Genomic DNA, 56,411 nt, shown 5'->3' with positions numbered 1-56,411 from the left:
CACCGGCAGGCACGCCTGCGCGGCGATGCCGACCGTCATCGCATCGGTCAGCTCGAGCTCGTGCGCGGTCGAGAACTCCTTCTGCGCGAGGAAGAGAGTCGTCATCTCGCGCAGCCGCGCGAGATCCGGCGCTTCCAGATGCGTGAGAAAGGGTAGGCCGGCGAGTATCGTCTGCCACAAGGAATCGTCGATCGCGTAGTCGCGCAGCGCGCGCTCGCGACGCCGTGCGCCCAGCCAGTTCGTGAGTTTCGACAGCATGCTTGGAGCCCACCTTCAGTCGATCTGTTTTTGCCACGCGGCGAACGGGCCGCCGCATATCGCGACGCCGATCAGAAAATAGAAACCGTCGAGCGACGCGAGCAAACTGGCCTGCTGCCCAATCGACCGGCTGATCGACGCGATCGCGAGCGCGTGCGCTTCGCTCGCCGCATGACCGGCGGCGGCGGAGCCGCGCGCCAGCGTCGCGAGCGTGTTCTGGTAGACCGGATTGTACGGATTCACGGACTCCGCGAGGCGACTTTGATGCAGCGCGAGCCGGTGCTGCTCGACGATGATCACCGAGGCGGTCGCGAAGGAGATGGTCAACTGCCGGACGATGTTTTTCAGCCGGTAGCCGTGCGTGAACTCCTCCTCGATCAAGATGCGGCACGTCAGATTCGCGACCGGCGGCACGATGAACAGCAACAGCAGGCCGCGCAGCAGCAGCGGCGGCAGGGCGAGCGCCGCCTCGCCGACGTCCGGTGACATGCGTGTGATCCACCCGGCCGCGAACGCGGCCACCCCGAAGCCCGGCACGATGATCCACTTCTTGCGCGGCAGCAGCTTCGCAAAACGCAGATAGACGAACAGCGCGCTCGCCGAAATCAGCGACGTGGCGCCGACGAGCCGCCCGGTGTTCTCGACGGGATAGCCGAGGCCCCTCCGAGAAACCGCGTGTACGTTCACGCTGATGTTGAGGCGGCGCATTGTCTCTGCGAACGATGGACGAAAAAAACCGCTCGCAGTTTGCGAGCGGTTTTTCATGCGTTGCAGTTGCCGACTAATACGGCCAGCACGAACGTCGCGCGTTAGCTGCCGCCGCCACGACGCATCATGTCGAAGAACTCGGAATTGCTCTTCGTCTGGCGGATCTTGTCGAGCAGGAATTCCATCGACTCGACTTCGTCCATGTCATGAATGAACTTGCGCAGTACCCAGATCTTCTGCAGCGCTTCGGGCTTGATCAGCAGCTCTTCGCGGCGCGTGCCCGACTTGTTCAGGTTGATTGACGGGTAGACGCGCTTCTCGGCGAGACGGCGCTCGAGGTGCACTTCCATGTTGCCGGTGCCCTTGAACTCTTCGTAGATCACATCATCCATGCGGCTGCCGGTTTCGATCAGCGCCGTGCCGATGATGGTCAGCGATCCGCCTTCCTCGATGTTGCGCGCCGCGCCGAAGAACCGCTTCGGGCGCTGCAGCGCGTTCGCGTCGACACCACCCGTCAGCACCTTGCCCGAGGCCGGTACCACCGTGTTGTAAGCGCGCGCGAGACGCGTGATCGAGTCGAGCAGAATCACGACGTCGTTCTTCATTTCGACGAGGCGCTTGGCCTTCTCGATCACCATTTCGGCGACCTGCACGTGACGCGCGGCGGGTTCGTCGAACGTTGAGGCGATCACTTCGCCGGCCACCGAACGCTGCATTTCCGTCACTTCCTCCGGACGCTCGTCGATCAGCAGCACGAACAGCACGACGTCGGGATGGTTCTGCTTGATCGCGTGCGCGATGTGCTGAAGCATCACGGTCTTGCCCGACTTCGGCGACGCGACGAGCAGGCCGCGCTGGCCCTTGCCGATGGGCGCGATCATGTCGATGATGCGGCCGGTCACATTCTCTTCGCCACGCATTTCACGTTCGAGCAGCAGCACCTTGTTCGGGTGCAGCGGCGTCAGGTTTTCGAACATGATCTTGTGCTTCGAGGCCTCCGGCGGCTGGCCGTTGACCTTGTCCACCTTCACCAGCGCGAAATAGCGTTCGCCGTCTTTCGGCGTGCGCACTTCGCCTTCGATCGTGTCGCCCGTATGCAGATTGAAGCGGCGGATTTGCGACGGGCTGATGTAGATGTCATCCGTGCTGGCGAGGTAGGAGGTTTCCGGCGAACGCAGGAAGCCGAAACCGTCCGGCAGCACTTCGAGGGTGCCGTCGCCGAAGATCGTGTCGCCCGCTTTGGCTCGTTTTTTTAGAATGGCGAACATCAATTCCTGCTTGCGCAGGCGGTTCGCGCTTTCGATCTCGAGGCCATTGGCCATCTCGATCAATTGGGACACGTGCAGAGTCTTAAGCTCGGATAAATGCATACGGAGAACCCGCAGGAGAAGGTGCGACGAAATGAAATCTGGGAGGAGGGTGAGCGGAACCGCTCAAAGACTTACACGTCTTTTCGACGTTTTGTGGATTCTAGCATAGCACACGCCAATTTAAGCCAGTGCGGCAGCGCGGCATCTTTGTTGCAAAGCGTGTTGCCAGCTGACAACACGCTTGACCGGCGGGCGCGGTGGTTTGCTCACCCGATGCGCCCGATTCTCCAGCTGCCTGCGGCGCGCGATGGACCCGCGAGCGCCGCGGCGTACTGCTTGCTTTACAGGTTGCCGTCGAGGAACGCGGTGAGTTGCGACTTCGACAGAGCTCCGACCTTCTGAGCGGCAACAGCGCCGTTCTTGAACAGGATCAATGTGGGGATGCCGCGCACGCCAAACTTGACCGGCGTGGACTGATGCTCGTCGACATTGATCTTCGCGACTTGCAGGCGATCGGCGTAGTCCTTCGCAACCTCGTCGAGGATCGGCGCGATCATCTTGCACGGACCGCACCATTCGGCCCAGAAATCGAGCAGCACGGGTTTATCGGATTTCACGACGTCCTGTTCGAACGATGCGTCGCTAATATGCTTGATTTGTTCGCTCATTTATGAATACCTCTGTCGGTTCGAGGCCCGCCTGAATTGCTCGCCACGATACGTCAAAAACTGGGAAAACTTCTGTTCGCTTGGCCGCATCCGGAGCCTCGCCGCGCATGCCTGTGAAAATCAGAAAAACCGTCTGAAAAAACGCCGGATTTTCACGCAATGCACGGAAAGAGTCGCGTATGCGGGTCTTTCAACTGGCAGTGTAGCTTAATTCGCTATGCGTTGCCGATGGCGATAGTACTCATCAAGGCAGTGGGGCTAATAGGCCGCCGCCGCAGCGTCGGCCGGTTTCTGCGGCTCACGGCGGCCGCGTTGCAATCTAAATGGAGTCGCGCGCGGCGAACTCAAGTGCCGCGCGTGGCGGGCGTCGCCGCGGTGGCCGGGAGGGTGTCTGGCGGCGTGCAGAAAGCGGCCGCAAACCGCGCGAAGCCGTTCGAAGCGGAGCGTCGTTCGCGCTTTGCCCGTGTCAACAGTCGCACAATGCGCGCGGCAATGATAGAATCCTTCGTGACGGGCCTCCTCGCATGGAGGGATGGTCAACCTGGTCAGGTCGGGAACGAAGCAGCCACAGCCGTTTTCCACCAGTGCCGAGGGTCGGGCTCGTCACCTTTCCTTGCTTTTTTCTCCGCGACCGTTTTCACGGCTTCTGCGCAGTCTGTCCTCAGTCATTCCCAGCTTTTGTATTGATCGTTCGCCGTCTTCGGATGGAGCGTCGTCGTGGCCGTTTCGCGCATTTCACGCGTCTTCCCGAATCGGTTTTGCGCGCCATTGTTACTGATACAATTTCCGGATGACCTATCAAGTTCTCGCACGCAAATGGCGGCCGAAGGATTTCGCTTCGCTCGTCGGACAGGAGCACGTGGTGCGCGCGCTCACCCATGCGCTCGACGGCGGCCGTCTGCACCATGCCTATTTGTTTACAGGTACGCGCGGCGTCGGCAAGACCACGCTGTCGCGCATCTTCGCGAAGGCGCTCAATTGCGAGACCGGCGTGACGTCGACGCCGTGCGGCGTATGCCGTGCGTGTCGCGAGATCGACGAAGGGCGCTTTGTCGATTACGTCGAAATGGACGCGGCGAGTAATCGTGGCGTCGATGAAATGGCCGCGCTGCTCGAGCGCGCGGTGTACGCGCCCGTCGATGCGCGCTTCAAGGTCTACATGATCGACGAAGTGCACATGCTGACGAACCACGCGTTCAACGCGATGCTGAAGACGCTCGAAGAGCCCCCACCGCACGTCAAGTTCATCCTCGCGACCACCGACCCGCAGAAGATTCCGGTCACCGTGCTGTCGCGCTGTCTGCAGTTCAATCTGAAGCAGATGCCGGCCGGCCATATCGTGTCGCATCTCGAACGCATTCTCGGCGAAGAGAGCGTGCCTCACGAGGCGCAGGCGTTGCGCCTGCTCGCGCGCGCGGCCGACGGTTCGATGCGCGACGCGCTATCGCTGACCGATCAGGCGATCGCCTATTCGGCGAACCAGGTCAGTGAAGACGCGGTGCGCGGCATGCTCGGCGCGCTCGACCAAAGCTATCTGATCCGCCTGCTCGACGCGCTCGGGCAGGGCGACGGCGCGGCGGTGCTGGCGGTCGCCGACGAGATGGCCTTGCGCAGCCTGTCGTTCTCGACGGCGCTGCAAGACCTGGCGAGCCTGCTGCATCGGATCGCGTGGGCGCAGTTCGCGCCTTCGTCGGTGCTCGACGAATGGCCGGAGGCGGCCGATTTGCGCCGTTTCGCCGACGCGTTGAGCGCCGAGCAGGTGCAACTGTTCTATCAGATCGCGACGATCGGCCGAAGCGAACTGGGCCTCGCGCCCGACGAATACGCGGGCTTCACGATGACGCTGCTGCGCATGCTCGCGTTCGAGCCGGCGCCGACAGGCGGCGGTGGCGGAGCGGCGGGAGCCGCTGGCACGCAGAGCGGTGCGGGCGGCGCCGGCGCCGGTGCGCAGCGCTCGGGTGCACCGACGGTTGCCGCGCTGCGCGCGCTGTCATCGTCGTCCGCGACGGCCATGGCAGCTGCTGCGCCCGTTCGCGGACCTCAGGTAGGCGTTGCCGGCGAGGAGCAGGGCGACGCGATGAAATCGACAGCGCCGACTGCAAAGCCGATCGCGAAGCCCGCAGCCGACTCCGCGCAATCTGAAGAAGCACCGCAATCGCCCAACGCCGAAGTCGCCCGCGTGACAGAAGCGCCTGCCATTACGGCACCCCCGCTGGCGCCGTGGGAAGACGCGCCCGCGAAGGCCGTCGCCACGATCGACAACTCGAGCGCGCCGGTCTCGAACGAAGTTTCCGACATCGCACCTTCGTCCGCACCGAGCGCGCTTGCAACTGCCGCGCCTGGTCGCGCGGAAGAGGCCACGTCACCGGAACCGGAAGCGCGGCCGGAATTGGCGGCGCCCGCTTCAACGGCGGCACCGGCGGCCGCAGCCGACTCCGCGCCGCGCCGCGCGGGCGGCGCCAGCGCCGCGCTCGACGTGCTGCGCAACGCCGGCATGAAAGTATCGTCCGACCGTGGCCGTGCTAACACGGACGTGTCCGCGAAGCCGGCCGCACCCGCCGCACCGAAGCCGGCCGCACCGAAACCCGCCGCGCCGCGTGTGGTCGTGCCGGTGCCGACGCCCGGTGCGTCACGCCGCGCGTCGCAGGACACCGCCGCGCAGGCTGCGCCCGCTCGCGACGCAAACAGCGGCGCGAGCAGCAATGCGCAGCAGAACAGCCCGTCGATCTCACCATGGGACGACATGCCGCCCGACGACTACCTGCCGTTGTCGGCCGCGGACGACGCGTACTTCATTCCGCCAGACGACGACTTCGTGCCGGTGTTCGACCGCGGCCCCGACGACGTCCGCATGGACGGCGCGGCCGCGCAGGCCGCCGCGCCGGCGCCGGTCGCCGATACGCGCCCGCTGCCGCCTGCCGTGCCGCTCGATCCGCTAGGTTTCACCGGCGACTGGCCGGCGCTCGCCGTCGATCTGCCGCTGAAGGGCATCTCGTATCAGCTTGCGTTCAACAGCGAACTGATGGCGCTCGACGGCAGCACGCTGAAGCTCAACGTGCCGGTGCCGCAATACGCAGAAGCGTCGCAGCTCGCTAAACTGAAGGCAGCGCTCGTCGAGCGGCTCGGCCAGAACGTCGACGTGCAGGTCGAAGTCGGCCCGGCGCGCCGTACCGCCGCCGCGCACGACGCGAAGCTGCGCGCGCAGCGCCAGCAGGAAGCCGAGCGCGAGATCAGCGCCGATCCGTTTGTGCAGTCGCTGATTCGCGAGTTCGGCGCGAGCATCGTGCCGGGCTCGATCCGCCCGATTACCCCGGACGCCGCCCCCAACGGCGCGTCGCCGGCCCACTGATCCATCGTTCGCGGCGTCGTCGCAGCGCGGCGCCGGAATGCCAGATTCCACGCTATCTAGAAGGAGCACGTCCATGATGAAAGGCCAACTCGCCGGGCTGATGAAGCAAGCCCAGCAGATGCAGGAAAACATGAAGAAGATGCAGGAGCAACTCGCGCAGATCGAAGTCGAGGGGCAGTCGGGTGCCGGTCTCGTCAAGGTGACGATGACCTGCAAGAACGACGTGCGCCGCGTGTCGATCGACCCGAGCCTGCTCGCCGACGACAAGGACATGCTGGAAGATCTCGTCGCCGCCGCGTTCAACGACGCCGTGCGCAAGGCCGAGGCGACCGCGCAGGAAAAGATGGGCGGCATGACCGCCGGCCTGCCGCTGCCGCCGGGTTTCAAGCTGCCGTTCTGAACCTGTTCTGATTGAGAACGGGCTGAAGCGGGTGAGCGACGCGGCGGTTCATTGCCGCGGTGCGAACGCAGACGCTCGCCGCCGCGCGCCGCGTGCAGGCTGGAAACATCGAACCTGCAGCCGCGCGTGAAAGCGTCGTCACGGCGTGAAAGCGCGGCCCGGTTCGAGCAACACCCCTGCATCCCAATTCGCCCACCCGAGCACCACCCACGTCGACGCCGATCCGCATGAAACAACCTTCCGCCCTGTCGGCGCTCGTCGAAGCGCTGCGCGCGCTGCCCGGTGTCGGGCCGAAGTCCGCGCAGCGCATGGCGTATCACCTGATGCAGCACGATCGCGAAGGCGCCGAAAAGCTCGGGCGCTCGCTGTTGTTCGCGACCGAGCATCTGCGTCACTGCGAAAAGTGCAACACATTTACCGAAGCGCAGATCTGCGAGGTGTGCCTCGACGAGGAGCGCGATCCGTCGCTGCTGTGCGTCGTCGAAACGCCGGCCGACCAGATCATGCTCGAACAGACGATGACCTATCGCGGCCTCTATTTCGTGCTGATGGGGCGGTTGAGTCCGCTCGACGGCATCGGCCCGAAGGAAATCCATTTCGACCGGCTCGTGAAGCGCGCGTCGGATGGCGTCGTCAAGGAAGTCGTGCTGGCCACCAATTTCACCAACGAGGGTGAGGCCACCGCGCATTACCTCGGACAGACGCTGAAGGCGCGCGGCCTTGCCGTGACGCGTCTCGCGCGCGGCGTGCCGGTGGGCGGCGAGCTCGAGTACGTCGACGCGGGCACGATCGCGCGCGCGATGCTCGACCGTCGTTCGATGTAGCCGCGCGGCTTTCGTTGGCTGCCGCCATATCCGTCCAGGCACGCATCGTCGCAAGTCGTTGCAAACCAGACAGACCGGGTACACAACGATGCAGAACCAAGGAGACTCATGAGCGCCACCCCCGAATCAGGCGCGAGCGCCGCACCGCATGACGCGTGCGGTCCGCTCGCCGGCGTCAAGGTGCTGGAACTCGGCACGCTGATCGCCGGGCCGTTCGCCGCGCGTTTTTTCGGCGAGTTCGGCGCCGACGTCGTCAAGATCGAAGACCCCAAAGGCGGCGACCCGCTGCGCAAATGGCGCAAGCTGTACCCGGAAGTCGGCGGTACGTCGCTGTGGTGGGCCGTGCAGGCGCGCAACAAGAAGTCCGTCACGATCAACCTGAAAGCCGAAGAGGGCAAGGAGATCGTGCGGCGCCTCGCGAAAGAGGCCGATATCGTCGTCGAGAATTTTCGGCCCGGTCTGCTCGAAAAGCTCGGGCTCGGCTACGACGTGCTGTCCGCCGAGAACCCCGGCCTCGTGATGGTGCGTCTGTCGGGCTACGGCCAGACGGGCCCGTATCGCGACCGGCCCGGCTTCGGCGCGATCGCCGAGTCGATGGGCGGTCTGCGCCATATCACCGGCTATCCGGATCTGCCGCCGCCGCGCATCGGCATTTCGATCGGCGATTCGATCGCCGCGCTGCACGGTGTGATCGGCGCGCTGATGGCGCTGCATCACAAGCAGATGAATGGCGGCAAGGGGCAGGTCGTCGACGTCGCGCTGTACGAGGCCGTCTTCAACATGATGGAAAGCGTGGTGCCCGAATACGGCGTCTACGGCATGGTGCGCGAGCGTACCGGCGCGTCTCTGCCGGGCATCGTGCCGTCGAACACGTATCCGTGCCGCGACGGCAGCATCGTGATCGGCGGCAATAGCGATCCGATCTTCAGGCGCCTGATGATCGCGATCGAACGCGACGATCTCGCCAACGATCCAGCGCTCGCGCATAACGATGGCCGCGTGCTGCGCACGCAGGAAATCGACGCCGCGATCGGCGCGTGGCTGTCCACGCGCACGATCGACGAAGCGCTCGCGGTGCTGAACGCGGCCGACGTGCCGGTGGGCCGCATCTACAGCGTCGCCGATATGTTCACCGATCCGCAGTTCATCGCGCGGCAGATGATCCAGCGGTTCAAATGGCAGGACGGCAAGGAAATCACGCTGCCCGCGGTTACGCCGAAGCTGTCGGCGACGCCCGGTGAGACGCGCTGGCTGGGGCCGGAACTGGGTGAACATACCGATGAAGTCCTGCAATCGCTAGGTTATGATGCTGACGGCATCGCGCGGTTGCGGGCGCAACAGATCGTCTGATGCGCACAGCGCAACGCATAGAGAAAGGCGCGTAAAGCGCGGCGCTGACGCACGATTCGCGCCTTGCGACCGGCAGCCCCACACCGTGGCCAAGCGCTTGCGCAACGCGCACACGGGCGGTCAAAAAGCCGGACGACAAAAAATCTGGAGACAACGGACCATGCAACGCAGAACCTTCCTCGCCGGCGGTGCGGCGCTCGCGGGCGCCTCGCTCGCTGCCACGCCGTTCGCTTTCGCGCAGGGCAAGCCCGAGACCACCAAGGTCGCCATCGCGGTCGGCGGCAAGAACCTGTTCTACTACCTGCCGCTGACGATCGCCGAGCGCCGCAACTACTTCAAGGACGAGGGGCTCGAAGTCGAGATTTCCGACTTCGCGGGCGGCTCGCAGGCGTTGAAGGCGGCAGTCGGCGGAAGCGCCGACGTGGTCTCCGGCGCGTTCGAACACACGCTGCTGTTGCAGGCGCAAAAGCAGATGTTCCGCGAATTCGTGCTGCAGGGCCGCGCGCCGCAGATCGTGCTGGCGGTGTCGAAGAAGACGATGCCGAACTACAAGTCGATCGCCGATCTGAAGGGCAAGAAGATCGGCGTGACCGCGCCGGGTTCGTCGACGTCGATCATGGCGAGCTTCGTCCTCGCGAAAGCAGGGCTCAGTCCGAAGGACGTCGCGTTCATCGGCGTGGGCGCCGGTGCCGGCGCGATCGCCGCGCTGCAGTCCGGGCAGATCGACGCGATCGCCAATCTCGATCCGGTCGTCACGCGCCTCGAGCGCGCCGGCGACGTGCGCGTCGTGTCGGATACCCGCACGCTCACCGATACGCGCATCGTGTTCGGCGGCGACATGCCGGCGGGCTGCCTGTACGCATCGCAGTCGTTCATCACGAAGAACCCGAACACCACGCAGGCGCTGACCAATGCGATGGTGCGCGCGCTCAAGTGGCTGCAGAACGCGAGCGGCAGCGAACTGATCAACACGGTGCCGGAGAGCTATCTGCTCGGCGACCGCGCGCTCTATCTCGACGCGTGGCAGCACGTGCGCGAAGCGATGTCGCCCGACGGCCTGATGCCCGCCGACGGTCCCGCGACGTCGCTGAAGACGCTGAAAGCGTTCGATCCGGTGATCCAGAACGCGCAGATCGATCTGTCGAAGACGTGGACCAACGACTTCGTGAAGAAGGCGCTCGCGACCGTCAAGGCATAAACGACGCGGCGCGCGCACAGGCGCATCGAATGGGACGTGGACAGGGCGATTCGCCGCGTCCACAGCCGTCGCCCCAGCGTCGCCGCGACAACTCCCCGCTAACCCGATTCCCGAAGCGAGCCGTACGATGACCGTTGCTGCCCTGGCGCTCGAAAACATCACCTGCACGTTCGCCGCGCGTGACAACCGCGCACAGCGCTACACAGCAGTTAAGGACACGACGCTGCGTATCGAGCCCGGCGAGTTCGTGTCGGTCGTCGGGCCGACTGGCTGCGGCAAGTCCACGCTGCTGAACATCGGCGCGGGGCTGCTCCAGCCGTCGGCGGGCGGCGTCAGCGTGTTCGGCGAACAGCTCAGTGGCCTGAATCGCCGAGCGGGCTATATGTTCCAGGCAGATGCGCTGATGCCGTGGCGCTCGGCGCTCGACAACGTGATGGCCGGCCTGTCGTTTCACCGCGTGCCGGCCTCGGAAGCGCGCGCGAAGGCCGAAGAGTGGTTGAAGCGTGTCGGCCTCGGCGGCTTCGGCGACCGCTATCCGCATCAGCTGTCGGGCGGCATGCGCAAGCGCGTCGCGATGGCGCAGACGCTGATCCTCGACCCCGACATCATCCTCATGGACGAGCCGTTTTCCGCGCTGGATATTCAAACGCGGCAGTTGATGGAAAACGAGCTGCTCGATCTCTGGGCCGCGAAGCGCAAGGCCGTGCTGTTCATTACGCACGATCTCGACGAAGCGATCGCGATGTCGGACCGCGTGGTGGTACTGTCGGCCGGGCCTGCGACGCATCCGATCGGCGAGTTCCGGATCGATCTGCCGCGGCCGCGCGATGTCGCCGAAATCCGTTCGCATCCGCGCTTCGTCGAGTTGCATGCGCAGCTCTGGGGTGTGCTGCGCGATGAGGTGCTCAAGGGTTATCAGCAGCAACTGACCGCTGTTTAAATGTGCCGCGCATCCCCGCCTGCGCATCGAAAAGAAGACGTGTTCAATAATCGTCCAAGGCAAACCAAGTCATGTGGAAGACGTTGCGCCCGAGCCGGGCGAATCTGGTGATCTGGCAGTGGCTGCTGCTCGTGCTGTGCTTCGTGCTGTGGTACGTGCTGACGAGCCCGACGCTGATACCGCCGTTCTATTTCGACGATCCGAACAAGGCGGCGTTTTTCTTTGGCGAGCCGCAGAAAGTACTGCAGCGGATCTGGGAATGGTTCACGGGCGGCGAGATCTATCTGCATCTGTGGATCACGCTCGTCGAGACCGTGCTCGCGTTCGTCTTTGGCACCACGATCGGGCTCGGCGTCGGCCTGTGGCTCGCGCTCGCGCCGACCGCGAGCGCGCTGTTCGATCCGTACGTGAAGGCCGCGAACTCGATGCCGCGCGTGATTCTCGCGCCGATCTTCGGCGTGTGGTTCGGCCTCGGCATCTGGTCGAAGGTCGCGCTCGGCGTCACGCTGGTGTTCTTCATCGTGTTTTTCAACGTCTACCAGGGCGTGAAGGAAGTGAGCCCGGTCGTGCTCGCGAACGCGCGCATGCTCGGCGCGAACCGCAAACAGCTGCTGCGTTTCGTCTATCTGCCGAGCGCGATGAGCTGGGTGTTTTCGAGCCTGCATACGTCGGTGGGGCTTGCGTTCGTCGGCTCGGTGGTGGGCGAGTATCTGGGCTCGGCGCGCGGCGTCGGCTATCTGATCCTGCAGGCCGAGGGCACCTTCGATATCAACACGGTGTTCGCGGGGATTCTGGTGTTGACCGCGTTCGCGCTGATTCTCGATGCGATCGTCGGGACCGCGGAGCGGCGTTTGATGAAGTGGCAGCCGCGCACCGGGGATACCGAGAAGTTGTGAAGGTGGATCGCAAGCGGCGCGGCGGCCGAAATCGCAGTCGGCCGCCGCGCCGTTTTTGATGCTGCTTTATGGGTTGTGCTACGGCGTGATGACCACCTTGCCGATCACGCGGCGCTCGGCCATGTCGCGCAACGCGCGGCCGGTGTCGTCGAGCGAGTAGCGGGCCGACACGTAGGGCTTGAGCTTGCCTTCACGAATCCAGCCGGTCATCTGCTCGAATGCCGCGCGATTGCGCTGCGGCTCACGCTTTGCGAAGTCGCCCCAGAACACGCCGACCACGCTTGCGCCCTTGAGCAACATCAGGTTCAGCGGCAGCCTTGGAATCTCGCCATTCGCAAAGCCGACCACCAGATAACGCCCCCTCCAGCCGATGCTGCGAAACGCCGGCTCCGCATACACGCCGCCGACCGGGTCGTAGATCACGTCTGGACCTTTGCCGTCGGTGAGCGCCTTGATGCGCTCGCGCAGATCCTCGGTGTTGTAGTTGATCGTCGCGTCCGCGCCGTGCTTCACGCAGGTCGCGAGCTTTTCGTCGCTCGATGCCGCCGCGATCACGCGCGCGCCGAGCGCCTTGCCGATTTCGACCGCCGCCAGCCCGACTCCGCCGGCCGCGCCGAGCACGAGCATCGTCTCGCCCGGCTGCAGCGCGCCGCGATCGACCACCGCGTGATGCGAGGTGCCATACGCGAGCGTGAACGCGGCCGCGAGTTCGAACGACACGTCATCGTCGAGCGGCACGCAGGCCGCGGCGGGCGCAAGCGCCTGCTCGGCAAAACCGCCGGAGCCGGTGAACGCGGCCACGCGCGAACCAGGCTTGAACTGCGTGACGCCTTCGCCCACCGCGCGCACGATGCCCGCGGCTTCCGAACCGGGCGTGAACGGCAGCGGCGGCTTGAACTGGTATTTGTTCTCGATGATCAGCACGTCGGGAAAATTGACGGCCGCGGCCTTCACGTCGATCACGACGTGGCCAGGCGGCGCTTCGAGATCCGCCAGGTTGTCGACGACCAGGCTCTCGGGCGGCCCGTACTGCTTGCAGCGAATCGCGCGCATCGTGTCTCCGTATCGTTCAGGGTTGGCACTGTTTTCGAGTGTAAAACAAAGCGCACGACCGTGCGATTTATTGCGCTGCGGGTTACAACTTGCAGCGCGCTTTCGATGCGTCGCGCGCGCTTCTCGCGCAAGCCGTATTGCATTGCACAGCGCGAAGCACGCACAGGATCCGATTTCATCGACGAGCGCGCACGGCCGCGCATTCAGTGCGAAGCAGCATCTTTGCGTTCGATACAAGCATTCGCGCACCTGGAAAATACTGGCTCGCACGACGCTTGTGCACGCCACGCAGACACGCCGTCCATGTCGTTCGCGTGCCATCTTTCCTCGGTTACAATCGGCGCATGCGAATCCTACTCAGCAACGACGACGGTTATCTGGCGCCGGGCCTCGCCGCGCTTTACGAAGCGCTGAAGCCGATCGCCAACGTCACCGTGATGGCTCCCGAACAGAACTGCAGCGCCGCGTCGAATTCCCTGACGCTGTGGCGGCCGCTGTCGGTCCTGCGTTCGGCGAACGGTTTCTACTACGTGAACGGCACGCCGACCGACTCGGTGCACATCGCACTGACCGGCATGCTCGACCATACACCGGACCTGGTCGTGTCGGGTATCAACAACGGCCAGAAACATGGGCGACGACACGCTGTATTCCGGCACCGTCGCAGCCGCCACCGAAGGCATCATGTTCGGGGTGCCGGCCATCGCGTTCTCGCTCGTCGACAAGGACTGGGCGCATCTCGAAGACGCGGCCCGCGTTGCCGCCGAAATCGTCGGGCATTATCTCGCGCGGCCGTTGCCGGGACATCCGCTGCTGAACGTCAATATCCCTAACCTGCCGTATGACGAACTGCGCGGCTGGCAGATCACGCGACTCGGCAAACGTCATCCGTCGCAGCCGGTGATCCGCCAGACCAATCCGCGCGGCGAACCGATCTATTGGATCGGCGCCTCGGGCCAGGCGCGCGACGCGAGCGAAGGCACGGACTTCCATGCGGTGGCCAACGGCGCCGTGTCGATCACGCCGCTGCAGCTCGATCTGACCTACACGCAAATGCTGCCCGCGGCGCGCGACTGGCTGCGCGCCGGGAGCGGCAGTTCATGACCGGCGAGCGCGCGAAGCGCTTTCCGTTAGGTCTCGAGGACCTGGTGCGCGAACCGCGCCGGCCCGAGGGACGTCCGGGTGAGATGCGCGCGGCGGCGCTCGCGGCGAGCGCGGCGTTGAACGCACGGCAGCAGTCGGCGAAACCGACGCAGGGCGGCGCGGCCGCACGGGCGCAAGCGAGGACCTCAGCTGCTGCGCAAGCTACGCCGGCGACGCGACCCCAGGTGATTCCCCAGGCGAAGACGCAAAGCGCTTCGTTCGGTACGTCAACGGCGGCGACCGGTGCAATGCCGCCAAAGCCGCAGGCCGCGCCAGTCGCAAAGACAACGGCGAACTCGTTGGCTGGTGCATTGGCGGGGCAGCCTGTCAAGCAAGCACCAAAGTCGTCGGTCAAGCCAGGCAAAAACTCGACGCATGCGCCTGGCCACAGCGCACGCGCGACGCCATCGCCACTCCAGTCGCAACTGCAGCAAAGCGCGAAACCCGCGCCGAACGCCGCGTTGGCCGGTGCAATGAGCGGCGCGATGAACAACGCCTTGGCGCTGACCTCGGAACGGGTTCGCGAACGCATGGTCGAACGCGTGCGAGCCAATGGCGTCAGCGATCAGCGTGTGCTGAACGCGATGGCGGCGGTGCCGCGCCACATGTTCGTCGATCCGGGTCTTGCGGCCCAGGCGTACGAAGATGCCGCGCTGCCGATCGGTCATCACCAGACTATCTCGAAGCCGTCGGTGGTTGCGCGAATGATCGAACTCGCGGCGGCCGGGCGCGCGCTGAACACGGTGCTCGAAATCGGCACCGGTTGCGGCTATCAGGCGGCGGTGCTGAGCCAGGTCGCGCGCGAGGTTTATTCGATCGAACGCATCAAGCCGCTGTCCGAGCGCGCGAAGACGAATCTGCGTCCGCTGCGCATTCCGAATATCCGGCTGCATTACGGCGACGGGCGGCTCGGTTTGCCGTCGGCGGCCCCGTTCGACGCGATCGTGATCGCGGCGGCCGGGCTCGACGTGCCGCAGGCGTTGCTCGAGCAGCTTGCGATCGGCGGACGTCTGGTTGCGCCGGTCGGCTCGCAGGAAGGACAGAGCCAGGTGCTGACGCTGATCGAGCGCCTCGGCCCCGCGCAATGGCGCGAGTCGCGGCTTGATCGCGTCTTCTTTGTACCCTTAAAATCCGGAGTGATTTGACACCGATGAGTATGTTGCGCGCGATGCAGAGAACCACCCCGAATACCCCCCTGACCGTAACCCAGCGCAGCGTGTGCGTGCTCGCCTTGTCCCTGTTGATGACGGCCTGTGCATCCCGGCTCGACCAGGCGCCCGTCGTCGACCGCTCCGGCGGCGGCACGCTCGCCACCGCGCAGGGCGCGGCGCAACCGGCGGTGCCGCTCGGCCCGCCGCCGCCCGGCTACTATCGCGTGAAGCCGGGCGATACGCTGTACCGCATTGCGCTCGAAAACGGCCAGAATTACCGCGACATCTCGACGTGGAACAACCTGACCAACCCGAATCAGATCGAAGTCGACCAGCTGCTGCGCGTCGTGCCGCCGGGCGCGAATACCGCGGCCATGACGCCGGGCGTGTCGACCGCGCCGATCGGCAGCACGGGCGCGGTGCAAAGCGCACCGCTGAACAACAACGCGCCGGCCGTGGTCGGCGCCGCGATGCCGCCGCTCTACGGCGGCGCGACGAACGGTACGCCCGCGAATGGTGCGGTAGCTGCGCCTCCGGCCAATCCCTCTGCGGCGAGCGCCGACATCGGCAGCGCCGCGGCAGGCAACGTAGCATTTGCATGGCCGGTGCGCGGTCCGCTGCTCAACACGTTCAACGACTCGACCAACAAGGGCGTCAATATCGGCGGCTCGGCGGGCGAGCCGGTTAAAGCGTCAGCCGATGGTCGCGTCGTCTATGCCGGAAATGGGCTGCGTGGTTACGGCAATCTCATTATCATCAAGCATGATGCAACTTATCTCACCGCGTATGCACACAACCGCGCTTTGATGGTAAAAGAGGGGGACGCGGTTACGAAGGGGCAGAAGATCGCAGAGATGGGCAATAGCGATTCCGACCGTGTGATGTTGCATTTCGAAGTTCGCCGACAGGGTAAACCAGTCGACCCACTGAAGTATTTGCCGCCGCAATAAGCGATACGACCATGCCGAAATCGAAGCGCCGCCCGCCGCAAGCCGAGTCTGAGACGATCAGCGAAGTCACGTCTGCCGCAGTGGACGAAAGCGGCGCTTCGGAAGTGGAAGAAGAGGTCGCGGAGGAGCGCGATCTCGACGAACGCCAGAGCGGCCTCGACGACAGCGAGAGCGCTGACGCGCGCGAAACCACCGGCGAGGCGCCGCCCGACGCCGACGATTTCCGCGCACTGCTGCAGGCCGAGCTCACGGCCGACACGATCCAGCATTATCTGAATCGCATCAGCGTGAAGCCGTTGCTCACCGTCGAGGAAGAGCAGAAATATTCGCGCCTTGCCAAGGCCGGCGAGTTCGAAGCGCGGCAGGTGATGATCGAGCGCAATCTGCGGCTGGTCGTCAGCATTGCCAAGGGTTATCTGAATCGCGGCGTGCCGCTGCTCGATCTGATCGAGGAGGGCAACCTCGGCCTCATGCACGCAATCGAAAAATTCGATCCGACGCGCGGCTTCCGTTTCTCGACCTACGCGACGTGGTGGATCCGCCAGAGCATCGAGCGCGCGATCATGAACCAGGCGCGTACGGTGCGATTGCCCGTGCATGTGATTCGTGAGCTCAACCAGGTGTTGCGCGCGAAGCGCCATCTGGAAAAGAACTCGATGAATTCGGGGGAGGCGGCCGAGCGCCGCGACGCGAGCATCGACGACATCGCTTATCTGACCGGCAAGACCACCGACGAAGTCACCGACATCCTCGCGCTGAACGAGCACACCGCCTCGCTCGATGCGCCGCTCGATCTCGATCCGGCGAGCAGCCTGCTCGATCTGCTGTCGGACGACCAGAGCCAGTCGCCAGACGCCGAAGTGCAGCATCGCGAACTCGAAACACTGACACGCGCATGGCTCGCGCGTTTGTCGGACAAGCACCGCCATGTGATCGAGCGGCGCTTCGGTCTGAATCACATCGAGCCCGCCACGCTCGAGGAGCTGGCCGACGAAATGGGCCTCACGCGCGAGCGTGTGCGCCAGATCCAACAGGAAGCGCTGGTGCGACTGAAGCGCTTCTTTGCCTCAAACGGTGTCCGCAAAGACGCCGTTCTCTGACCTGATGACACCGATTCTTGTTTTCGACATCGAGACGATTCCCGATGTCGCCGGCATCCGCCGGCTTGAAGATTTGCCCGCGTCGATGAGCGACGCCGACGTCGCCGAGCACGCGTTCGCCGCACGCCGCGAAAAAACTGGCAGCGATTTTCTGCCGCATCACCTCCAGCGGGTCGCGGCGATTTCCTGCGTGTTCCGTGACAACAACGGTTTTCGCGTGCGCTCGCTCGGTACGCCCGAGGACGGCGAGGCGACGCTCGTGCAGTCGTTCTATCGCGTGATCGAAAAGTACACGCCGCAACTCGTGTCGTGGAACGGCGGCGGTTTCGATCTGCCGGTGCTCAACTACCGCGCGCTCGTCAACGGCATCCCCGCCTACCGGTTCTGGGATCTCGGCGAGGACGACCGCGACTTCAAGTGGAACAACTACATCAGCCGCTACCACGCGCGACACACCGATCTGATGGACGTGCTCGCGATGTACCAGGCGCGCGCGAACGCGCCGCTCGACGCGCTCGCGAAGATGTGCGGCTTTCCGGGCAAGATGGGCATGGACGGCAGTCAGGTGTGGCAGGCGTTCCAGCAAGGGCGTATCGAGGAAATCCGCAATTACTGCGAGACCGACGTCGTCAATACGTACCTGCTGTATTGCCGCTTCCAACTGATGCGCGGTGGCTTTTCGCCGTCGGAGTATGCTGACGAGATCAACCTCGTGAAGAACGCGCTCGCGCTGGAAAGCGCGCCGCAATGGGCCGAGTATCTGGCGGCGTTCGTGCAGTAAGCGCGCGCGAGCAGAGCCTCTGCCGGGGAGCCGCAATCCGGGCCGCGATCCGCACTCGCTCCGCGTGTGGTCCGCACCGCATCGCAGGCAAGCCCGGCGCTTCGTCTACAATCCCGCCTTTCCCCATAGTTTGTCAGGAAGTCCGCAGGTGTCCCGAACTGCCCCCCAACGTCGCTCGCCGCGGCGCTCATCGAAGCATGCCAGGGCGCACGCCCCGGCGCCGGCGCCCGTCATTACCGGCAACGAACCGCTCATCGAAATCGTTTCGCTCGATATGGAAGCGCGCGGCGTGGGCCGCACCACGAGCGAAGACGGCACGCCAGGCAAGGTCGTGTTCGTCGAAGGCGCGCTGCCGGGTGAACTCGTCAGTTATTCGACGCATCGCAGCAAGCCGAAATTCGAGCAGGCCGAAGTCGTCCAGGTGTTCCGCGAAAGCGTGCTCCGCACGACGCCGAAATGCATGTACTTCAACATCTGCGGCGGCTGCTCGATGCAGCATCTCGACATGCGCGCGCAGGTGGCGGTCAAGCAGCGCGTGCTCGAGGACAGCCTGCAGCATCTGGCGAAGCTGCGCCCCGAAACGGTGTTCCGGCCGATTCACGGGCCGTCCTGGGGTTATCGCTATCGCGCGCGGCTCGCGGTGCGCTACCTGCCGGAGCGCGGCGGCATGCGCATCGGCTTTCACGAGAAAAAGAGCAGCTATATCGCCGACATGAAGACCTGCGAGGTGCTGCCGCCGCACGTGTCGGCGATGCTGATGCCGCTGCGTTTCATGGTCCGCAAGCTGTCTATCTACGACCGCGTGCCGCAGCTCGAGCTCGCGGTCGGCTCGTCGGTCACGGCGCTCGTCGTGCGCAACCTCGAACCGCTGACGGCCGGGGACGAGCAGGTGCTGCGCGAGTTCGCGGACGAGCACAAGGTGCAGTTCTGGATCCAGCCGGGCGGTCCCGACACGGTCACGCCGCTTTATCCTCTCGACGTGCAGCTCGACTACACGCTGCCCGAATACGGCATCCGTATGCCATTCAAGCCAACTGATTTCACCCAGGTCAATCACGCGATCAACCGCGTGCTGGTGAGCCGCGCGCTGCGCCTGCTGGCGCCGGCACGCACCGACCGCGTGCTCGACCTGTTCTGCGGGATCGGCAACTTCACGCTGCCGCTCGCGCGAATCTCGCGGGAAGTGGTCGGCATCGAGGGTAGCGAAGTGCTGACCCAGCGCGCGCTCGCGAATGCGGAGCTGAATGGCGTCGCCGGGCATACGTCGTTCGCGTGCCGCAACCTGTTCGAAGTCACCGCCGACGACTTGCGCGCCCTCGGCCAGTTCGACAAGTTCCTCGTCGATCCGCCGCGCGAAGGCGCGCTCGCGATCGCGAAGGCGCTCGCGGAGATCGCGCAGAGCGGCAACGGGCCGCTGCCGACGCGCATCGTCTATGTGTCGTGCGCGCCAGCCACGCTCGCGCGCGATGCCGGGCTGCTCGTGCATGAGGCCGGCTATCGGCTGGTGGGCGCGGGCGTCGTCAATATGTTCCCGCATACGTCGCACGTGGAATCGATTGCGCTGTTCGAGCGCGATTGAGTCTCGCGGCGCGCATAAACGAAAACGCCACGACCGAGGTCGTGGCGTTTTCGTTTTCAGACGAAGGTCAGTGTGCCGTCGGCGCGTGAGGGCTCAGAACTGCCACCACGACTTCGCCGTGCCGGGACGTGCGTGGCCGGTCACGTACGGGCTGTCGGGGAAGGTGCCGGCCAGCACGCGACGAGTGTCGTCGGCGAGTTGCTGGTTGTTCAGCTTCTCGTACGACAGGATCATGATGTGCAGCGCGTCTTCGATGGCCGGCGCGTTCTTGTACTCGCGCAATGCGAGCTGCGCACGGTTGATGGCGGCGACATAGGCGCCGCGGCGATAGTAGTAGTCCGCGGCGTGGACTTCGTGCGATGCGAGCGCATTCACGATGTAGCGCATGCGCTGCGCGGCGTCCGCCGCGTACTTGCTGTTCGGGAAGCGGTCCACCACGACCTTGAACGCGTCATACGACTCGCGCAGCGACTTCGGATCGCGCTCGCTCATATCCTGGCCCGAGAAGCGGCCGAACAGACCGAGGTCGTCGTTGAAGTGGATCATGCCCTTCAGGTAATACGCGTAGGCGATGTCCGGATGATCCGGGTGCAGCTGGATGAAGCGGTCGATGGCCTGGTCGGCGGCGGCGTTTTCGTTGTCTTTCCAGTTGCAGTACGCGACGTTGATCTGCGCCTGCTGGGCGAAGTGGCCGAACGGGTCGCGGCCCTCGAGCAGCTCGAAATACTTCGCGCACTTGCCCCAGTCACCACCGGTCAGTGCGTCGTTCGCCTCCGTATATAATTTGTTGTTGTTCCACGCTGCCGTTTCGTCGGTCTTCTCCGGCAGGCCGTGGCAAGCCGCAACAGCGACGACGGCCGCGGCGCACGCAATGTATCCGGCCACTTTCCGGGCCGCCTTCTTGATGGCCGCCAAATTGATCGCCGCTTCAGTGATGGTGTTCAAGGCTCGCATTTTCCAGTCTAGCTTTACGTCCAGGTGACCCAGATTCAATGACCCGCTCAAATACTCCAGGCGCCGCAGGCGCCGGGAATGGCAACGAAGATTATAGCGTAAGCGCCGACCCGGCCGACGCGTTGGGCGTCGATTCCCTCGACGACGATTTCTCCAGCGACGCGCTCGCCGCAAGCAGCCCGCAAGGCTCTGCGGCCGCGGCGGCACCCGTGCCCGTGCGCGCGGCCGACGAAGCGCCGCGCAGCGTCGTGGTACCCGACGAACTGGCCGGCGAGCGCCTCGACAAGGTGCTCGCCAAAGTATTCCCGGAGTTCTCGCGCAGCCGTCTGCAAAGCTGGATCGAGGCGCAGCGGGTGCGCGTCGACGGCAAGGCGGCGAAGATCCGCCAGCCGGTGCCGCTTGGCGCAACGATCGAGCTCGTGCCCGATCTGCTGCCCGAGCAGCTCGCCTTCACGCCCGAGCCGGTGCCGCTCGACATCGTCTACGAGGACGACACGCTCGTCGTGATCAACAAGCCGGCCGGCATGGTCGTGCATCCGGCGGCTGGCAACTGGAGCGGCACCGTGCTGAACGGGCTGCTCTACCGCTATGGCGAATCCGCGGCGGGTCTGCCGCGCGCGGGCATCGTGCATCGGCTCGACAAGGAGACCTCGGGGCTGATGGTGGTCGCGCGCACGCTCGAGGCGCAAACCGACCTCGTGCGCCAGTTGCAGGCGCGCACGGTCAAGCGCCGCTACCTCGCACTCGTGTGGGGCAACCTGCCCGACGAAGGCACGATCGACGCGCCGATCGGCCGCGATCCGCGCGAGCGCACGCGCATGGCCGTGGTGACGGGCGCGGCCGGCAAGCCGGCGCGCACGCATTTCCGGCGCGTGGCCTCGGCGATCTGGCAGCGTCAGCCGGTCACGGCGATTCACTGCGATCTGGAGACGGGGCGCACGCATCAGATTCGCGTGCATTGCGCGCACATCGGTCATCCGTTGCTCGGCGATCCCGTGTACGGACGCGCGCGCGGCAAGCGCTCGGTCGCGCCGCTGCCAGACGGCTTCGCGCGCCAGGCGCTGCACGCGTGGCGGCTCGGCCTGATTCATCCGAAGAGCGGCCGCTCGATGCAATGGCGCGCCGACGTGCCGGCCGACATCGAGGCGTTGTCAGCCGCGCTCGGTCTGGGTCGCGACGACGCGGGCGAGTTCGACGATGCGTATGGCGAGGATGAGGACTACGATGCATCGGTCGACGACGGCGCGTACGATGAAGACAGCGACCACGACGAGGACGATCACGCATGAGCACCAATCTGCCGGAGCTGGGTTTTGCCGATATCGTGCAACCCGCATGGAACGTGTCGCCGCGCGTGCGCGCGCTCGTGACCACCCGCGACGGCGGCGTCAGCGACGCGCCGTTCGGCCGCTGGCGCGACGGCGCCGACCAGCCCGGCGGGCTGAATCTGGGCATGAAGACCGGCGACGATCCCGCCGCGGTCGCGAGCAATCGCGCACGGCTCGTCGCGCTTGCCGGTGTTCGCGAGGCCGCGTGGCTCGAACAGATCCATGGCGCCGGCATCGTCCGCGCCGAGGTTGCGATCGCGCACGCGCGCGAGCATGGTGCGCCGGCGCGCGCCGACGCGAGCGTCACCGATGGCGCGGGCATCGCGTGCATCGTCATGGTCGCCGATTGCATGCCGGTGCTGTTGTGCGACGAAGCGGGGCGCGCGGTCGGCGCCGCGCATGCCGGGTGGCGCGGACTCGCGGCGGGCATCGTCGAGCAGACCGCCGCGCGGGTCGCGGCGCTGGCGGGTGTGCGGGCGAGCGAGCTGCATGCGTACCTCGGGCCGTCGATCGGGCCCACCGCATTCGAAGTCGGCGCAGACGTGCGTGACGCCTTCATGACCGGTGCCGACGATGCGCAGCGCGACGCGACCGCGCAGGCGTTCGTCGCGCATCCCGCGAATGCCGGCAAATATCTCGCCGATCTGCCGGCGCTGGCCCGCCTGCGCCTGCAGCGGCTCGGCCTTACGCGCATCAGCGGCGGCGATCTGTGCACGGTCACGTTGCGCGAGCGTTTTTATTCGTATCGCCGTGATCGCGAGACCGGTCGCATGGCCGCGTTGATCTGGATCGACGAACAGGCGCAATCAATTGCCGATTAATTCGGGATGGCGCGCGGGCGCATCTTGTCATACTTTTAAAATCGAGCCGAGGTTTTATTTCGCGTGAATGCGCACCGGGTCGTTATTCGCGAATCCCACTGCCGACCGTCGCTGACGGCCCGTTCCCCGGCCTTCACACGCATTTTTTGTTGCGCTGCCCGAAGGCCCGCCGATAGCGCGAATCGCCCGCCAGCTGTGTGGGCGACCGAACGAATAAATATGCTTAAGTGCCATGCGCCATAGGAGTTTTTCGGATTTACCCGCGGCAAGCATCATTTGATTCGTTAAAGCGCGATTTGCCATACAGGGAAAACGATAATTAAAAAACTATCGCACTGCGGCAAAATCGGGAGCAAGCATTGACATGCCTTGTGATGGGGAGCAAGAATGTTCCTTCTTAGCTCCTCGTCGTTCATGGGACAGGGCGTGACGAAGTCGCGAGCAATCGCCACGTGCGCACGGAACTGCCTCTCAACCCGTCCGCAAGGACTTACCGGTCAAAAGCAGGTATGGCAGCATCTCATTCCTCAGCTTCCCCCAGCACCGACTCCTCGAAGGAGCAGACGCAGCAGGCCGGTACGAGCGGTGCATCGTCAGCCGCAGGCATGCAGCAATTTCTCGACGCCTGGATGAACGCCTGGCGTTCGTTCGGCGCGCAGCCCAATGGCATGGCATTTCAGATGCCCTCAATGCCGCAGATGCCGGACCTCGCGCAGATAACGGCGGGCTTCCCGCAAATACCGGCGTTTCCCGGCATGCCCGACTTCAGCAAGCTGGCCGCCGGTGCGTTGCCGTCGTTGCCGGGGCTGAGCATTCCCACCGCCGCGATTCCGCCCGAGCGTTTGCAGAAGCTGCAGACCGACTATTCGCGCGAGGCGATGGAGCTGATCCAGCAGGCCACCACGTCGGCGATCAAGGCGCCCGAGCTCAAGGACCGGCGCTTTAGCGCGGACGCCTGGAGCGCGGCGCCCGCCTACGCGTTCACCGCCGCGTGGTATCTGCTGAACGCGCGCTATCTGCAGCAGATGGTCGACGCGCTCGACACCCAGCCGAAAACCCGCGAGCGCATTCGCTTCGCGGTCCAGCAGTGGACCGCGGCGGCCTCGCCGAGCAACTTCTTCGCGCTGAATCCCGAAGCGCAGAAAACGCTGCTCGACAGCAAAGGCGAGAGCTTGCGCCAGGGCGTGATGAACCTGCTCACCGACATGCAGCGCGGCAAGATTTCCCAAACCGACGAATCGCGTTTCGCGGTCGGCGAGAACCTCGCGAACACCGAAGGCTCGGTCGTGTTCGAGAACGATCTGCTGCAGCTGATCCAGTACAAGCCGCGCACGGCGACCGTGCGCGAGCGGCCGCTCCTGATCGTGCCGCCGTGCATCAACAAGTACTACATTCTCGACCTGCAGCCCGAAAACTCGCTCGTCGCGCACGGGCTTGATTCGGGCCATCAGGTGTTCCTGATTTCGTGGCGCAACGCGGATCAGTCCATCGCGCACAAGACGTGGGACGACTACATCGGCGAGGGTGTGCTCACCTCGATCGACACCGTGCGCAAGATCAGCGGCCGCGAGCAGATCAATACGCTCGGCTTTTGCGTCGGCGGCACGATGCTCGCCACCGCGCTCGCGGTGGCTGCGGCGCGCGGCGAACATCCGGCCGCGTCGATGACGCTGCTCACCGCGATGCTCGACTTCTCCGACACGGGCGTGCTCGACGTGTTCGTCGACGAGGCGCACGTGCAGATGCGCGAGCAGAGCATCGGCGGCAAGAACGGCGCGCCGCCGGGACTGATGCGCGGCGTCGAGTTCGCGAACACGTTCTCGTTCCTGCGCCCGAACGACCTCGTGTGGAACTACGTCGTCGACAGTTACCTGAAGGGCCGCACGCCGGTACCGTTCGACCTGCTGTACTGGAACAGCGACTCGACCAGTCTGCCTGGGCCGATGTACGTCTGGTATCTGCGCAACACGTATCTCGAGAACAAGCTGCGCGAGCCCGGTGCGCTGACCACCTGCGGCGAGCCGATCGATCTGTCGAAGATTGACGTGCCGACCTTCATCTACGGTTCGCGCGAAGACCATATCGTGCCGTGGCAAACCGCGTATGCGTCGGCGCCGCTGCTCACCGGGCCGCTAAAGTTCGTGCTCGGCGCGTCGGGCCATATCGCCGGCGTGATCAATCCGCCCGCGAAGAAAAAGCGCAGCTTCTGGAAGCTCGATACCGACGCGAACACGCTGCCCGAAAGCGCGGACGAATGGTTCGACGCGGCGACCGAAGTGCCCGGCAGCTGGTGGCCGGAATGGACCGACTGGCTCGATCAGTACGGCGGCAAGAAAGTGAAGCCGCGCGCCAATTTGGGCTCCGACGAATTCCCGGTCATCGAGCCGGCGCCGGGCCGCTACGTGCGGCAACGGGAGTAGGTTCACGCACAGGCTCGACGCGCGCGGACGGCATTGCTGTCGACGTCGGCATAGTGCGCAGTCGGCCGGTGCATAGGTGTTTGGCAGGTGAATGAGCGTCTGGTTGATGAAGGCGTGAGAGCAACGCAAGTTGCAACGCAATTTTTAACGTAACGGGCTGTGGCGCAGTTGGCCGGGATGCCCGGAGGATATGGAAATGACTGATGTTGTGATCGTATCGGCCGCTCGTACTGCAGTGGGCAAGTTTGGTGGGTCGCTGGCGAAGATTGCCGCACCTGAACTCGGCGCGCTCGCGGTGCGCGCCGTGCTCGAACGGGCCGGCGTGAAGCCGGAACAGGTGAGCGAAGTTATTCTGGGCCAGGTGCTGACGGCGGGCTCCGGTCAGAACCCCGCGCGTCAGGCGCTGATCAAGGCGGGTTTGCCGGCGGCCGTGCCGGGCATGACGATCAACAAGGTCTGCGGCTCGGGTCTGAAGGCCGTGATGCTCGCGGCCAACGCGATCATCGCCGGTGACGCGGACATCGTCGTGGCAGGCGGCCAGGAAAACATGAGCGCCGCGCCGCACGTGCTGCCGGGTTCGCGCGACGGTTTCCGCATGGGCGACGCGAAGCTGATCGACTCGATGATCGTCGACGGCCTGTGGGACGTCTACAACCAGTACCACATGGGCGTGACGGCCGAGAACGTCGCGAAGGAGCACGGCATCACGCGCGAACAGCAGGACGCGTTCGCGGCGCTGTCGCAGAACAAGGCGGAAGCCGCGCAGAAGGCGGGGCGCTTCAACGACGAAATCGTGCCGGTCGAGATTCCGCAACGCAAGGGCGAGCCGCTGCGCTTCACCACCGACGAATTCGTGCGTCATGGCGTGACGGCCGAATCACTCGCGAGCCTGAAGCCGGCGTTCTCGAAGGAAGGCACGGTCACGGCGGCCAACGCATCGGGTCTGAACGACGGCGCAGCCGCGGTGCTCGTGATGTCGCTGAAAAAAGCGGAAGCGCTCGGCCTCACGCCGCTCGCGCGCATCAAGGCATACGCGAACGCGGGTGTCGATCCGAAGGTGATGGGTATGGGCCCGGTACCGGCTTCGCGCCGTTGCCTCGAGCGCGCGGGCTGGACGCCGGCCGATCTCGACCTGATGGAAATCAACGAAGCGTTTGCCGCGCAGGCGCTCGCCGTGCACAAGCAGATGGGCTGGGACACGTCGAAGATCAACGTGAACGGCGGCGCGATCGCGATCGGCCACCCGATCGGCGCGTCCGGTTGCCGGATTCTCGTCACGCTGCTGCACGAAATGCAGAAGCGCGATGCGAAGAAGGGTCTGGCGTCGCTGTGTATCGGCGGCGGCATGGGTGTCGCGCTCGCGGTCGAGCGCGTTTAAAGTACGCTGGGTACGCCGCGCGCACTCGCGACCGGTCGCGCGCGGTCTTCGCCAGCACAGGCATCTGGCCGCGCGGCACGCCAACTGGCGGTGCGGCGCGCTGCAACAGGTGACTCGTGTGCAGTGCGCGTTGCCAGACGGTCGCCCGGCGGCAACGCGAACCAGCATCAGGTGAGGCACGAGGCCGCCGGCAGGCGCCTCGACAACGATAACGGAGTGTGGTTTATGACACAGCGAATTGCGTACGTAACGGGCGGCATGGGCGGCATCGGCACCAGCATCTGCCAGCGTCTGCACAAGGAAGGCTTCAGGGTGATCGCCGGCTGCGGCCCGAATTCGCCGCGCCGTGCGAAGTGGCTCGACGAACAGAAGGTACTCGGCTACGACTTCGTCGCCTCCGAGGGTAACGTCGGTGACTGGCAATCGACCAAGGACGCATTCGACAAGGTCAAGGCCGAAGTCGGCGAGATCGACGTGCTGGTCAACAATGCCGGCATCACGCGCGACGTCGTGTTCCGCAAGATGACGCACGAAGACTGGACGGCGGTGATCGACACCAATCTGACCAGCCTGTTCAACGTCACCAAGCAGGTAATCGACGGCATGGTCGAGCGGGGCTTTGGCCGGGTGATCAACATTTCGTCGGTGAACGGCCAGAAGGGCCAGTTCGGCCAGACCAATTATTCGACCGCGAAGGCCGGCATTCATGGCTTTACGATGTCGCTCGCGCAGGAAGTGGCGACCAAGGGCGTGACGGTCAACACCGTGTCGCCGGGCTACATCGGCACCGACATGGTCAAGGCGATCCGCCCCGACGTGCTGGAAAAAATCGTCGCGACGATTCCGGTGCGCCGCCTCGGTCAGCCGGGCGAAATCGGCTCGATCGTCGCGTGGCTTGCGTCGGAAGAATCGGGCTTCGCCACGGGCGCCGATTTTTCGCTGAACGGCGGCTTGCATATGGGCTGAGCCATCGGCGCGCCGGACCGGAAGGTGGCGCGCTTCGGCTCAGATGGTTTCGCCGGCGTCCCGGCTGCGCAATGGATCCCGTTGCACAGCCCGGACGCCGTTTCCGCGTTTGCTTAACTCGAGCTTAAAGGCGTTACATGACTACTACTACAAAGAAAACGGCCGAACGACTGATCAAGAAATATCCGAATCGTCGGCTCTACGACACCGAGACGAGTACCTACATCACGCTGACTGATGTGAAGCAACTCGTGCTCGATCAGGAAGATTTCAAGGTGATCGATGCCAAAAGCAACGAGGACCTGACGCGCTCGATCCTGCTGCAGATCATTCTCGAAGAAGAGAGCGGCGGCCTGCCGATGTTCTCGTCGTCGATGCTGTCGCAGATCATCCGGTTCTACGGTCATGCGATGCAAGGCATGATGGGCACGTATCTGGAAAAGAACATCCAGGCCTTCATCGACATTCAGGCGAAGCTTGCCGACCAGTCGAAGAATCTCTATGAAGGCAAGGCGATGAACCCCGAAGTCTGGTCGCAGTTCATGAACATGCAGGCGCCGATGATGCAGGGCATGATGACCAGCTACATCGAGCAATCGAAGAACATGTTCGTGCAGATGCAGGAGCAGATGCAGAATCAGGCGAAGACCATGTTCGCCACGTTCCCGTTTACGCCGGGCGGCGCGGTCACTGCGAGCAATGCGAGCAATGCGCCGGCCACACCGCAGGCCAATCCGGAGACGGAGAAGAAGTGAAGGAGTGAATGGCGGCGAGCTCGCGGGAGTGCAGCCGCCGACGCGCTACAATGGCGGCCCGCGCGTGGGGACGCTTTTTCGTCGGAACCGGATTCCGGCCGCGGCTCGATGTCCGTTGCGTCCACTGCCGGCACACCGCTGCTTGCGCCGTTACCGTTTCTTCCGCTGGACCCGTCCTATGTTTCAGACCGTCTCCCTGATCGCGTCAGCGTCTTCCGTTGCGAAGGCCGCGCGGATCATTCTGCTCTGACCCGCCGTTCACCCACACCGCTCATGAGCCGGCTGTTTCTCGCCCCAATGGAAGGGCTCGCTGACTATGTGCTGCGCGACGTGCTGACGAGCGCGGGCGCTTTCGACGGCTGCGTGTCCGAGTTCATCCGCATCACAGGCTCGCTGCTGCCAACCCGCGTCTACGAGCGCGAGGCGCCCGAAATCCTGCACGCGAGCGTGACCGCCAGCGGCACGCCGATGGTGATCCAGCTGCTCGGCAGCGATCCCGAGTGGATGGCACGCAATGCCGCGTACGCGGCCATGCTGTCGCCCTACGGTATCGACCTGAACTTCGGCTGTCCCGCCAAAGTCGTCAATCAGCACGGCGGGGGCGCGATGCTGCTCGCGAACCCGAAATTGCTGAACCAGATCGTCTCGGCCGTGCGCGCCGCGGTGCCTGCCGATATCGCGGTGACGGCAAAAATGCGCCTCGGCGTGTCCGACACGTCGCGGGCGATCGAATGCGCGCAGGCGCTCGCGGACGGCGGCGCGGCCTCGCTCGTCGTGCATGCGCGCACGCGCGACGACCGCTATCGGCCGCCTGCGCACTGGGAGTGGATCGCGCGCATCGACGACGCCGTCGACGTGCCCGTCATCGCGAACGGCGAAGTCTGGACGGTGGCGGACTGGCAGCGTTGCCGCTCGGTCAGCGGCTGCGCGGACGTGATGATCGGGCGCGGCGCCGTGTCGGATCCGTTCCTCGCGCAGCGAATCCGCGGGCTCCTCGACCCGTGTCCATCTGCCGACGAATGGCAGCAGGTGCTGGGTTCGATCGTCGGCTACATGAACAAGCTGCGGGCGCATGGCACGCTGACCCATGAGCACGGCCGCGTCAAGAAGTGGCTCAGCTACCTGCAGCGGACCTGGCCGCAAGCCGCCGAACTGCATGCGGCGATCCGGCGAGTGCAGGACTCTGACGAAATTCTTACGGTAATCGGTCAGGCGCTGGCGGCCGGAGACGCGTCGGCGCCGACGCGTCAGCACGTTTCCAGCGACGAAAATAGCGAGCTGAATCAACCCGATCCTGCCGAACCCATCCCCGTTTGAAGACTAGAATTCAAAGACTTACGAGCGGTGGCGGTGGCGAACCGCTACAATTCAGGGTTTAACGTCTTCAAGCGGTTCCCCATGTCTTCCACCCCCTCGAACGCTCCGGCCGTGCCGGGCGCCACGCCGAAAGTCGGTTTCGTCTCTCTCGGCTGCCCCAAGGCCCTCGTCGATTCCGAGCAGATCATCACCCAGTTGCGCGCCGAAGGCTACGAAATCTCCGGCACCTATGACGGCGCGGACCTCGTGGTCGTCAACACCTGCGGCTTCATCGACGAAGCCGTGCAGGAAAGCCTCGACGCAATCGGCGAAGCGCTCAACGAAAACGGCAAGGTGATCGTCACCGGTTGCCTCGGCGCGAAGAAGAGCGCGAGCGGCTCGGGGCTGATCGAGGAAGTGCATCCGAAGGTGCTCGCCGTGACCGGCCCGCACGCGCTCGGCGAGGTGATGCAGGCGGTGCACAGCCATCTGCCGAAGCCGCACGATCCGTTCGTCGATCTGGTGCCTGCCGCGGGCGTCAAGCTCACGCCGCGCCACTACGCGTACCTGAAGATTTCCGAAGGCTGCAATCACCGCTGCACGTTCTGCATCATCCCGTCGATGCGCGGCGATCTGGTATCGCGCCCGGTCGCGGAAGTGATGCTCGAAGCGGAGAACCTGTTCAAGTCCGGCGTGAAGGAACTGCTCGTGATCTCGCAGGACACGAGCGCATATGGCGTCGACGTCAAATACCGCACCGGTTTCTGGAACGGCAAGCCGATCAAGACGCGCATGACGGATCTGGTCGCTGCGCTCGGCGAACTCGCCGCGCAATATGGTGCGTGGGTGCGCCTGCATTACGTGTATCCGTATCCGAGCGTCGACGAAGTGATTCCGATGATGGCCGAGGGTCCGTACAAGGGCCACGTGCTGCCGTATCTCGACGTGCCGTTCCAGCACGCGCATCCGGAAGTGCTGAAGCGCATGAAGCGCCCGGCCAACGCCGGGAAGGTGATGGAGCGCGTCAAGGCCTGGCGCGAGATCTGCCCCGATCTGACGATCCGCAGCACGTTCATCGCCGGCTTTCCGGGCGAGACCGAAGAGCAGTTCGAGACGCTGCTCGATTTCATCCGCGAGGCGGAGCTCGATCGCGTCGGCTGTTTCGCGTATTCGCCGGTCGAAGGCGCGAGCGCGAATGAACTCGACGGCGCGCTGCCCGATGAAGTGCGTGAGGAACGTCGCGCGCGCTTCATGGAAGTGGCCGAGCAGGTGTCGGCCAAGCGCATCGCGAGGAAGGTCGGCAAGACGCTGAAGGTGCTCGTCGACGAAATCAACGCGGACGGCGGCATCGGCCGCACCGCGGCGGATGCGCCGGAGATCGACGGCGTCGTCTATATCGCGCCGTCCGCCAAGGCGTCGAAGCGCTACAAGGTCGGCGATTTCGTATCGGTGAAGATCACCGGCGCGGACGGCCACGATTTGTGGGGCGAGGTCTAAGCGATGACGCACAGCGCGGCCGCACAGCCTGAAGCTCACACACCGGACATCCTCGCGCTCGGCGAGGCGATGATCGAATTCAACCAGTCGGCGAAGGATCAACCGAACTACCTGCAAGGCTTCGGCGGCGATACGTCGAACTTCTGCATCGCGGCCGCGCGCCAGGGTGCGAGGACCGGTTTCGTGTCGGCGGTCGGCGCCGATCATTTCGGACGCCTGCTGGTCGATCTGTGGGAGCGCGAGCAGGTCGACACGTCGTTCGTGCGCATCGATGCGCAGGCGTCGACCGGCGTCTATTTCGTGTCTCACGGCCCCAACGGCCACGCGTTCGACTATCTGCGCGCGGGCTCGGCGGCGAGCCGCTATGCACCCGCCGATCTGCCGCGCGACGCGCTCGCGGCGGCGAAGGTCGTCCATCTGTCCGGCATCAGTCTCGCGATCAGCGTCAGCGCCTGCGACGCCGCGCTCGAAGCGATCGCGCATGCGCGCGCGAACGGCGCGCGCGTGAGCTTCGACACTAATCTGCGTCTTAAGCTGTGGCCGCTGGCGCGGGCGCGCGCGGTGATGCTCGAGGCGATCCGCCAGACTGACATCTGCCTGCCGAGCTGGGACGATGTGACCGAACTGACGGGGCTGACCGGCCGTGACGAGATCGTCGATTTTCTGCTGTCGCATGGGCCGGGCGTGGTCGCGCTGAAGCTCGGCAAGGACGGCTCGTATATCGCGACGCCGAACGAGCGGCGCGTCGTGCCGGGCCATGTCGTCGACGCGGTCGATGCGACCGGCGCCGGCGACTGCTTCGGCGGCGCCTTCATCGCGCGCATCGTCGCGGGCGACGATCCATTTGCCGCCGCGCGCTACGCGAACGTTGCCGCCGCGCTGTCCACGCAAGGTTATGGCGCGGTCGCGCCGATTCCGTCGCGCGAGACCGTCGAGCGGCGGCTGGCGAACTAGTGGTCTGCGTCAAACGGATTGCATCTTATTCAGCTTGGTGCGGGCACGCGTTACTTTCGCCAGAATGTCGGAAGCTTTAGCGGTCCAGATGAAGGGTTTTGGATCACCATTGTGCTTTTCAATGTACTGCTCGATCGTGCTGACCAACTCGGGTACCGAGCGAAAGGCTGACCGCCGTAGCTGGTTCTCGGACAGATCACGAAAGAAGCGTTCGACCATATTGAGCCAGGAAGCGCTGGTGGGCGTGAAATGCATGTGAAATCGTGGGTGCTTGGCCAGCCACGCCTTCACCTCGGGATGCTTATGAGTGGCGTAGTTGTCGGCAATCAAATGTAGTTCCCTACCCTTGGGGGTGCTGCGATCGATCTTGCGCAGGAAGCCCAGCCATTCTTGATGACGATGCTTCGTCTGGCACTGACCAATGATGCTGCCATCGAGCGTGTTCATCGCGGCGAACAACGTCGTCACACCATTGCGCTTGTAATCGTGCGTCATCGTCTGACCTCGACCTCGCTTCATCGGCAAGCCAGGCTGGGTCCGGTCCAGAGCCTGGATCTGGGACTTCTCGTCACAACTGAACACCAGTGCGTGCTCAGGTGGATCGAGATAAAGGCCGACGATGTCCTCCAGCTTCTCGGCAAAGTGCTTGTCGTTCGAGACTTTGAAGGTTTCTATCCGATGCGGCTTGAGTCCATGCGCCTGCCAGATGCGCCTCACGCTCGCCTCGCTGACGCCGGCCACTGCCGCCATGCTGCGCGTACTCCAATGCGTCGCGTTATCGGGACGCTGCTGCGTGGTCATCGCCACGATGGCCTTGACCTTGCGCGCAGAGATCTTCGGCTTGCGCCCGGGTCGCGTCTCGTCCCGCTCGATCCCCGCCACACCGTCCGCGATGAAGCGCGCTCGCCAGCGCGCCACCGTGCCTCGCCAGATACCCAACTGCACACCGATCTCTTTGTCTGTGTGGCCCAGTGCCGCGAGCAATATCATCTTGGCACGCTCGGCCAGTCGTACCGGAACCCTCCGCCCAGCCGCCCACGTTTCCAATTGTTTGCGCTGGCCTTCGCTCAGCTCAACTTTTGCCGCGATTCTCATGGGTTCTCCCTCATCACCTAGAAGGAGACTCGCAAATCGCGATTAAGTTGCATTATTTACGACGCACTACACTAGGTTTTACGTAAGCCGCGCGCGGCGCAGCATGGCCCGCGCTGGTGCAATCATCCAGGCAGACTGGAGAGACAACAGGAGGGACAGGCGATGCAACGGGACGTAGTGGTGGTAAGTGGTGTGCGCACGGCAATCGGCACGTTCGGCGGCGGCCTGAAGGATTTCGCGCCGACCGATCTCGGCGCGCGCGTGGTGCGCGAAGTGCTCGAGCGCGCGAGCGTGTCGGGCGACGAAGTCGGACACGTCGTGTTCGGCAACGTCGTGCACACCGAGCCGAAAGACATGTATCTCGCGCGCGTCGCCGCGATCAACGGCGGGGTCGCGCAGCATACGCCCGCGCTGACCGTGAACCGGCTGTGCGGCTCGGGCTTGCAGGCCATCGTTTCGGCCGCGCAGAGCGTGCTGCTAGGCGACGCCGACATTGCGATCGGCGGTGGCGCGGAAAACATGAGCCGCGCGCCGTACTCGATGCCGGCCGCGCGCTTCGGACAGCGCATGGGCGACGCGCGTCTCGTCGACATGATGGTCGGCGCGCTCAACGATCCTTTCCAGTCGATCCACATGGGCGTGACCGCCGAGAACGTCGCGCGCAAGTACGAGATCTCGCGCGACGCGCAGGACGCGCTCGCGCTCGAGTCGCATCGTCGCGCGGCCCACGCGATCACGAGCGGCTACTTCAAGGAACAGATTCTGCCGATCACGATTGCGTCGAAGAAGGGCGACGTCGTGTTCGACACCGACGAGCACGCGCGGCTGAACGCAACGGCGGACGACTTCGCGAAGCTGAAGCCGGTGTTCGCGAAGGAAAACGGCACGGTGACGGCGGGCAACGCCTCGGGCATCAACGACGCGGCCGCGGCCGTCGTGCTGATGGAGCGTGGCGTCGCCGAGCGGCGCGGCGTGAAGCCGTTGGCGCGACTCGTGTCGTACGCGCATGCGGGCGTCGATCCGGCGTATATGGGCATCGGCCCGGTGCCGGCGAGTCGCAAGGCGCTCGAGCGGGCGGGTCTCACGGTCGCCGATCTCGACGTGATCGAGGCCAACGAGGCATTCGCCGCGCAGGCCTGCGCGGTCAGCAAGGAGCTCGGCTTCGATCCGGCCAAGGTCAATCCGAACGGCTCGGGCATTTCGCTCGGCCATCCGATCGGCGCGACCGGCGCGCTGATCACCGTGAAGGCGCTGTACGAGCTGCAGCGCATCGGCGGGCGCTATGCGCTCGTCACGATGTGCATCGGCGGCGGGCAGGGGATCGCGGCGGTTTTCGAGCGTCTGTGAGCGCGCACGGCAGGCCGGCGCGACATAGGTAGCAAGCAGGAACCAGCAACAAGGATCGACGGGATGCAGGAAGCGAAAGTGACGAAGGGTTCGGCAACGCGCGCCTTGCGCCGGCGCGCCGGCGTGGTGGTGAGCGCCGCCGCGCTGTTGTGTGCGGGCACGGTGCTGTGGATGCCGTCGCAGGCGTGGGCGGAAAGCGATGCGGTCAAGGCACTGGCCGCGCCGCCGCCGATCCAGCTGCCGCTGAAACCGAGCCCCGAGTTCGCGAAGTTTCCGCGCTACGTGGGCACGCTCGGCGCGCGGCCGATCGTGCTGCGGCTCGGGCCCAAGACCGACGATCCATCTGGCGTGCACGGCGAGTATCAGTACACCGATAGCGGCGAGGTGATTCTGATCGCCGGCGATCGCGACGGCGATACGCTCGAAGTCGAGGAATCGAACGACGGCACGCATATCACCGGCAACTGGGTCGGCAAGTTCGCGGCGGACGGCTCGCTCGAAGGCGACCGCATGAACGTCGACGATTCGAACCCGCAGGAATTCAACCTGAAGCCGCTGGCGGCAGGGCAGGCGGTGCCGTTGGCCGGCTCGGCCGGCGGTGCGGCGATGAGGCCTGCCGCCCCCTCACCGCAACCGGCCGCGGCCAACGGCGCAGCGGCGGCTCCCGCGCCGGCATCCGCTGCCGGGGGGCACCCAGTGGGCGGCGTCAGCAACCTGCAAACGGGCTACTGATGCGCACGCGCGCCGGGCATCCGGAATCGCGCAGCGCGGCCGTTGCTTCAGGCTCGCTTCACTATGTTTTTCAACGAGCTTCACATGACTGAATCCAAATTCAAACACGGCCTGCAGACTCGCATCGTGCGTGCCGAGGACCAGATCACGCCGGGCTTCGAATCGTTCTCGACGCCCGTCACACGCGCGTCGACGGTGGTGTTTCCCGACCTCGCCGCGATGCGCGCGCTGGACTGGAAAAACGACGCGCAATGGCGCTACGGCCTGCATGCGACGCCGACGCAGATCGCGCTCGCTCAGCGCCTCGCCGCGATCGAGGGCGGCAATCATGCGCTGCTGCAGCCGTCGGGGCTGTCGTCGATCTCGAACGTCTACTTCGGGCTCGTGAAGGCCGGCGACGACGTGCTGATTCCCGATAACGTGTACTCGCCGAACCGCGACCACGGCGACTGGCTCGCGCGCGATTTCGGTATCACGGCGCGCTACTACGATCCGCTGATCGGCGCGGGCATCGCCAGTCTGATCCAGCCGAACACGCGCCTGATCTGGATCGAGGCGCCCGGCTCGGTGACGATGGAAGTGCCCGACGTACCGGCCATCACGGCGGCGGCGCGCGCGCGCAAGGTCGTCACCGCGATCGACAACACGTGGTCCGCGGGCCTCGCGTTCCGGCCGTTCGACCACGGCGTCGACATCTCGGTGCAGGCGCTGACCAAATACCAGTCGGGCGGCGGCGACGTGCTGATGGGCGCGACGATCACGGTCGAGCGCGACGTGCATGTGAAGCTGAAGGCGGCGCGCATGCGCATGGGCATCGGCGTGTCCTCGGACGACTGCTCGCTGATCCTGCGCAGCCTGCCGAGCATGCAGTTGCGTTTCGCGCAGCACGATCGCGTGGCGCTGTCGCTCGCGACGTGGTTGAAGAGCCGGCCGGAAATCGTCGCGGTGTTGCATCCGGCGCTCGCCGACTGTCCGGGGCACGAGGTGTACAAGCGCGATTTCAGCGGCGCGGGCGGACTGTTCTCGGTGGTGTTCGACGAACGGTACAGCGCGGCGCGGATCGACACGTTTTGCGAGTCGCTCGAACTGTTTTCGCTCGGCTGGAGCTGGGGCGGCGCGCATAGCCTCGCGATGCCGTACGACATCGCGTCGATGCGCACTGCGGCGCAGTGGCCGCATCGCGGCACGTTGGTGCGCTTCTATATCGGTCTGGAAGACGAGGCGGACCTGCGTGCGGATATCGAGCAGAGCCTGGCCAAGCTGGCTTAACGCGCGTTAGCCCTGTTCGACACGTTGTTCGAGAAGCCCGCCGGGATGTGTTCCCGGCGGGCTTTTTTGTTGCCCTGAGTATCAGGCAGACCCGACCGTTCGGCCGAATGTTCGATGTCGCGGCGCGACGCTACGATCGTGTGCTTGCCGGATAACGTTGCGGCGCTCGGGGGAGGGGCTTGGATGAATCTTTTCTTCTGGCTGTTGCTGAACCTTGCGGTGCCGATTGCCGCCGTTATCGATCACCGGCAGACCGAATCCGTGGTTGGCGCGCTATCACGTGGGGCGATAGGCACGTCAATTTTCATGACCTGCCTGGCGGCGCTTCTATCCGCGGCCCTGCACATTTACCTCAATTAGTTTTATTGGATAGTGCAGCTCTTATACTTGTTCTGTCTTGTGGAGGAGCTTATGAAACAATTTATCCTGTCATTGGAAATAGGCAAAAATCACGATCGCATCATGAAGGGCGTGTTGATCTTCAGCATCCTGATTTCCATCGGCATGTTCGCGCTGTTCCTGCCGGCCATTTTCAACAGATAACGCAACGGTTCGCGCGGCTCGCTAGCGCGTCGGTCGTTGTGCCAACGCGAGCGATAACGGATCCCTCGAGCGCCAGCCTCAAACCAACCGCAGCAAACCGTCCAGTCCAACGAAATTGAACGACACGCTGGCTGCTTCCCGCACCACCGGCTTCGCCCGGAATGCAACGGAGAGTCCCGCTTCGGCCATCATTTTCAGGTCGTTCGAGCCGTCGCCCATCGCAATTGCGCGCGACGGTTCGATGCCGAGCGTCGCGCAGGTTTCGCGCAGCGTGCGCGCTTTCACCTCGGCATTGACGATCTCGCCCATCACATTGCCGGTCAGCTTGCCGTCGATGATTTCAAGCATGTTCGCGCGCGTGAAATCGAGCCCAAGGCGCGTCTTCAGCTTCGCGGTGAAGAACGTGAAGCCGCCCGACACGAGCAGCGTTTTCAGGCCCGCCTGTTTCGCGCCGGCCAGCATGCGTTCGGCGCCCGGCGACAACCGCAGCCGCTCCTCGTACACGCGCTCGAGCGCGCTGGCGTCGAGCCCTTTCAGCAGCGCGACCCGACGAATCAGGCTCTCGTTGAAGTCCTTGATCTCACCGCGCATCGCAGCCTCGGTGATCGCCGCGACTTCGGCTTTGAGCCCGCAGAAATCGGCGATTTCGTCGATGCACTCGATCGTGATCAGCGTCGAATCCATGTCCATCGCGACGAGGCCGAAGTCGCTCAACTGGCGGCCGGTTTCGACAAACGCGTAGTCGAGTCGATGCGCATAGCAATACGCTTCGACGTCGGCGCGTTGCGCGAGGTTCGCGTCGGCGATGCGAATCGCGTGCTCGTCGATGACGGCGGCGTGCGAGCCGCGTGCGAGTGCGACGAGCGTTTTGTGGTGGTCGGCGGAAAGGGGGGCGACGCTTTGAATGACGAGGTTCATGGACGACCGGTGACGCGGGAAGAAAGAGGCGCGTGGCGCGCGGAAAATCCCGCTATTGTATCGGTTCTGTGCGTTGGCCCGTCGCAGGCGGCTAGTCGTCGCGTCGGCTGAAGCCGGCGATCGGCGCATCGCCGTAACGGAACGGGCCGAACGAATACGGTCACACGAACCCACCACCCCACACGGGCGCAACAAGACGCTCCACGGAGACAACGCATGACCCCGGCAACCGCCAGCGAGGCATCCTCCCTTGCCCGCGACTTCGATCTGCGTCATCTGAGCCCGGCGTTCTACGCCGATCCCTATCCGGTCTATCACGCACTGCGCAGCTATGAGCCAATCCGGCGCATGCCGGACGGCTCGTTGTTCCTGACGCGCTTTCGCGACGTGCAGGCGGTCTACCGCGACCCCAAGACCTTCAGCTCCGACAAGACCGTCGAGTTCCGCCCGAAATACGGCGACTCTCTCCTCTACGCGCATCACACCACGAGTCTCGTGTTCAACGATCCACCGCGCCATACGCGGGTGCGCAAGCTGATCGCCGGCGCGCTGACCGCACGCGCGATCGCGGCGATGGAGCCCGCGCTGATCCGGCTCGTCGACGGCTTGCTCGATGCGGCCGCGCAGCGCGGGCGTATCGATCTGATCGGCGAATTCGCGTCGACGATTCCGGTCGAGGTCATCGGCAATCTGCTCGACGTGCCGCACGATGAACGCGCGCCGCTGCGCGACTGGTCGCTCGCGATACTGGGCGCGCTCGAGCCGTCGCTGACCGACGCGCAGTTCGAGCGCGGCAATCGCGCGGTCAGCGAATTCGTCGACTATCTGCGCGGCCTCGTCGCACGGCGCCGCCGCGAGCCGGGCGATCCGCAGCACGACGTGCTGACGCGGCTGATCCAGGGGGAGGGGCCGCACGAGCAGCTATCTGAAGCCGAACTGCTGCAGAACTGCATTTTCATCCTGAACGCCGGGCACGAAACGACCACCAACCTGATCGGCAACGGGCTCGTCACGCTGAGCGAGTGGCCTGACGAGCGTGCCGCGCTGCTGCGCGAGCCGGAGTTGATCGGCACCGCGGCCGAGGAGTGCTTGCGCTTCGAGAGTTCGAACCAGCTCGGCAATCGCATGGCCACCGTCGATACCGAGATCGGCGGCGTCGCGCTCGCGCACGGCACGCCGGTCACGCTGTGCATCGGCGCGGCCAATCGCGATCCCGAGCAGTTTGCCGAGCCGGACCGCTTCGATATCCGCCGCGACCCGAACCGGCATCTCGCGTTCGGGTTCGGGATTCATCAGTGCGCGGGTCTGTCGCTGGCGCGGCTGGAGGCGCGGATTGCGATCGGGCGCTTCGTGCAGCGCTTCCCGGCGTATCGCGTCGATGGTGAGCCGACGCGGGGCGCTCGCGTGCGGTTTCGCGGGTTTGCGTCGGTACCGGTCCTGCTCGAGCCTTGATGCGGGCGCCGCGTAGACCGCGCGCACGAGGAAAACCGTAGGTTTTGCCGCCTCGTCGCAAGACTTACAACCCCATGACAGCACGCCGCCGAGCCGACCCGCTCCTGCTTTACGCGTGGCAGCAGTGTCGAGCGCGCCGAAACGCGGGCACGCTTGCTGCTTCGCCTGATATCTCAGGGCCATGGGACAGGGGGGCGCGCGATGGCACACATGATCTGGAAGGGCGCAATCAGTTTCGGGCTCGTCCACGTACCGGTGCAGCTTTATCCGGCGACGCAGTCGGAGAAGGTCGGCTTCAATCTGCTCGACAAGCGCACGATCGATCCGATCGGCTACAAGCAGTTCAACAAGCGGACCGGCAAGGACGTGACCCGCGACAACATCGTGCGCGGCTTCGAGTACGAGAAGGATCACTACGTCGTGCTGTCGGACGACGAAATCCGCTCGGCGAACCCCGAGTCGACGCAGACGGTCGACATCCTCGCGTTCGTCGACGCCCCCGACATCTCGTTTCTCTATCTCGATACGCCGTATTTCCTGACGCCCGACCGCAAGGGTGAAAAAGTCTATGCGCTGTTGCGCGAGGCGATGACGGCGTCGGGCAAGATCGGCGTCGCGAGTGTCGTGCTGCACAACAAGCAGCATCTGGCGGCGCTGATTCCGCTCGGTCCGATGCTCGCGCTGAATACACTGCGGTGGGCCGACGAGGTGCGCAATTTCGACGAATTCAACGTGCCGCCCGAAGGCATGAAGGCGGCCGGCGTGTCGGCGAAAGAACTCGACATGGCGAAAAAGCTGATCGACGACATGAGCGAGACGTGGGACCCGATGCAGTATCACGATACGTTTCGCGACGACATCATGGCGCTCGTCGAGCGCAAGATCCAGGCGGGCAAGACCGAGGAGGTCGTCGAGGTCGAAACGCCGCACGAGTCGCGCAAGTCCGCCGACATTCTCGACCTGTCCGATCTGCTGCGCCGCAGTCTTGGCCGCGGCAAGGGCAAGCAGGCCACCACGGGCCGCAAGCGCGCGGCCGACGAGGACGAGGATCAGAGCGATAGCGAGGCCGAGTCCGATGAAGAGGCGGCCGCGCCCGCGCGCAAAAAGCCGCGCGCGGCAAGCACGGCGCGTAGTCGCAGCGGTAGCGGCGGCAGCGGGCGCGCGACGTCGAAGACCACCGCAACGTCCCGCAAACGGCGCGCGGCGGCCTGAGCGCGCGGCCGAGCCGTCTATGGCACCAAACGCACCGGAGTCATCGCCATGAACGACCGGCTTGAGCACTATCATCGCAAGCGCCGCTTCGAGGACACGCCGGAGCCGGCCGGCGCGACGACCCGCAAGCGCGCCGCGAGCAAGACCGGCAAGCGCGCAACGCGTGCTGCGCCCGATACGCTCTCCTACGTGATCCAGGAGCACGACGCGCGGCGTCTGCACTACGACTTCCGGCTCGAACTGAACGGCGCGCTGCTGTCGTGGGCGGTTCCGAAGGGGCCGAGCCTCGACCCGTCGGTCAAGCGGCTCGCGGTGCACGTCGAGGACCATCCGGTCGAATACGGTACCTTCGAGGGCGAGATTCCGCCCGGCAACTACGGCGCGGGAACCGTGATCGTGTGGGATCGCGGCACGTGGGAGCCGGCGGGCGGCGCGGCCGAAGCCGCGCGGTCGTACGCGGCCGGCAAGCTCAAGTTTCATTTGCACGGCGAGAAGCTGCATGGCGGCTGGACGCTGGTACGGAGCCACATGCGCGGCAGCGGCGACAAGGAGCAATGGCTGCTGATCAAGGAGCGCGACGAGGAAGCGCGCGACGAAAGCCACTACGACGTGCTGAAGAAGCTGCCGGGCAGCGTGCTGGCCGACGGGGCTTCGAAAGGCAGGAAAACGAAGCAATCGAAAGCGCAGACGAAAACCTCGCGCGACGGCAAGGCCACGAGCGCGGGCAAGCCGGCAAAATCCGCATCCTCGCGCCGCGCAGCCGATCCCAAACGCCCCGACATCGTCGCGACGCGCAGCGCGCAGTCGCTACGCGAACTCGCCGCATCGCCATCGATCGAAAGCGCGGTCAAAGCCGCCTTGCCCGCGAGCCTGAAGCCGGAGCTGGCGACGCTCGTCGACAGCGCGCCGCCAGGCGATGACTGGCTCTACGAAGTCAAGTTCGACGGCTACCGCGTGCTCGCGCGCATCGACCACGCGTCGAAAGCGAAGGGCGGTCCCGTCAGCGTTTTCACGCGCAACGGCAACGATTGGACCGCAAAGTTCAGCAAGCAGATCGAGGCTCTCGCGGCACTCGATGTGCAAAGCGCGTGGCTCGACGGCGAAGCGGTCGTGCTCGATGAACGCGACGTGCCGAACTTCCAGTTGCTGCAAAACGCGTTCGATGCGCATCGCCCGCAGGACATCGTGATCTATCTGTTCGATCTGCCGTTTCTGAACGGCTACGACCTGCGCGACGTGCCGCTCGAACAGCGCCGCGCGATTTTGCGGGCGCTGCTCGAAGGCGTCGACGATCGCGTGCTGCGCTTTTCGAACGACTTCGCGTTCAGCGCCGACGAGCTGCTCAAGAGCGCGTGCGATATGGCGCTCGAAGGCATCATCGGCAAGCGGCGTGACAGCAGCTATGTGTCGGGCCGCTCGCCGTCGTGGATCAAGCTGAAGTGCCGGCGCCGCCAGGAGTTCGTGATCGGCGGCTATTCGGAGCCGGGCGGCAGCCGCTCGGCGTTCGGCGCGCTGCTGCTCGGCGTCTACGACGCCGATGGCCGGCTGCAGTACGCAGGCCGCGTCGGCACCGGCTTCGACGCCGCGCTGCTGCGCTCGGTCAAACAGGCGCTCGACGCGCACGCGAGCAAGCGCATGCCGTTCGCGAGCACACCGCGCGAGCGCAGCCGCACGCCCGTGCATTGGGTCGAGCCGGTGCTCGTTGCCGAATGCAACTTCGCCGAATGGACGGGCGACGGCATCGTGCGCCAGGCGTCGTTCGTCAGCCTGCGCGACGACAAGCCGGCGCGCCAGATCGTCAGGGAAACCGCCCGACAAGGAGTCGACGTGCAACAGCAAACCGAAACCGCCACCGCCGATACGCCGCAAACAGGCGCGCCGAAAAAGCGCGCAACCAGCAAGACCGCCAGTGCCGCCAGGCCCGCCGCCAAGGAAAGCGCGCCCGCCCGAACCACGGCAACACGCTCGCGTGCACAGAGCGAAATCGCCGGCGTGCGCATCTCGCATCCCGATCGCGTGATCGACAAGAGCAGCGGCGCAAGCAAGCTCGAACTGGTGCAGTACTACGAATCAATCGCCGAATGGATGCTGCCGCATCTGCGCGAGCGGCCCGTCGCGCTGGTGCGCGCGCCCGAGGATATCGGCGGTGAGCTGTTCTTCCAGAAGCACAGCCAGAAGCTGTCGATTCCGCACGTCACGCAGCACGAGGGACTCGATCCGGGCCATCCTCCGCTGATCACGATCGACACGCTCGCCGCGCTGGTCGGCGCCGCGCAGATGGGCACCGTCGAGTTTCATACGTGGAATGCGGTCGCGTCGAATATCGAAAAGCCCGATCGCATGGTGTTCGATCTCGACCCGGACCCCTCGCTCGGCTGGGAGCGCATGGTCGAGGCCGCACAACTGACCCGCTCGCTGCTCGACGAACTGGGCCTGAAGTCGTTCTGCAAGACGAGCGGCGGCAAGGGCTTGCACGTGGTCGTGCCGCTCGCGAAGCAGGCCGGCTGGGACGAAGTGAAGGATTTCTCGCAGGCGGTCGCGCAGCACATGGCGACGACGCTGCCGCAGTTCTTCAGCGCGAAGATGGGCGCGCAGAATCGCAAGAAAAAGATTTTCATCGACTATCTGCGCAACAACCGTGGCTCGAGCACGGTGGCCGCATTCTCGGCGCGCGCGCGGCCGGGGCTCGGGGTGTCGGTGCCGCTCGCGTGGGACGAACTGGAGAGCACGACGAGCGGCGATCAATGGGGCATCCGCAACGTCCACGAGCGCGTGGACGGCCTCGGAAGCGACCCGTGGGCCGGCTACGCAAAGACGCGTCAGCGCATCACCGCGGCGATGAAAAAGCGTCTGGGCGTCGCGTGATGAGCGCTCGTCCGAGTGGCTGAATCCAACCCGCGAATGCGCCGTGCGTACTTGGCGCGCGAACGCGCTTCGCGAAGGAGCAATGCAATGAAGACCCTGCCGCAATCGACCGATGGCGACCCGCAAGCCGACCCGCGCGCGAACAAGGACCCGAAGTCGTTGCAGGAAGCCGCGGCGCCGCTGCCGCATGAAGCCGACCAGCATCCCGAGTCGCAGCACGAGGACGAGCCGCGCCATGTCGGCAAGCAGGCACATGACGACATCGCGCATGGGCAGCAGGATACCGACCGCCGCGGCGGCGGCGAGTATCAGCAACGCACGCAGAACGACGCGCATGCCGATGTGAACTCGGATCGCAAGCAGGGCGGCGCAAAGGTCGGCAAGCGCTGACGCGGCGTAGCGGGCATCGCGTCTACGCGCCCGCCAGGCCAACCGGCTCGCGATCCCAGTACGGCGGATCGCCGAAATGCGCGGCGACGAAGTCGATGAAGGCGAGCGTCTTCGGCGGCACGAACGCGCGGCTTGGGTACACGGCCCAGATCGCGACGTCGTCCGCGAGAGGATAGCTGTCGAGCACGCTGACGAGTTTGCCGCTGCGCAGATAGGGCGCCACGTCCCATGTCGATTTCAGCGCGATGCCGAAGCCCGCGAGCAGCGCGTCGCGAATCACCTCGCCGTTGTCGGTGACGAGGCGGCCGCTCACGCGCACGTCGAGCGGGCCGGCGGGCGTCACGAAGCGCCAGTCGCGCTGCGCCGACAGGATGATGCACTCGTGCCCCGCGAGATCCGACGGATGATGCGGCGTGCCGCGCGCGGCCAGATAGGCGGGGGCCGCGCACAGCACGCGGCGGTTGACCGCGAGCCGCCGCGCGACCAGCGACGAATCCTTCAGCACGCCGACGCGAATCGCGACATCGATTCCCGCGTCGACCAGATCGACCACCTGATCGGTCAGGCGCAGATCGACGCTGACCCCCGGATAGCGGCGCAGAAACTCGCTGATCACCGGCGACACATGCTGACGCCCGAACGACGACGGCATCGACACGCGCAGCCGTCCCTGCGGTGCGGCCTGCGCGTGGCCGACCGATGCGCGCGCTGCGGCGGCCGCGTCGAGCAACGCCTCGGCGCGCGTCATGAACACTTCACCGTCCTGGGTGAGGCTGATGCGGCGCGTGGTCCGATGCAACAAACGCGCGCCGAGGATCTTTTCGAGTTGTGCGATCCGCGCGCTCGCGACCGCCGCCGACAAACCGAACTCGCGCCCGGCCGCCGACACGTTGGCGAGCAGCGCGGCACGCGCGAACAACGCGACGTCGAGCAGATCGAGCCGTTCGCGTTCGCTGGGCACGGACCGGCCGGCCGGGCTTGAATCGTCCATTATTCTGAAAAACCAAAAAATGTTTCAGTGATTATGACTGTTTTATCAGAATAAGAACCATCCTACGATACGAGTCATGCGTGCACATCAACCGAACCCACAAGGAGCAGCCATGAAAGCCGTCGGACTCTACCTTTATCTGCCCATCGATCACGCCGAAGCGCTCGTCGACGTCGAGATCCCGAAACCCGAAGCGACCGGCCGCGATCTGCTGGTCAAGGTCGAAGCCATTTCCGTGAACCCGGTCGACACCAAGGTGCGCGCGCCGAAAGACACCGTCGAAAAGACGCCGCGCGTGCTCGGCTGGGATGCGGCCGGCACTGTCGTCGCAGCTGGCCCCGAGGTCACGCTGTTCAAGGTCGGCGATCCGGTGTTCTATGCGGGCAGCATTACCCGGCCCGGGGCCAATAGCGAGTTTCATCTGGTGGACGAACGGATCGTCGGACACAAGCCGGCGTCGCTCGATTTCACGCACGCGGCCGCGCTGCCACTGACCGCGATCACTGCGTGGGAAGCATTGTTCGATCGCCTCGGCGTATCCCCTCAGGGCGCCGACGCCGGCCGTACGGTGCTGATTTTCGGCGGCGCGGGCGGGGTCGGCTCGATCGGCATCCAGCTCGCGAAGCAGCTCGGCAAGCTGCAGGTGATCGCGACCGCGTCGCGGCCCGAATCGGCGAAATGGGCACGGGAGCTCGGCGCGGATCACATCGTCGATCACTTCGGCGATCTGCCCGCGCAGATGAAGGAGATCGGCATCGAGCAGGTCGACTACGTGCTGATCTTCAACGACACCGACCGTAATTTCCCGGCCGCCGCGCAACTGATCAAGCCGCAAGGCGGCATCTGCACGATCGTCGAGAACAGCGCCGCCGTGCCCGTCGAATTGCTGAAGGCGAAGAGCGCCGCGTTTCACTGGGAGTTCATGTTCACCCGCTCGATGTTCGGCACGACCGACATGATCGAGCAGCACAAGCTGCTGACCGAGGTCGCGCGGCTCGTCGATGCCGGCACGTTGCGCACGACGCTCGGCCAGGACCTCGGCCGCATCAGCGCGGAGAATCTGCGTCGCGCGCATGGGTTGCTCGAAGCAGGACGCGCGATCGGCAAGCTGGTGCTGACCGGCTTCTGAGATGAAATCGACGCGCAGAAAGCGCGTCGCCGCAAGCGGGTTAACACCCGGGCCGACACGACACGCGCGGCAGCGCGCTTGGCGTTAGACTGACGACGCAGCATGCCAAAACGGTTGCGTGTCTTGCGGCGAGGCCAGCCGGTATGAACCGGCCGGCCCTCGGCAGTGCGTGAACAGTGCACAGGCAGTCGCGTCGACGCGAGCGCGCAGCGGCACAACAACGAGGTGACAGTATGAGCTTCAGCTTCAAACTCTCCGCCGTTTCCGTTGTCGCTTCTCTCGCCTGCGCGCTCGTGCCGGCTGCTCGCGCAGCCACGCCGATCACGGTGACCAACAAGGCTCCGCTCGACGGTCCGATCCGCTACACCGTCCGCGTCACGTCGAAACAGTTCGGCAATTCCCAGGAGACCCGCACGATCCGCTCGGGCGAATCGGACGACTTCACGTGGAAGACCGTGCCGCCCGGCGGTCCGGTGGCCGCGACGGACGCATGCCCGGACTATGCGTCGCTGCCGGTCGACGAGAATGGCGCGATGATCCGCCAGACGCAGATCCGCTTCTCGCCGGTGGTGTCGAGCGACGGCACCGCGGCCGTCCAACTGAGCTTCCAGGCGCAGACGCCGCATGGCGTGAAAACCGTGACGAGCGGCGGCAAGACGCTCAAGTGTCCGAACGATGTGAGCGTGAGTCAGATCGTGCGTTTCACGATGCCGGTCAACGGCACGACGAAAACGCTGACGCTGACCGACGGCACGGAGATCGCCGTCACCGCGAAGCGGTGAAGGTTCGAGCGTGCGGCATGATGGCCGCGTGCGCGAGCGTAGCACGCGCTAGCGCGTCATCCCTATGCGTCATCCTTTGCGTGCCTCACGCTCGACGAGCCGCGTCGGCAAGAACTGATGCTCGGCCGAAAAGAGCCGCCGGTACGTGAGCAGCACCGCGCCCACGGTCCCCAGCGCCGACGCCGCCGCGATCAGAAACATGATGATGATCTGATAGCGCACCGCCTGCAATGGCGACTGCCCGGCCAGCACCTGACCGGTCATCATGCCCGGCAAACTGACGACGCCGACCACCGCCATCTGGTTCAACGTCGGCATCATGCCGGCGCGCACCGCCTGGCGCGCCGGCGCCTGCGCGGCCTCCCAGCGTGTCGCGCCGAGCGCGAGCGCCATGTCGACGCGGTCGCGCCGCGCGGTCAGCTCCTCGGTCATCCGCTCGATGCCGAGCGATACACCGGTCAGCGTGTTGCCGAGGATCATGCCGAGAATCGGAATCGCATATTGCGGCGCGTACCACGGATGGATGCGGATCACGACGAACAGTCCCACCGCGGCCACGAGCCACGAGCTGACCCAGATCGACAGCACGCTGTCGGCGCGTTGTCCGGCATAGGTGTGGCTGCCGCGCTGCGCGCCGGCGAAACCGGCGATCAGCGTCATCACGATCATCAGCGGCAGCACCACGTACCAGCGAGCGAAACTGAACACCCAGCCGAGCACATAGCCGATCGCGAGCAACTGGACCACGGTGCGCAGCGCCGCCCATGCGAGCTTGCGTTCGAGATCGAGCTTCAGCGCGACCGACACCGCGCCATTCACGACGATCAGCAGCGTCGCGATCGCGACGTCCCATAAACTCAGATTCTGCAGGCTCATTGGCGGGGCTCCCGACGCTGGTCCGCGGGAGCGCGTTGGTCCGCATCGCGCCGCACGCAAGTGTGTTCGGCCAGTACGCCGGCGCGCATCGTCAGATGCCGTTCGCTCATGCGTGCCGCCTGCTCGACATCGTGCGACACCCACATCGATGCGTGAGCGCCCGGCGCGGCATCGAACCACGCCTGCACGAGCGCTTCGATCGCGCGCGACGACGCCGGATCGAGCGAGGCGGTCGGCTCGTCGAGCAACAGCACTTCGGGCGCGAGTTGCAGCACGCGGATCAGCGCGGCGATCTGCGCTTCGCCACCCGATAATTCGCTTGCGCGCTTGCCGAGAAAGTCCTCGCCGCGGCCGGCCAGCATCGCGAGCCTGGCCGCGCGCGTGCGATCGAAGCGCGCGTCGCGATATGCCCGCAGCTCAAACGGATAGCGCAGATTGTCTTCGACGCTGCCGTCGATCAGCGCGGGCCGCTGCCGGATATACGCGATTGCGCGCCGGTAGCGCGGAATCCGCGCACGCTCGAGCGGCGCGCCATGCCACAGGATGCGACCCGCATCGACCGGATCGAGCAGCGCGAGCGCGCGCAGAAACACGCTCTTGCCGGAGCCGGACGGTCCGGTAATCGCGACGCGCTCGCCGGCGCGCAGGGCGAAGGTGGTCGGCTGCAACAGCGTCTGGCCGCGCTGCGCATCGCGCCGTACGATGCCGTCGGCGAGGACGAAGGGAACATCGGTCATGGTTGGAACGCCGTGGGGAGGGTGTGCCGGTGGGGCTGTCGGTAAAGCGTGCGCCATGATAAAGCGACGAGGCGCAACAGCGCACGACCGACGCGGCGATTCATGCTCGCGCGCCAGGTACGATAACTGCTGTACGGTGCACAACGTGGAACAACACGCGGAGCTTTTCAATGGCAGGGTCGAGCGGCACCGGACGACGGGTCGGAAAAATCTTTGCATGGCTGCTGGCGGCGCTCGTGATCCTGATCGTCGCGCTCGTGATCTTCATCCTGAGCTTCGACTGGAACCGCGCGCGGCCTTACATCGACGACAAGGTCAGCCAGGCGATCGGCCGGCCGTTTGCGATCAACGGCGACCTGAAGGTGGGCTGGCGTCATGCGGTCGGCGAGACCGGCTGGCGCGGCTGGGTGCCCTGGCCGCGCTTTTCGGCGGCCAACATCGCGATCGGCAATCCCGACTGGACCAAACAGCCGCAGTTCGCCACGCTCGACGAAATCGACTTCGAGGTCGAGGTGCTGCCGCTGCTCGCGCACGACATCGTGATTCCGGCGATCAACCTCGTGAATCCGTCGGTCGATCTGGAACGTCTTGTCGACGGGCGCAATAACTGGACCTTCAAGCTGCCGTCGTCGAGCGGACCCACCGAGTGGAAGCTCGATCTGCACGATATCGCGTTCGCGAAGGGCAACATCGCGCTGTCGGATCAGCAGAAGAAGAGGTCGAGGTGCAGATGGTCGTGGATACGCTCGGGCAGCCGATCCCGATCGGCGACGCGCTGAAGCAGCAGGAAGCGGCCTCGCGCAGCGCGTCGGCTCAGGCCGTCGGCCGGGCGGGCGCGCGCCAACTCGCCGCGCAGGCCGAGGCACAGGCGGCCTCGGAGGCGAAGGCGGCTTCCGCAGCGGCGGCTTATGAAGCGGCGGCGCAGGCGTCGGGCGCATCGGGCGCGTCCGCAACGTCGGGCGTGGCCGCGAGTTCCGGCGCGCTCGCGACGAGCGGCGCCGCCGCACCGGCCGAAACCACCAGCGGGAGCGCCAGCCCGGCCGCGGCTGTCTCGGGGGCGAGCGGCACCGCAGCTGGCGCCAGGCGCGCGACGCCGCTTTATGCGATCGGCTGGACCGTCAAGGGCACCTACAACCGCACGCCGGTGTCGGGCAGCGGCAAGCTCGGCGGCGTGCTCGCGCTGCAAGACGCGAACCGGCCGTTCCCGGTGCAGGCCGATGTCAAAGCCGGCGATCTGCATATCGCCTTCGTCGGCACGCTCACCGATCCGGCGCATCTCGGGGCGCTCGATCTGCGTCTCTGGCTGCAGGGCAACAGCATGGCGCGCCTGTATTCGCTGACCGGCGTGACCTTGCCCGAGACCCCGCCGTACGCGACCGAGGGTCGTCTGATCGGTCAGTTCAAATCGAGCGGCAACGTGTTCACGTATGAAAACTTTACAGGCCGGGTCGGCGGCAGCGATTTGAACGGTTCGTTGACCTATACCGGGAGCGAGCCACGTCCGCTGCTGCAGGGCGAACTCGAGTCGCATCTGTTGCAGTTCTCGGATCTGGCGCCGGTGATCGGCGCCGATTCGAACGCGAGCAAGGCGAAGCGTGGCGACACGGCCCGTCAGCCGAGCGATCGCGCGCTGCCCGTGGAGGAGTTCCGCACCGACCGCTGGAAGGCGATCGACGCCGACGTCAAGTTCACCGGCCGGCGCATCATCAAGAACACGAACCTGCCGATCACGGATCTGTACACGCACGTCGTGATGACCGACGGCGTGCTGTCGCTCGTGCCACTGAAGTTCGGCGTCGCGGGCGGCTCGCTCGCGTCGGACATTCATCTCGATGGCAGCGCGGCGCCGTTGAAGGGGCGCTTCGCGATGTCGGCGCGGCATCTGAAGTTGAAGCAATTGTTCCCGAGCTTCAAGACGATGCAGAACGCGCTCGGCGAGATCAACGGCGATGCGTCGCTGTCCGCGACCGGTAATTCGCCGGCGGCGCTCGCGGCGACTTCGAACGGCGAGTTGAAGGCGCTCGTGACCGACGGCACCGTGAGCCGTCTGCTGATGGAGGCGGCCGGGCTGAACGTCGCGAACGTCGTCTATGAAAAGCTGTTCGGCGCGCGCGACGTGAAGATCAACTGCGCGGCCGCCGATTTCGTCGCGACCGAGGGCGTGCTCGAAGCGCGCGTGTTCGCGCTCGATACCGGCGACGCGGTGATCAACATCGACGGTCACGTGAATCTGCGCGACGAGACGATGGACCTCGGCGTGCATCCGCATACGAAGGGCTTCCGGGTCTTTTCGCTGCGCTCGCCGCTGTACGTGAAGGGCACCTTCAAGGATCCGCACGTCGGCGTCAATGCGGCCGCGCTCGCGTTGCGCGGCGGCGCGGTGGTCGGGCTCGGGCTGATCAATCCGTTCGCGGCGCTGATCCCGCTGCTCGCGCCGAGCAACAACAAGCCGCTGCCGTGCGCGCAATTGCTCGCGCAAGCGCGGCAGATGCCGAAGGCGCCGCCGCCGGGCGTCAAGCAACAGCCGAAGGCGCCGATATCGCTCGAGGGCGCGCCGGTCAACAAGTCTTCGGGCGGCGCGTCGTCGCCAGCCGCGGTGGATCGTAAGCCCGCGACGCAGTCGCCGGCGAGCGCGGCCGAATACAAGGGCGGTTGAAGCGCGGCGAGCGCGTCGATGATGCGATCGCCGAATCAACGGCATGATGCCGCGTGAGGAACTGCGCGCGGTTGCCGTCGAGCCAGGGTTTCGATGAAGCGAAGAGAACGACCTGTCAGCAGCCCTGAACTTCAGGGTGCCCGATTGGCCTATCTGAGCGAACGTGGTGTTGCATCGCCCGACGCATCCTGGCGACGCACGCCGCGCCGGGTACCGATTCGTGTCGCGCCGAACTCCGTCAGAATCTTGCCGCGCGCACGGCTCGCGAACACGAGGAAGCCGAAGCCGTCGGCCTCGTACCAGTAGCCGCCGTTCTCGAGACCATCGAGCGGCTGCTCCAGCGCGTTGGTAATGGATTCGAGGCAGCGCCGCCGCAATTCGGCTGGTGCGGGGTAGGGCGGCTGTGCGCCGCGCACACTGCATAGAAGCACGTCGAGTCCGGGCAGCACGTGTGCATAGAGCACCGGTTCGTCCTGCGCGCGAGCCCGCGCAATCTTGGTGTCGAGTTGACCGAACGGCTTGAAATGCCGCAGAACCGCGAGGAACGACTCGTCGCCGTCCACCTTCGCGCGTCTACGCTTTTTCGGGAAGGACATAAAAATTCGCCTGAAAAAGAATTGCAAGAATCGCTGCGTCCTCATGCGACCACTCCCGGCTTTCGCGCGCCGCACGTCGATGTTTTATAGCATACGACAAGGCCGGATTCACGATGATTCGACGCTACCGCATCGCCCCACCGCCTCCCGCACGAATCATGCCGAACCGCCTCGCCGCGCGCATTCGCATCCCAGCACACCTTGTCTCCATCATAGACGCAGGCGGCGCGGAAAAAACATCCCATCCCAATAAAAAAGTCATTTTTGTGTGGTCGAGCGCTTGCTGGCGCGTCGTTGAAATATCTCTGATTCACGTCGATAATGGCCCGTCCAGCCGCGCGGCGCCCGCCTTGCAGGGCGCGACGGGTGCGCGCGAGCCCCGCCGTTCGAGTGACAGCCTGAACCACAGCCTGAACGCCCTGACGGAACCATGAAACTATTCACCAAAGGTCTGCTGCTGATCGCGATACCGAGCGTGGTCGAACTCGCGCTGCTCGGGGTCGTCTTCGATACCCAGGAGCGGACCGCGCAGGCCGCGCGATGGGTCGACAACAGCAAGCAGATCCTCTACGAGTCGTCGGCCATCGTCGATCCGCTGCTGCGTCAGGCCGCGCGCGTGCGCACGGCGATGGTAACGGGCAGCGCCTCGCTGATCGACCGCCATGCGGTGTGGGTCGACCTGAATGACCGGCTCGCGAAGCTCGATGCGCTCGTCGCTGAAACGCCGGCCCAGGCCGAGCGCGTGCGCAGCATGCGGCACGCGATCGACGCGTATCGCGAACAGAGTGTCGCGATCTCGCAGGCGTTGCACGAGGGGCGCAGTCTACGCCCCTATATCGCGCTCGAAACCGGCGAGTTGCCGGAGCAGATCGCCGTGTTCCGCGACGAGTTGGCCCAGTTCGGCGCGGCGGCGTCGGAGCTCGACGTCGAGCGCTCGAGTGCGCTCGGCGAGCGGCGCGAGCTTCAGCAGCGCGCGGTGATCGCCGCGGTGTTCGGCTCGATGCTGATCTGGGCGGTCACCGCCTTCGTGTTCGCGCGCGGCATCGGCCAACGCCTCGAAGTGCTGACCGATAACGCCGAGCGGCTCGGCAGCGGCCGGCCGCTCGCGGCGCCGCTGTCGGGCAGCGACGAAATCGCCGCGCTCGACACGGTGCTACATCAGACCGATGCGCGTCTGCGCGAGGCGGAAGCCGGGCAGGAGGCGCTGAAGACGGAGCTCGAAGCACGCGCGCGCGAACTGGCGGCCGTCAATGAGGAATTGCGCCAGGAAACGCAGGACAACGAGATGTTCATCTACAGCGTGTCGCACGATCTGCGCTCGCCGCTCGTCAATCTGCAGGGGTTTTCGAAAGAACTACACGTGTCGTGCGACGAACTCGACGTGCTCGTCGGACAGGCTCGTCTGCCGGAGAACGAAGCACGGCGCATGACGCAGATCCTCGATGGCGACGTGCGCGAGTCGTTGCACTATTTGCGCACCGCGGTCGCGCGCGCGGCGGCGATCATCGACGCGCTGTTGCGCATCTCGCGCGCGGGACGGCTCGAATATCAGTGGCAGCGGGTCAGCGTCGAGCGCGCGGTGGCGCGAGTCGTCGATGGGCTGCAAGGCACGATCGACCAGCGCGCCGCGAGCGTCACGGTGCGCGAGCTGCCGCCCGCATGGGGCGATCCGGCGGCGGTCGAGCAGATCTTCGGCAACCTGATCGGCAATGCGCTGACTTTCCTCGATCCGGCGCGCCGCGGGCGCATTGAGGTCGGCGCGCTCGCGCCCGAACCCGTCGACGAAAGCGAGCCGCGCGCGGTCCGTATGCGCATCTATTACGTCCGCGATAATGGGCTCGGCATTCCGGCCGTGTATCTGTCGAAGGTGTTTCGCGCGTTCCAGCGTCTGCACGGGGACGTTGCAAGCGGCGAGGGGATCGGCCTCGCGGTGGTGCGGCGCGCGGTCGAGCGGCACGGCGGGCGCGTCTGGGTCGAATCCGCCGAAGGCGCCGGATCGACCTTTTTCGTGGTGCTGCCCGAGCAGCCGGCGCGCCTCTGAGCGCGGCGCACGCCGGCGCGGGCACCGTCGCTGTCATTCTACCGGCGGCATGGATGACGAATCGTTGGCACGGAGAACCTATGAATCATGCGCAAACGGTCAGCATCGTTCTGATCGAAGACGACGACGGCCACGCGACGCTCGTCGAGCGGAATCTGCGCCGCGCCGGCATTTCGAACGGCTTCGTGCGCTTTCGCGACGGCCAGCAGGCGCTCGTTTACTTCTTCGGCCCCGCGGCCGCTGAGCCGTTGACCGACGCCGACGGCCATCCTTATCCGCCGCGCGAGAATCTGGCGAATTTCGTCGTGCTGCTCGATCTGAAGATGCCGCGCGTCGACGGCTTCGAGGTGTTGCGGCGTCTGAAGGAAGCCCCCGAGACCGCCGCCGTGCCCGTGATCGTGCTGACCACGACCGACGATCCGCGCGAAATCGCGCGCTGCTACGAACTCGGTTGCAACGTCTATCTCTGCAAGCCGGTCGAATACGATGCGTTCATCGAGGCCGTGCGTCGGCTCGGCTTTTTCGTGCAAGTGGTCAAACTGCCGCCGGGGCATCGGCTCGCGCCGCCTTGAAGCTGTCCGAAAGCCGTTCATGACAAGATGAGCACCGTACCGAGCCGGAGAGCACCTGCATGATCGAAGAAGTGTCCACGCCGCACGCCGCCTATGTGCTCGTCGTCGATGACGACGAGGGCATCTTGCGGCTCGCGCGCAAGTCGCTCGAACGCGCCGGCTGCCGGGTGACGATCTGCGCCGGCGTCGAGGCGGCCCGCGAGCGGCTCGCGAGCCGCGCCCCCGATCTGCTCGTGCTCGATTATCAGCTGAGCGGACCGGAGACCGGGCTCGATTTCTTCCGGCGTCTGCGCGCGGAGGGGGTGCGCATTCCGGCGATCCTCGTGACCGGCTTCACCGACGAGTCGCGCGTGATCGAAGCGCTGCGCGCGGGCGTGTCCGACGTGGTGCCGAAGTCCGGCGACTATCTCGACTATCTGCCAGAGGCCGTGGAGCGCGTGTTGTCGCAGGTGCGGCTGCAACGCGCGTCCGACGAAGCGCGGGTGCTGCGCGATCGCGAGCTGCATTACCGCACGCTGTCGGAGACGTTGCCGCATCTCGTGCTGACCTGTGACGCGGCCGGCGATTGCGACTTCCTGTCGAAGCAGTGGTACGACTACACCGGCTTGCCCGAACATGGCTCGCATGGTCTCGCGTGGCTAGAGGCCGTGCATCGCGACGATTGCGAGCAGATCCGGCAAAGCTGGCTGAAGGCCGTCGCGAGCCGCAGCGGCGACTATCGGCACGAGATGCGGATTCGCCGCCACGACGGCGAGTACCGCTGGTTCGACGTGCGCATGGTCGCGATGCGCGATGCCGATGGCAACGTCAGCAAATGGTTCGGTAGCTGCACCGACATCCACTCGCAGCGCGAGGCGATCGAGGAGCGCGAGCGACTGCTCGAGTCCGAGCAGGCCGCGCGCCAGGCCGCCGAAGAAGCGAATCGCGCGAAGGACCGTTTTCTGGCGATGCTGTCGCACGAATTGCGCACACCGCTCACGCCGGTGCTCGCGGGCGCGAGCGTGCTCGAGATGATTCCGGAACTGCCGGAGCAGGCGCGTGCGAGCGTGCGCATGATCCGCCGCAACGTCGAACTGGAGGCGCGGCTGATCGACGATCTGCTCGATCTGACGCGCGTCGCGAACGGCAAGCTGCGGCTGTCGCTGGAGACCGTCGACGTACACGAGGTGATCGACAGCGTGCTCGAACTCTTTCGCAGCGAAATCCAGGTCAAGCAGCAGGACGTGCATGTCGAGAAGCACGCGACGCATCACTACGTGCTCGCCGATCGCGCGCGGCTGCAACAGATGCTGTGGAACCTGATTCGCAATGCCGCGAAGTTCACGCCGGACGGCGGCCATATCTATGTGCGCACACGCGACGAACGCATGCAGGTGCAGATCTCGGTCGAAGATACCGGCATCGGCATCGAGCCGGAGCAGATCGGCAAGCTGTTCAATGCGTTCGAGCAGGGCGACCAAAGCATGACGCGGCAGTTCGGCGGCCTGGGTCTCGGTCTCGCGATCACGAAGGCTTTGACGGACGTGCACGGCGGCACTGTGACCGCGCGGAGTCCCGGTCCGCATTGCGGCGCGACCTTCACGATCACGCTGCCGACCGCCGCCGCGCGGGCCACCGCGCCGCCGGTCATCGTGCCGAGCAACGTGCAGCCGGCGAGTTCGCTGTCCGTGCTGCTGATCGAGGACCATGCCGACACCGCCGACGTGATGGCCCAATTGATGCGCGGCTTGGGTCATCAGGTGACGGTGGTCGGGCGCGTCGACGATGCGCTTGCGGCGACGCAGTTGCACAGGTTCGATCTGGTTGTCAGCGATGTCGGATTGCCCGATGGCACCGGTCTTGATTTCGTCAAGGCGTTTCGCGAATATTCCGACGTGCCAGCCGTCGCGCTGACCGGCTTCGGCACCGACGAGGACGTGCGCCGCTGTTTGAGCGCGGGCTTTACATCGCATCTGACGAAGCCTGTCAATTTCGGCCAGCTCGAAGCGATGATCGAAAGCGCGGCGCAATTGAAGGCGCAAAAGGAAGGGTAAGGCTCGATAAAGCGCAGCGCGCTCAAAGCAGCGTGAAAACACAAAGGCCTGTTGCGACGCCGATCGCAACAGGCCTTTTGATTTCACTGGCTCAGGCCGTCCAACCCGAGCTTGATTCGACGATTAACGCTGCTGGTTGTTCAGCGAA

General features: G+C 65.2%; 48 protein-coding genes, 1 other RNA gene and 3 pseudogenes (2 of these 52 running past the window's edge). 39 read left to right on the top strand and 13 right to left on the bottom strand.

Annotated elements, in window-relative coordinates; genetic code table 11:
- From OKW35_RS37750 to trxA, 4 genes and pseudogenes are all read right to left on the bottom strand, one after another.
- Nucleotides 1–258 carry the 5' end (the start) of a zinc-dependent peptidase gene (locus OKW35_RS37750; RefSeq protein ID WP_429406160.1) on the bottom strand. Its footprint begins 576 nt before the window's first position, so the window shows 258 of its 834 coding nt (coding positions 1–258); its start codon is at nucleotides 256–258; the stop codon falls past the left edge of the window.
- A 15-nt stretch (nucleotides 259–273) separates the two neighbouring features.
- Nucleotides 274–918: pseudogene (locus OKW35_RS37745) on the bottom strand (MFS transporter); the annotation flags it as partial.
- 149 nt (nucleotides 919–1,067) lie between these two features.
- Nucleotides 1,068–2,336, bottom strand: coding sequence for a transcription termination factor Rho (gene rho / locus OKW35_RS37740; RefSeq protein WP_026225411.1), 1,269 nt, complete (start codon nucleotides 2,334–2,336; stop codon nucleotides 1,068–1,070).
- A gap of 281 nt (nucleotides 2,337–2,617) precedes the next feature.
- A complete protein-coding gene (gene trxA / locus OKW35_RS37735) occupies nucleotides 2,618–2,944 on the bottom strand; it encodes a thioredoxin TrxA (RefSeq protein WP_013089343.1) in 327 nt (108 codons plus the stop codon).
- Nucleotides 2,945–3,453: 509 nt separating this feature from the next.
- Here trxA and ffs point away from each other — a divergent pair.
- The 8 genes from ffs to OKW35_RS37695 all read left to right on the top strand — a co-directional run bounded on the left by ffs (nucleotide 3,454) and on the right by OKW35_RS37695 (nucleotide 11,901).
- Nucleotides 3,454–3,552, top strand: an RNA gene (gene ffs, locus OKW35_RS37730) — signal recognition particle sRNA small type.
- Nucleotides 3,553–3,734: 182 nt separating this feature from the next.
- Nucleotides 3,735–6,293 carry a DNA polymerase III subunit gamma/tau gene (locus OKW35_RS37725; RefSeq protein ID WP_429554715.1) on the top strand — a complete coding sequence of 853 codons (2,559 nt, stop codon included), beginning with the start codon at nucleotides 3,735–3,737 and terminating at the stop codon, nucleotides 6,291–6,293.
- A 73-nt stretch (nucleotides 6,294–6,366) separates the two neighbouring features.
- On the top strand, nucleotides 6,367–6,693 hold the full coding sequence (locus OKW35_RS37720) for a YbaB/EbfC family nucleoid-associated protein (protein ID WP_008923976.1): 327 nt from the start codon (nucleotides 6,367–6,369) through the stop codon (nucleotides 6,691–6,693).
- Nucleotides 6,694–6,920: 227 nt separating this feature from the next.
- Complete coding sequence (recR, locus tag OKW35_RS37715) at nucleotides 6,921–7,517, top strand: recombination mediator RecR (protein WP_018418135.1); 597 nt, start codon at nucleotides 6,921–6,923, stop codon at nucleotides 7,515–7,517.
- 108 nt (nucleotides 7,518–7,625) lie between these two features.
- The gene (locus tag OKW35_RS37710) at nucleotides 7,626–8,867 is read left to right on the top strand and encodes a CaiB/BaiF CoA transferase family protein (protein ID WP_429406156.1); all 1,242 of its coding nucleotides are present in this window, start codon (nucleotides 7,626–7,628) and stop codon (nucleotides 8,865–8,867) included.
- Between the two features lie 160 nt (nucleotides 8,868–9,027).
- Nucleotides 9,028–10,065, top strand: a complete 1,038-nt coding sequence (locus tag OKW35_RS37705; RefSeq protein WP_429355466.1) for an ABC transporter substrate-binding protein — start codon at nucleotides 9,028–9,030, stop codon at nucleotides 10,063–10,065.
- Between the two features lie 127 nt (nucleotides 10,066–10,192).
- The gene (locus OKW35_RS37700) at nucleotides 10,193–11,005 is read left to right on the top strand and encodes an ABC transporter ATP-binding protein (protein WP_184064908.1); all 813 of its coding nucleotides are present in this window, start codon (nucleotides 10,193–10,195) and stop codon (nucleotides 11,003–11,005) included.
- A gap of 71 nt (nucleotides 11,006–11,076) precedes the next feature.
- Entirely contained in the window at nucleotides 11,077–11,901 is an 825-nt protein-coding gene (locus tag OKW35_RS37695; protein ID WP_090804632.1) for an ABC transporter permease, read from the top strand.
- A gap of 78 nt (nucleotides 11,902–11,979) precedes the next feature.
- Here the strand turns inward: OKW35_RS37695 and OKW35_RS37690 are convergent, their stop codons facing one another.
- Nucleotides 11,980–12,954 carry an NADPH:quinone oxidoreductase family protein gene (locus tag OKW35_RS37690; RefSeq protein ID WP_090804634.1) on the bottom strand — a complete coding sequence of 325 codons (975 nt, stop codon included), beginning with the start codon at nucleotides 12,952–12,954 and terminating at the stop codon, nucleotides 11,980–11,982.
- Between the two features lie 344 nt (nucleotides 12,955–13,298).
- On the opposite strand from OKW35_RS37690, the pseudogene surE reads away from it, so the two are divergent.
- From surE to rlmD, 6 genes and pseudogenes are all read left to right on the top strand, one after another.
- A pseudogene (gene surE / locus OKW35_RS37685) lies at nucleotides 13,299–14,058 on the top strand (5'/3'-nucleotidase SurE).
- Entirely contained in the window at nucleotides 14,055–15,242 is a 1,188-nt protein-coding gene (locus tag OKW35_RS37680; RefSeq protein ID WP_429554714.1) for a protein-L-isoaspartate(D-aspartate) O-methyltransferase, read from the top strand. The pseudogene surE and the gene OKW35_RS37680 overlap by 4 nt, the downstream one beginning before the upstream one ends.
- A 5-nt stretch (nucleotides 15,243–15,247) precedes the next feature.
- Nucleotides 15,248–16,198, top strand: coding sequence for a peptidoglycan DD-metalloendopeptidase family protein (locus tag OKW35_RS37675; RefSeq protein WP_184028933.1), 951 nt, complete (start codon nucleotides 15,248–15,250; stop codon nucleotides 16,196–16,198).
- Between the two features lie 11 nt (nucleotides 16,199–16,209).
- Nucleotides 16,210–17,298, top strand: a complete 1,089-nt coding sequence (gene rpoS / locus OKW35_RS37670) for an RNA polymerase sigma factor RpoS (RefSeq protein ID WP_018418126.1) — start codon at nucleotides 16,210–16,212, stop codon at nucleotides 17,296–17,298.
- A 4-nt stretch (nucleotides 17,299–17,302) separates the two neighbouring features.
- Nucleotides 17,303–18,079: a 3'-5' exonuclease gene (locus OKW35_RS37665; RefSeq protein WP_184028919.1), complete on the top strand. Its 777-nt coding sequence runs from the start codon at nucleotides 17,303–17,305 to the stop codon at nucleotides 18,077–18,079.
- A gap of 148 nt (nucleotides 18,080–18,227) precedes the next feature.
- Nucleotides 18,228–19,658, top strand: coding sequence for a 23S rRNA (uracil(1939)-C(5))-methyltransferase RlmD (gene rlmD / locus OKW35_RS37660; protein ID WP_429554713.1), 1,431 nt, complete (start codon nucleotides 18,228–18,230; stop codon nucleotides 19,656–19,658).
- 93 nt (nucleotides 19,659–19,751) lie between these two features.
- Here rlmD and OKW35_RS37655 read toward each other — a convergent pair whose 3' ends face one another.
- Nucleotides 19,752–20,612, bottom strand: a complete 861-nt coding sequence (locus tag OKW35_RS37655) for an outer membrane protein assembly factor BamD (protein WP_090804648.1) — start codon at nucleotides 20,610–20,612, stop codon at nucleotides 19,752–19,754.
- Between the two features lie 38 nt (nucleotides 20,613–20,650).
- Here OKW35_RS37655 and OKW35_RS37650 point away from each other — a divergent pair, with 38 nt between their 5' ends.
- The 9 genes from OKW35_RS37650 to OKW35_RS37610 all read left to right on the top strand — a co-directional run bounded on the left by OKW35_RS37650 (nucleotide 20,651) and on the right by OKW35_RS37610 (nucleotide 32,027).
- Nucleotides 20,651–21,901 carry an RluA family pseudouridine synthase gene (locus OKW35_RS37650; RefSeq protein ID WP_429554712.1) on the top strand — a complete coding sequence of 417 codons (1,251 nt, stop codon included), beginning with the start codon at nucleotides 20,651–20,653 and terminating at the stop codon, nucleotides 21,899–21,901.
- The gene (pgeF, locus tag OKW35_RS37645) at nucleotides 21,898–22,761 is read left to right on the top strand and encodes a peptidoglycan editing factor PgeF (RefSeq protein WP_429554711.1); all 864 of its coding nucleotides are present in this window, start codon (nucleotides 21,898–21,900) and stop codon (nucleotides 22,759–22,761) included. Before OKW35_RS37650 ends, pgeF begins: the two co-directional genes overlap by 4 nt.
- A gap of 605 nt (nucleotides 22,762–23,366) precedes the next feature.
- Complete coding sequence (gene phaC / locus OKW35_RS37640) at nucleotides 23,367–25,181, top strand: class I poly(R)-hydroxyalkanoic acid synthase (RefSeq protein WP_184065078.1); 1,815 nt, start codon at nucleotides 23,367–23,369, stop codon at nucleotides 25,179–25,181.
- Between the two features lie 196 nt (nucleotides 25,182–25,377).
- On the top strand, nucleotides 25,378–26,559 hold the full coding sequence (locus OKW35_RS37635) for an acetyl-CoA C-acetyltransferase (protein ID WP_184043870.1): 1,182 nt from the start codon (nucleotides 25,378–25,380) through the stop codon (nucleotides 26,557–26,559).
- A 225-nt stretch (nucleotides 26,560–26,784) separates the two neighbouring features.
- A complete protein-coding gene (locus OKW35_RS37630) occupies nucleotides 26,785–27,525 on the top strand; it encodes a 3-ketoacyl-ACP reductase (protein WP_184003457.1) in 741 nt (246 codons plus the stop codon).
- A 137-nt stretch (nucleotides 27,526–27,662) separates the two neighbouring features.
- A complete protein-coding gene (gene phaR / locus OKW35_RS37625; RefSeq protein WP_187618773.1) occupies nucleotides 27,663–28,280 on the top strand; it encodes a polyhydroxyalkanoate synthesis repressor PhaR in 618 nt (205 codons plus the stop codon).
- Nucleotides 28,281–28,553: 273 nt separating this feature from the next.
- Nucleotides 28,554–29,597 (top strand): tRNA dihydrouridine synthase, encoded by a 1,044-nt coding sequence (locus tag OKW35_RS37620; protein ID WP_429554710.1) that lies wholly within the window; start codon nucleotides 28,554–28,556, stop codon nucleotides 29,595–29,597.
- A gap of 81 nt (nucleotides 29,598–29,678) precedes the next feature.
- On the top strand, nucleotides 29,679–31,073 hold the full coding sequence (gene rimO, locus OKW35_RS37615; RefSeq protein WP_184043864.1) for a 30S ribosomal protein S12 methylthiotransferase RimO: 1,395 nt from the start codon (nucleotides 29,679–29,681) through the stop codon (nucleotides 31,071–31,073).
- Between the two features lie 3 nt (nucleotides 31,074–31,076).
- Nucleotides 31,077–32,027: a sugar kinase gene (locus OKW35_RS37610; RefSeq protein ID WP_090804664.1), complete on the top strand. Its 951-nt coding sequence runs from the start codon at nucleotides 31,077–31,079 to the stop codon at nucleotides 32,025–32,027.
- Between the two features lie 9 nt (nucleotides 32,028–32,036).
- On the opposite strand, the gene OKW35_RS37605 is transcribed toward OKW35_RS37610, so the two are convergent.
- Nucleotides 32,037–33,122 carry an IS630 family transposase gene (locus OKW35_RS37605; protein WP_429550962.1) on the bottom strand — a complete coding sequence of 362 codons (1,086 nt, stop codon included), beginning with the start codon at nucleotides 33,120–33,122 and terminating at the stop codon, nucleotides 32,037–32,039.
- Between the two features lie 162 nt (nucleotides 33,123–33,284).
- Between OKW35_RS37605 and bktB the strand changes: the two genes are divergently transcribed.
- The 5 genes from bktB to OKW35_RS37580 all read left to right on the top strand — a co-directional run bounded on the left by bktB (nucleotide 33,285) and on the right by OKW35_RS37580 (nucleotide 37,013).
- Nucleotides 33,285–34,469 carry a beta-ketothiolase BktB gene (gene bktB / locus OKW35_RS37600; RefSeq protein WP_184043862.1) on the top strand — a complete coding sequence of 395 codons (1,185 nt, stop codon included), beginning with the start codon at nucleotides 33,285–33,287 and terminating at the stop codon, nucleotides 34,467–34,469.
- A 63-nt stretch (nucleotides 34,470–34,532) separates the two neighbouring features.
- The gene (locus OKW35_RS37595; RefSeq protein WP_429554709.1) at nucleotides 34,533–35,201 is read left to right on the top strand and encodes a hypothetical protein; all 669 of its coding nucleotides are present in this window, start codon (nucleotides 34,533–34,535) and stop codon (nucleotides 35,199–35,201) included.
- Nucleotides 35,202–35,285: 84 nt separating this feature from the next.
- Entirely contained in the window at nucleotides 35,286–36,470 is a 1,185-nt protein-coding gene (locus OKW35_RS37590; RefSeq protein ID WP_429554708.1) for a cystathionine beta-lyase, read from the top strand.
- 183 nt (nucleotides 36,471–36,653) lie between these two features.
- Nucleotides 36,654–36,830, top strand: coding sequence for a hypothetical protein (locus OKW35_RS37585; protein ID WP_184065081.1), 177 nt, complete (start codon nucleotides 36,654–36,656; stop codon nucleotides 36,828–36,830).
- A 51-nt stretch (nucleotides 36,831–36,881) separates the two neighbouring features.
- Nucleotides 36,882–37,013, top strand: coding sequence for a hypothetical protein (locus OKW35_RS37580; RefSeq protein WP_260321381.1), 132 nt, complete (start codon nucleotides 36,882–36,884; stop codon nucleotides 37,011–37,013).
- Nucleotides 37,014–37,091: 78 nt separating this feature from the next.
- Here OKW35_RS37580 and serB read toward each other — a convergent pair whose 3' ends face one another.
- Nucleotides 37,092–37,931 (bottom strand): phosphoserine phosphatase SerB, encoded by an 840-nt coding sequence (gene serB / locus OKW35_RS37575; RefSeq protein ID WP_429554707.1) that lies wholly within the window; start codon nucleotides 37,929–37,931, stop codon nucleotides 37,092–37,094.
- Nucleotides 37,932–38,147: 216 nt separating this feature from the next.
- Here serB and OKW35_RS37570 point away from each other — a divergent pair, with 216 nt between their 5' ends.
- The 4 genes from OKW35_RS37570 to OKW35_RS37555 all read left to right on the top strand — a co-directional run bounded on the left by OKW35_RS37570 (nucleotide 38,148) and on the right by OKW35_RS37555 (nucleotide 43,850).
- A complete protein-coding gene (locus OKW35_RS37570) occupies nucleotides 38,148–39,383 on the top strand; it encodes a cytochrome P450 (protein ID WP_429554706.1) in 1,236 nt (411 codons plus the stop codon).
- A gap of 201 nt (nucleotides 39,384–39,584) precedes the next feature.
- Complete coding sequence (locus tag OKW35_RS37565) at nucleotides 39,585–40,595, top strand: Ku protein (RefSeq protein WP_187610138.1); 1,011 nt, start codon at nucleotides 39,585–39,587, stop codon at nucleotides 40,593–40,595.
- Between the two features lie 48 nt (nucleotides 40,596–40,643).
- Nucleotides 40,644–43,460 carry a DNA ligase D gene (ligD, locus tag OKW35_RS37560; RefSeq protein WP_429554705.1) on the top strand — a complete coding sequence of 939 codons (2,817 nt, stop codon included), beginning with the start codon at nucleotides 40,644–40,646 and terminating at the stop codon, nucleotides 43,458–43,460.
- Between the two features lie 87 nt (nucleotides 43,461–43,547).
- Nucleotides 43,548–43,850, top strand: coding sequence for a hypothetical protein (locus OKW35_RS37555; protein WP_429554704.1), 303 nt, complete (start codon nucleotides 43,548–43,550; stop codon nucleotides 43,848–43,850).
- A gap of 22 nt (nucleotides 43,851–43,872) precedes the next feature.
- On the opposite strand, the gene OKW35_RS37550 is transcribed toward OKW35_RS37555, so the two are convergent.
- Entirely contained in the window at nucleotides 43,873–44,841 is a 969-nt protein-coding gene (locus OKW35_RS37550; protein WP_429554703.1) for a LysR substrate-binding domain-containing protein, read from the bottom strand.
- 112 nt (nucleotides 44,842–44,953) lie between these two features.
- Between OKW35_RS37550 and OKW35_RS37545 the strand changes: the two genes are divergently transcribed.
- Both OKW35_RS37545 and OKW35_RS37540 read left to right on the top strand, forming a co-directional pair.
- Nucleotides 44,954–45,970, top strand: coding sequence for a zinc-binding alcohol dehydrogenase family protein (locus OKW35_RS37545; protein WP_429554702.1), 1,017 nt, complete (start codon nucleotides 44,954–44,956; stop codon nucleotides 45,968–45,970).
- Between the two features lie 233 nt (nucleotides 45,971–46,203).
- Nucleotides 46,204–46,752, top strand: coding sequence for a DUF6013 family protein (locus OKW35_RS37540; RefSeq protein ID WP_184064982.1), 549 nt, complete (start codon nucleotides 46,204–46,206; stop codon nucleotides 46,750–46,752).
- Nucleotides 46,753–46,821: 69 nt separating this feature from the next.
- Here the strand turns inward: OKW35_RS37540 and OKW35_RS37535 are convergent, their stop codons facing one another.
- Nucleotides 46,822–47,628 (bottom strand): ABC transporter permease, encoded by an 807-nt coding sequence (locus OKW35_RS37535; protein ID WP_429554701.1) that lies wholly within the window; start codon nucleotides 47,626–47,628, stop codon nucleotides 46,822–46,824.
- Nucleotides 47,625–48,365 (bottom strand): ABC transporter ATP-binding protein, encoded by a 741-nt coding sequence (locus OKW35_RS37530; RefSeq protein ID WP_429554700.1) that lies wholly within the window; start codon nucleotides 48,363–48,365, stop codon nucleotides 47,625–47,627. Before OKW35_RS37530 ends, OKW35_RS37535 begins: the two co-directional genes overlap by 4 nt.
- A 170-nt stretch (nucleotides 48,366–48,535) precedes the next feature.
- Between OKW35_RS37530 and OKW35_RS37525 the strand changes: the two are divergent.
- A pseudogene (locus tag OKW35_RS37525) lies at nucleotides 48,536–51,021 on the top strand (AsmA family protein).
- 149 nt (nucleotides 51,022–51,170) lie between these two features.
- Here OKW35_RS37525 and OKW35_RS37520 read toward each other — a convergent pair.
- A complete protein-coding gene (locus OKW35_RS37520) occupies nucleotides 51,171–51,662 on the bottom strand; it encodes a hypothetical protein (protein WP_184033415.1) in 492 nt (163 codons plus the stop codon).
- Between the two features lie 113 nt (nucleotides 51,663–51,775).
- On the opposite strand from OKW35_RS37520, the gene OKW35_RS37515 reads away from it, so the two are divergent.
- From OKW35_RS37515 to OKW35_RS37500, 4 genes are all read left to right on the top strand, one after another.
- On the top strand, nucleotides 51,776–52,051 hold the full coding sequence (locus tag OKW35_RS37515; protein WP_184064994.1) for a hypothetical protein: 276 nt from the start codon (nucleotides 51,776–51,778) through the stop codon (nucleotides 52,049–52,051).
- Nucleotides 52,048–53,658, top strand: a complete 1,611-nt coding sequence (locus OKW35_RS37510) for a sensor histidine kinase (RefSeq protein ID WP_429554699.1) — start codon at nucleotides 52,048–52,050, stop codon at nucleotides 53,656–53,658. Before OKW35_RS37515 ends, OKW35_RS37510 begins: the two co-directional genes overlap by 4 nt.
- Nucleotides 53,659–53,738: 80 nt before the next feature.
- Nucleotides 53,739–54,230, top strand: a complete 492-nt coding sequence (locus tag OKW35_RS37505) for a response regulator (RefSeq protein ID WP_429554698.1) — start codon at nucleotides 53,739–53,741, stop codon at nucleotides 54,228–54,230.
- A 59-nt stretch (nucleotides 54,231–54,289) separates the two neighbouring features.
- Nucleotides 54,290–56,263, top strand: a complete 1,974-nt coding sequence (locus OKW35_RS37500) for a response regulator (protein WP_429554697.1) — start codon at nucleotides 54,290–54,292, stop codon at nucleotides 56,261–56,263.
- 123 nt (nucleotides 56,264–56,386) lie between these two features.
- Here OKW35_RS37500 and mscL read toward each other — a convergent pair whose 3' ends face one another.
- Nucleotides 56,387–56,411, bottom strand: the final stretch of a protein-coding gene (gene mscL, locus OKW35_RS37495; protein ID WP_090804694.1) for a large conductance mechanosensitive channel protein MscL. The gene runs 422 nt beyond the window's last position; 25 of the gene's 447 nt are visible here — the last part of the coding sequence; its start codon lies off the right edge, out of view — the gene reads right to left on this strand; it ends in the stop codon at nucleotides 56,387–56,389.

The organism is Paraburkholderia sp. MM5477-R1, assembly GCF_050436385.1.
GTDB classification, from domain to species: domain Bacteria; phylum Pseudomonadota; class Gammaproteobacteria; order Burkholderiales; family Burkholderiaceae; genus Paraburkholderia; species Paraburkholderia tuberum.
The sequence above is the reverse complement of the archived record's forward strand: the minus strand, read 5'-3'. Positions and strand labels throughout refer to the sequence as shown.

What these genes read in the sequence shown, in the direction of transcription:
- rho (WP_026225411.1), bottom strand. Translation starts at nt 2,336, where the DNA reads ATGCATTTATCCGAGCTTAAGACTCTGCACGTGTCCCAATTGATCGAG.
- trxA (WP_013089343.1), bottom strand. Translation starts at nt 2,944, where the DNA reads ATGAGCGAACAAATCAAGCATATTAGCGACGCATCGTTCGAACAGGAC.
- OKW35_RS37725 (WP_429554715.1), top strand. Translation starts at nt 3,735, where the DNA reads ATGACCTATCAAGTTCTCGCACGCAAATGGCGGCCGAAGGATTTCGCT.
- OKW35_RS37720 (WP_008923976.1), top strand. Translation starts at nt 6,367, where the DNA reads ATGATGAAAGGCCAACTCGCCGGGCTGATGAAGCAAGCCCAGCAGATG.
- recR (WP_018418135.1), top strand. Translation starts at nt 6,921, where the DNA reads ATGAAACAACCTTCCGCCCTGTCGGCGCTCGTCGAAGCGCTGCGCGCG.
- OKW35_RS37710 (WP_429406156.1), top strand. Translation starts at nt 7,626, where the DNA reads ATGAGCGCCACCCCCGAATCAGGCGCGAGCGCCGCACCGCATGACGCG.
- OKW35_RS37705 (WP_429355466.1), top strand. Translation starts at nt 9,028, where the DNA reads ATGCAACGCAGAACCTTCCTCGCCGGCGGTGCGGCGCTCGCGGGCGCC.
- OKW35_RS37700 (WP_184064908.1), top strand. Translation starts at nt 10,193, where the DNA reads ATGACCGTTGCTGCCCTGGCGCTCGAAAACATCACCTGCACGTTCGCC.
- OKW35_RS37695 (WP_090804632.1), top strand. Translation starts at nt 11,077, where the DNA reads ATGTGGAAGACGTTGCGCCCGAGCCGGGCGAATCTGGTGATCTGGCAG.
- OKW35_RS37690 (WP_090804634.1), bottom strand. Translation starts at nt 12,954, where the DNA reads ATGCGCGCGATTCGCTGCAAGCAGTACGGGCCGCCCGAGAGCCTGGTC.
- OKW35_RS37680 (WP_429554714.1), top strand. Translation starts at nt 14,055, where the DNA reads ATGACCGGCGAGCGCGCGAAGCGCTTTCCGTTAGGTCTCGAGGACCTG.
- OKW35_RS37675 (WP_184028933.1), top strand. Translation starts at nt 15,248, where the DNA reads ATGAGTATGTTGCGCGCGATGCAGAGAACCACCCCGAATACCCCCCTG.
- rpoS (WP_018418126.1), top strand. Translation starts at nt 16,210, where the DNA reads ATGCCGAAATCGAAGCGCCGCCCGCCGCAAGCCGAGTCTGAGACGATC.
- OKW35_RS37665 (WP_184028919.1), top strand. Translation starts at nt 17,303, where the DNA reads ATGACACCGATTCTTGTTTTCGACATCGAGACGATTCCCGATGTCGCC.
- OKW35_RS37655 (WP_090804648.1), bottom strand. Translation starts at nt 20,612, where the DNA reads ATGCGAGCCTTGAACACCATCACTGAAGCGGCGATCAATTTGGCGGCC.
- OKW35_RS37650 (WP_429554712.1), top strand. Translation starts at nt 20,651, where the DNA reads ATGACCCGCTCAAATACTCCAGGCGCCGCAGGCGCCGGGAATGGCAAC.
- pgeF (WP_429554711.1), top strand. Translation starts at nt 21,898, where the DNA reads ATGAGCACCAATCTGCCGGAGCTGGGTTTTGCCGATATCGTGCAACCC.
- phaC (WP_184065078.1), top strand. Translation starts at nt 23,367, where the DNA reads ATGCAGCAATTTCTCGACGCCTGGATGAACGCCTGGCGTTCGTTCGGC.
- OKW35_RS37635 (WP_184043870.1), top strand. Translation starts at nt 25,378, where the DNA reads ATGACTGATGTTGTGATCGTATCGGCCGCTCGTACTGCAGTGGGCAAG.
- OKW35_RS37630 (WP_184003457.1), top strand. Translation starts at nt 26,785, where the DNA reads ATGACACAGCGAATTGCGTACGTAACGGGCGGCATGGGCGGCATCGGC.
- phaR (WP_187618773.1), top strand. Translation starts at nt 27,663, where the DNA reads ATGACTACTACTACAAAGAAAACGGCCGAACGACTGATCAAGAAATAT.
- OKW35_RS37620 (WP_429554710.1), top strand. Translation starts at nt 28,554, where the DNA reads ATGAGCCGGCTGTTTCTCGCCCCAATGGAAGGGCTCGCTGACTATGTG.
- rimO (WP_184043864.1), top strand. Translation starts at nt 29,679, where the DNA reads ATGTCTTCCACCCCCTCGAACGCTCCGGCCGTGCCGGGCGCCACGCCG.
- OKW35_RS37610 (WP_090804664.1), top strand. Translation starts at nt 31,077, where the DNA reads ATGACGCACAGCGCGGCCGCACAGCCTGAAGCTCACACACCGGACATC.
- OKW35_RS37605 (WP_429550962.1), bottom strand. Translation starts at nt 33,122, where the DNA reads ATGAGAATCGCGGCAAAAGTTGAGCTGAGCGAAGGCCAGCGCAAACAA.
- bktB (WP_184043862.1), top strand. Translation starts at nt 33,285, where the DNA reads ATGCAACGGGACGTAGTGGTGGTAAGTGGTGTGCGCACGGCAATCGGC.
- OKW35_RS37595 (WP_429554709.1), top strand. Translation starts at nt 34,533, where the DNA reads ATGCAGGAAGCGAAAGTGACGAAGGGTTCGGCAACGCGCGCCTTGCGC.
- OKW35_RS37590 (WP_429554708.1), top strand. Translation starts at nt 35,286, where the DNA reads ATGACTGAATCCAAATTCAAACACGGCCTGCAGACTCGCATCGTGCGT.
- OKW35_RS37585 (WP_184065081.1), top strand. Translation starts at nt 36,654, where the DNA reads ATGAATCTTTTCTTCTGGCTGTTGCTGAACCTTGCGGTGCCGATTGCC.
- OKW35_RS37580 (WP_260321381.1), top strand. Translation starts at nt 36,882, where the DNA reads ATGAAACAATTTATCCTGTCATTGGAAATAGGCAAAAATCACGATCGC.
- serB (WP_429554707.1), bottom strand. Translation starts at nt 37,931, where the DNA reads ATGAACCTCGTCATTCAAAGCGTCGCCCCCCTTTCCGCCGACCACCAC.
- OKW35_RS37570 (WP_429554706.1), top strand. Translation starts at nt 38,148, where the DNA reads ATGACCCCGGCAACCGCCAGCGAGGCATCCTCCCTTGCCCGCGACTTC.
- OKW35_RS37565 (WP_187610138.1), top strand. Translation starts at nt 39,585, where the DNA reads ATGGCACACATGATCTGGAAGGGCGCAATCAGTTTCGGGCTCGTCCAC.
- ligD (WP_429554705.1), top strand. Translation starts at nt 40,644, where the DNA reads ATGAACGACCGGCTTGAGCACTATCATCGCAAGCGCCGCTTCGAGGAC.
- OKW35_RS37555 (WP_429554704.1), top strand. Translation starts at nt 43,548, where the DNA reads ATGAAGACCCTGCCGCAATCGACCGATGGCGACCCGCAAGCCGACCCG.
- OKW35_RS37550 (WP_429554703.1), bottom strand. Translation starts at nt 44,841, where the DNA reads ATGGACGATTCAAGCCCGGCCGGCCGGTCCGTGCCCAGCGAACGCGAA.
- OKW35_RS37545 (WP_429554702.1), top strand. Translation starts at nt 44,954, where the DNA reads ATGAAAGCCGTCGGACTCTACCTTTATCTGCCCATCGATCACGCCGAA.
- OKW35_RS37540 (WP_184064982.1), top strand. Translation starts at nt 46,204, where the DNA reads ATGAGCTTCAGCTTCAAACTCTCCGCCGTTTCCGTTGTCGCTTCTCTC.
- OKW35_RS37535 (WP_429554701.1), bottom strand. Translation starts at nt 47,628, where the DNA reads ATGAGCCTGCAGAATCTGAGTTTATGGGACGTCGCGATCGCGACGCTG.
- OKW35_RS37530 (WP_429554700.1), bottom strand. Translation starts at nt 48,365, where the DNA reads ATGACCGATGTTCCCTTCGTCCTCGCCGACGGCATCGTACGGCGCGAT.
- OKW35_RS37520 (WP_184033415.1), bottom strand. Translation starts at nt 51,662, where the DNA reads ATGAGGACGCAGCGATTCTTGCAATTCTTTTTCAGGCGAATTTTTATG.
- OKW35_RS37515 (WP_184064994.1), top strand. Translation starts at nt 51,776, where the DNA reads ATGCCGAACCGCCTCGCCGCGCGCATTCGCATCCCAGCACACCTTGTC.
- OKW35_RS37510 (WP_429554699.1), top strand. Translation starts at nt 52,048, where the DNA reads ATGAAACTATTCACCAAAGGTCTGCTGCTGATCGCGATACCGAGCGTG.
- OKW35_RS37505 (WP_429554698.1), top strand. Translation starts at nt 53,739, where the DNA reads ATGAATCATGCGCAAACGGTCAGCATCGTTCTGATCGAAGACGACGAC.
- OKW35_RS37500 (WP_429554697.1), top strand. Translation starts at nt 54,290, where the DNA reads ATGATCGAAGAAGTGTCCACGCCGCACGCCGCCTATGTGCTCGTCGTC.